Consider the following 57,671-nt stretch of genomic DNA (forward strand, 5'->3'; position numbering starts at 1 on the left):
TCCGTTTTGAGTACATTCTCTTTTTCCCCTTTTAATAGATTGTATGTGATGCATATAGGTTTCGCGGTGCGGGGATCGCGGCCGATCTCTGCATCGATATGGAATACTTTCTTTAATACATCGTGGGAGATAACCTCTTCCGGATCTCCGGCTTGAATGATGTCTCCGTCTTTCATCGCAATGATGTAATCAGCGAATCTTGCAGCCTGGTTGAGATCATGCAGAACCATGACAATGGTACGCTGCTGCTCGATATTCAGCTTCTCCAGAAGCTCCAGGATTTCAAGCTGATGCGCCATATCCAGATAAGTGGTCGGCTCGTCGAGGAAAATCATCTCGGTCTCCTGCGCAAGTGCCATCGCAATCCATACCCGCTGGCGCTGCCCACCGGATAGAGCATCCACCGAGCGATATTTATATTCCTGGGTTCCCGTAACCTCCAGAGCCCAGTCAATGACTTCCATATCCTGCTTGGACAAGCGGCCAAAACCGCGCTGATGTGGATAGCGGCCATAAGATACCAGCTCGCCAACGGTCAGTCCGCCTGGCCCTTCGGGTGTCTGAGGCAGAATCGCGAGTTTCTTCGCCAGCAGCTTTGTATTCATCTTGGCGATTTCTTCTCCATCGAGAATGGCAGCTCCGGCTTGATAGGGAATAATGCGCGTAACGGCTTTCAAAAGAGTAGACTTGCCGCAGCCGTTAGGACCAATAATAGTTGTGATTCTTTTATCAGGAATATCTACATTAAGACGATTCAATATCAGATTCTCGCCGTAGCCGACGCTTATTCGATCTGTACTTAGGCGAATCATCATGTCACCTCCAGAATAGTTAGCAATCAAACGATAATGATTCTCAATTTCATCCATAAATATAATGTGGAGGCGCGCCGTTGTCAATAAATATCTTAATGGAAATTTCAAATAATATTCATGTTTCTTCATAATAATAACAACATGTAGGTTATGGTCTTATGGAATGACTGTATATAGGCGAAATTGTGACAAAATGAATTTTTAATAAATGTTTGATTGTAAAACAGAGGAAGTCAACGTATACTAATTGATAATGATAATCATTTACGTTACAAGGTGATCACAACAGCCTTTTAATCTATAGACCGGGAGTGAAATGCATGAGTGGGAATGAGATATTTGATGTAACCGTTATTGGTGGAGGACCAGCAGGATTATATTCTGCTTTTTATAGTGGACTGCGTGGAATGAAGACCAAGATTATAGAATATCAACCCATGCTAGGCGGGAAGGTTCACGTCTATCCGGAGAAAATGATATGGGATGTCGGCGGGCTGACGCCGACTCCGGGCGCGAAGCTGATCGAACAGATGGTTCAGCAAGGCTTGACGTTTAATCCCGAAGTGCTGCTAAACGAGAAAGTGGAATCGATTGTCCGTAACGAGGAAGGGCTATTCGAATTACATACCGCGCATTCCGGCGTGCATCTATCCCGAACGGTTATCGTGGCGGTCGGCGGAGGTATCCTGAATCCGCAGAAGCTGAAGATTGAAGGAGCAGAGCGGTTTGAAGTGTCGAACCTGAATTACACGGTGAAGTCCCTGCAGCATTTCAAGGGCAAGACCGTCATCGTGTCGGGCGGAGGAAATTCGGCGGTGGATTGGGCAAACGAGTTGGAGCCTGTGGCGGAGAAGGTGTTCCTGGCCTATCGCAAGGGCGAATTGTCGGGTCATGAAGCCCAGGTGGAGCAGCTGATGAACAGTACGGCGACCTGTCATCTCAATACATCAATCACGAAGCTTATTGCTTCCGATAATCATGAGGTGATCGAGCGGGTGGAACTGACCAATAACGAGACGGGGGAAGTTTCGTATCTGGCCGTGGACGAAGTCATCATTAACCATGGCTACGAACGGGATATGTCGCTCTTGGAGAACAGCAAGCTCGATATTGAACGGAAAGACGACTACTATATTGCGGGCAACGCAAGCTGTAAATCCTCCGTACCCGGACTGTATGCCGCAGGTGACATCCTGCATTTTGACGGGAAGCTGCACTTGATTGCGGGTGCTTTCCAGGATGCAGCGAATGCGGTGAACAGCGCGAAGCAATACATTGAACCGGACGCCACAAGTTACGCCATGGTTTCTTCGCATAATGATGTATTTAAGGAACGAAATCGCGAATTAGTGAAGCAATTGATCAATTAGAACGAAGGCATGCCGCTTTATTATAGAAGAGAAGCGAGGGAATCCGAGCTTCTTTTTTTTGCGTTCTCCTATTGTTCTGGATAATCCCTGAAGTAATCAACGGGCCGTAGCTGATCAGCTGCGCCATCAGAGTCAGGGCGCCCCTTTGATCTGATTCCCTAAGGAAACCGTCAACAAATGGACGCCCTGCGGTTCTTTCAAAACGTGACAAAACCCATCGCTTTCTTGGCAGCAAGGAGTGTTCCGCTGGCAGTTTGGGCAGCCCGCTGGGCCCCATCTATCAAGATGCGGTCAAGCTCGGAAGAATCCACGATTTGATGGAACTTCTCTTGAATCGGAAGCAGCTTCTCAATGACCACCTCGGCCAATTCCTTCTTGAAGGTGCCATACCCCTGGCCATCATATCGCTTCTCGATGATGGAGATATCTTCCTCGGAGAATACGGAATAGATCTCGATCAGATTGCTGACAGCAGGCTTCTGCTCCCAATCGTGACGAACCTCGCCTTCGGAGTCGGTAACGGCTTTGGAGAACTTCCTGCGGATATCCTCCGGCGAATCCATCATGTGGACGCAGCTGTTCTTGTTGGGATTGCTCTTGCTCATCTTCTTCGATGGATCATCCAATCCCATGACCCGGGAGCCAATATCCTGAATGATCGGCTCAGGGATTATAAACGTGCTGCCAAACCGGTTATTAAAGCGCTCTGCCACATCACGGGTCAGCTCCAGATGCTGTTTCTGGTCGTCGCCGACAGGCACATGCGTTGCTTGATAGAGCAGCACATCGGCAGCCATCAGAACCGGGTACGTAAACAGTGCAGAGCTCACCGTATCTTTGCCGTCCGATTTCTCCTTGAATTGGGTCATTCGCTTTAACTCCCCGAAATGCGCTTGCGTCTCCAGCAACCATCCAAGCTCCGCATGCGCAGGAACCTGCGATTGCAGAAAGATTGTCGCTTTGCGCGGATCAATGCCCGACGCGATGTAGAGAGCGGCAATGTCCCGCGTACGCTGGTGCAGCTTCCTGGGGTCCTGATACACCGTAACCGCATGGAAGTCCGGGACAAAAAAATAGGCTTCGTAATCATGCTGCAGATTCACATACTGGCGAAGTGCGCCCCCGTATCCGCCAATATTCAAATCTCCGCTGGGTTTGATACCTGACAATAATCGTTTCATTCACACACCTCCTGATCATTTGGAACAACACAAAAAACACCTCATCCCCTATGGGACGAAGTGTAACTCCGCGGTACCACCCGAATTCGACTGAAGTGTCGCACTTAAGCATGACAGAGGACTTGACTGCTCACTGGTTTCTGTCATCTCTCCCAAGGTAACGGGGGAGCACCGTCAAGGCCTACTGCTCTAGTGTTTCCAGAGGTTCGGGTTGAAGCGAGAAGATCCATTCACATATTCCAGGGTACCGGGCCTCGCACCAACCGCCGGTTCGCTTTAACCTTGGGAATAAGCTACTATTCCTTCTCATAGCCGTGTGGTATGTTGTTCATGAATTTCATCCATCCTGTTCAGCATGAGTGCAGGCAGGATGGATATGATGAGAATCATTACACAGTTGTTATGTGAATGTCAATCAGGAAGGTAACCTTTTTCATATAAAGTGGCACTTCTTTATAGAGACATGATGAAGGGAGGTACGGTAGAAAGTGTTCCAGTGGATCGAGGATGCCAAGAGGGGTAGTGCGGAAGCCCATGAAAAATTGGTCAAACATTATACAGGCATGGCGTTAGCTGTGGCTTACGACAAATTACAGGATCCCTACTTAGCGGAAGATGCGATGCAGGAGGCGTTCACCGACGCTTTTGGCAATCTCCATAAGCTGCAGGACCCCCGGCGATTTCCCGGATGGTTCAAGGTGATCGTGGAGCGTCAATGCTACAGATACCTGCGCAGAAAACAGTTTCGGACACTGCCGCTCCATGAGCTTGAGCAGCCCATCATTAATCAGCAAAGCTTGGAGTCGATTGTGGAGAGGAGAGAAATGATCGGTCAGTTGCATGGGACGATAGAGGAATTGCCATCGAACATGCGAATTGCGGTCCAGTTGTATTATTTTCAGGGCTACAGCCTTCAGGAGATTTCTGAATATTTGGATGTGTCCTTGTCTGCCTTGAAGAAGAGGCTGTTTGATGCACGGCGGAAGCTGAAGAACACGCTTCATGTTGCCGACTTTGTATCGGTGTTCTCTGATCTATATGAGGGAGGTAAACGCATGCTGCATATCGTAAACGGAGATTCGGTTGGAGATAAGCTGAAGCAAGGAAAAGTCCAGGGGGATATTCTGGTTTGGAGGGAGCTGTACTCGTTCGGTCCGGTATTCCCGCAAATGGATGAGCCCGATAACCGAAAGGCAAGGGCGCAGTATTTGGAGCAAACGCTTGGAATCCCGCAGAAGGAATATCTGGACACTTGTGAGTTGCAGGAGCGGAAGCTGCAGGATTTTGGAAAATATGATGAAGTTGTCCTTTGGTTTGAGCATGACCTGTTTGACCAGACGATGCTGTCTTATTTGTTGAATTGGTTTAAGGACCGGCCGCTGGGGAATACGAAGCTTAGCCTGCTGTGCATAGGCGCGTATCCCGGTATTGAGCTGTTCCGTGGGTTGGGGCAGCTTAGCTCAGCGCAGCTGGAGACTTTGGCGGGTACATGGCACACAATCGGAGATGAGGAGCTAACGCTGGGAAGTAAGGTATGGGAAGCCTACACTTCGGATCAGCCGCAGAAACATCAGCGCATCTTGCAGGATGATTATACGGCGCTGCCGTTTGTCAGAGATGCATTTGAAGCTCACCTGTCACGTCTGCCTTCCGTGAGCAGCGGGCTCGGGATCATCGAGCAGGCCACGTTAGAGGCTGTGGCGGGTGGAATCAACACACCTTATGAGTTATTTCGGAAGGTAGGTGACCAGCTTCATGTACTCGGAATGGGTGATCTGGAGTTCTGGTATTATTTATCCGCAATGACGGAGGGACCGCATGCATTGCTGGATATTAATGGCGCAGCATCGTTTCCAAGATTCAAGGCGAAGGCTCCCGATTTCCGAGATTGCATGCTTCAGGTGACGAGTCTGGGAAGGGATGTATTGGCAGCGAAATCGGACTACGCCCATACAAACATCGTCGATAAGTGGATTGGCGGCCTGCATCTGCAGGGGAAAGCTCCGCTGTGGCGCTGGGACCTGCAGCAAAGAACGATAGTGCTAGCAGGCGAATCAGAATGACATCAGACTAAGGGGACGAACCGTTTGGAATATCCAGACGGATCGTCCTTTTTTTGAAAAAAACTGATCTTCGGGATGGGGTTGGCCTGTCGCCATGTATGAAACAACTCGGTCTCTGGACGGAGCAGGTTCTCATCCCAGGGCGGGAATTCATAGCCGCTTCTTTAGCATACAATGGTGTCAAAGATACGTTCGAAATTTAAATCAAGCTGATAAAGATATGGAGGAAGTGCTTTGGAGAAGGGTGTCTTGATCGGAAAAGGCAGGAGTGCAGAGGTCTATGAATGGGGCGAGTTTCAGGCCTTGAAGCTGTTCTACCAAGGGTACCGTCCAGAATGGATAACGTATGAGGCGGAGATGGGGCGCATTGTTTCGGAAGCCGGCGTGCCGGCACCGGCCGTATTTGGCATGGTGGAGCTCGAGGGGAGGACAGGGCTCGTATATGAACGAATTACAGGGTCCTCGATGCTGCATCAGGTGCAATCGTCCCCGCTCCAGTTAAGGAAATGCGCGCGGGATATGGCACGGCTCCAGCATGCCACTCACGGCTGCACAACAACCATACTGCCGCGGCAAAAGGAAAATTTGGAACATGCCATAATGGATGCCCGCGGCATTTTACAGGATAAAGCTCAGACGATCTGCAAGATGCTGGAGTCTTTGCCGGAAGGGGACTCCATCTGTCATGGAGACTTTCATCCCGACAATATAGTGGTTACGGGGGATGGATGCCGGGCGATTGACTGGAACAACGCCAATGTCGGTAGCCCTCTGTGCGATGTCGCCAGGACATCCCTGATGTTTCAGTCACCGTTTAACCCGTTGCAGCAATCAAGGATTATGGCGGCTGTGCTCCGGGCTGCCCGTACGATGTGGAATAGAGTATATCTGAACGAATACTGCCGCCTGTCCCATGCAAAGCGGGAGGATATCCACCGCTGGATGTTGCCGGTAGCGGCAGCCAGATTGAGAGAAGACGTTCCAGGTGAACGGGCATGGCTAATGGAGCTTATTGATGATCGGTTACGTGCGTATGCTTGATGAGCCGGTTATGCCGATCATCTCCAGAGTAGATGCGCCATCAGGCGTAGTCATGCCGATCAGCTGAAAGTAATGGTGCTGTTCCATGGTGCAAGAGATGGCTTTTTGAGCAGACCATCGTATAAGGGCAGCGCCCCGGGCTCCCTGACGAGAAAAAAGGGACTCCATCCACATCGGATGGGTCCCTGCTTCTTACGGCTTGGCGGGTCCTTTAATCTTCTCGAAGTACGGAGCCAGCTTGGAGGCGAGCTCCTCAAACTGCTGCTGCTCTTCTTTGGTCAGCTTCTCCTCATGTTTGACCCCATTTTTATCGGTGATCTTCAGCTTTAATTGCATCAACTGCTTGGTCAGCTCCACATACTCCTTGAATTCGTCTTCCGTGAGTTTGTCTTTTGCTGCTTGAAGCATTCCCTCAATCTCTTGATAATCTTCCTGGGTACCGCCGATCTGTTCAATGGTTGTAGAAGAACCGAATATACCATCGGCTAGATAGGAAGAAGCATATACGGCTGACGGAATCAGGATGGCTACTGCGGCAATACCTGCAAGCATGCGTTTTTTCATGGGAGATCTACCTTTCTTTTCGTTCGCATAGTGTTGGTAGGACTGTTTAACACGCTCATACAATTCAGGTGGACAGTGCATCGAATCTGCCACCTGGCGAAGCTCTTCACGTAATTCCTTGTCAATGGACATACGCGTCACCTCCCGTCATCTCGAATCGTTTTCGGAGTTCTTTCAGTGCCAGATGATGCCTGGATTTCACTGTGCCAACGGGGATTTGCAGCATGTCTGCGATTTCTTCCAGAGCATAGTCGTGAAAATAGCGAAGGATAACGACGACACGAAGTTTATACGACAACTGACGGACAAGGCTGAACAGCTCATGCTGCGTTTCGGACCGCAGGACCGCGTTGTCCGTCCAGTCGAACGGTTCGCAAGTCGTCTGGCGGTTTCGTTCAAAGAGGCGAATTCGCCGCCAGGCCTTTCTTTTCCAATCCTGGACAAGCCGGACCGTGATCCCGTGCAACCAAAATCGGAATGGCCGGTTCGGGTCGTACTTGTCCATCGACCGCCACATGCGCATGTAAACTTCATTCACGATATCCTCAATGTCCTGTTTGTTGTAGACGAGAAAAGCAACCGTCCGATAGACGTCTTGATGAGTCGCCTGATAGACAAGCTGAAAGGCCGACTCGTCGCCGAGCTTCGCTTGTTCAAGCCACGGAAGTAACTCTTTATCATTCATTTGGGGCCCCTCCTGAACTTGTTACAACTCTTAATTCGCTCCCGTGGGCAAAAAGGTTCAGTAAGAGAATAAACTTTTTTTGCGATACTCGCTATTTCAGGGATTTTTTCAGGGTGTATCACTAAATTTCATGATGAGGAAAGGCACATTATAGAGAAGGATTGGCACATCTATTAAATATGGAACAGCTTCCGGAAGGCTTGTTTGAACAAAGAGAAGCTGGTGACGAGCTTAAACTACCTAGGAGAAGCGGACAAACAACTGGGGAATCGTGCTCGGGTCCTGAAGGGATTTGGTCATCGTCAATTCATGGCGTGATAGACCGAGGCTGAGGTTCCTGTCTGGTAGTAGGGGTAGCTCATATCCGATTTTACGAGCTCCACGGTTGGCGCATCGGTTAACCTTTCAAGCATGAAGAGGCCGAGATCAATGGATGAAGATACCCCTCCGCCTGTAATGAGGCGGCCATCCCGCACGATGCGCGCTTGAACGACCTCCTTGCAGTAGGGTGCCAAAAGATCGTAAGCCGAAGCATTGGAGGTAGCTCGCTTGCCCTCCAGCAAACCGGCTGCCCCAAGCAGCAGTGATCCGGTGCAGACGGAAACGAGGTATTTTGCTTCCCGGGCCGTCTGCAGCCATGCGATTACCTCGGAATCCTGTCGCAGCTTCCGCGTGGCAAAGCCGCCGGGAACAAAAACCAGCTCATACTTGGAAAGATCGGGCTTTACCCGGCTGATCACATATTCCAGCCCGCGATCATCGGTAATGTGTGAAGTCATCGCGCAGTAATCCCAGGAGACCTCCGCTTCCGGCCGGATGCGGGAGAGCCTGGTTATGACTTCGGTGAAGCCGATCAGGTCCAGAGCCGTCATGCCATGGAACAGGATGAAAGCCATTTTCATAATAAATACCTTCCTTTCAAAATGTGTTAAACTAATTCTAATCATGAGCTCGGAAAATGGAAGGACCATTTATAGCAACTGTATTAATACAGGGGGATGAGCGGGATGGATACGAAGCATGAACAAATCGTTGCGTATATGATCCGGGAAGTGGAAGAAGGTCATATACGGCCGGGTCATAAGCTGCCATCGATCCGGGCGGTGGCCCACATGTTCTCGTGCAGTCCCAATACGGTCGTTCATGCGTATCAGACCTTGGAACGCGAAGATGTGATCTATGCGGTATCCAAGAGCGGGTACTATCTGGTAGAGGGGAAGGTCCGCTCCCATACACGGACTGAAAGCGGGCCGATCGATTTCGCCTCAACGACACCCAGGGGCGATTTTTTGCCGTTCCAGCAAATCGAGCACTGCCTGCGCCAGGCCATTTCCTTGTATAAGGAGGAACTGTTCGGTTACACCGATCCGCAAGGGATCGCCAACTTGAGGAATGAGCTGCGAAAGCACTTCCATGCGCAGCAGATCTTTGCGCAGCCAGGCCAGATCGTGGTGGTGACAGGCGCTCAGCAGGCCTTCTCGATCCTGACGCGGATGCCGTTTCCGGGGGAGGGGCAGGCAGTTCTTGTGGAACAGCCGACGTATTTTGGGTTCCTGGCGGCCGCGGATGTTGCGGGGTGTCCGGTGATCGGAATCCAGCGGGATGATCAGGGGATTGACCTGGGAGAGCTGGAGGCCCATTTTGGCAGCGGACAGATCAAATTCTTCTTCACGGTGCCGAGATTCCTCAATCCGCTCGGTACGTCTTATTCGCTGGAACAGAAGAAGCGGATTGTGGAGCTTGCGAGTAAGTACGGTGTTTATATCGTGGAGGATGATTATCTTGCGGACCTTGAAGAGGATGCGAAGGCCGATCCATTGTACGCCCTGGACGATGGCAAGCAGGTGATTTATATCAAGAGTTTCTCCAAGACGATTCTTCCGGGGATTCGAATGGGTGCCGCCATCCTCCCCGAACGACTTGTGGACCTGTTCATAAACTACAAGAACGCTGCGGACATAGCGTCGCCGATCCTCTCCCAAGGCGCGCTGGAGCTATACATGAAGAGTGGGATGTATAGGCGCCATGCCACCAGAATCCGTGACCATTACCGAGAGAAGATGCGATATGCTATCGAAGTGTGCGCACGTGTTTTCGGCAGCGGCATTCAATATACGTGCCCTTCCTCAGGCGTGTTCATCACCCTGCAACTGCCGCAGTATGTGAAAGCTTCTGTACTGCAGGATCGTCTGAAGCAGAAGGGGATTTCGGTGACAAACGTGGACCAGCACCTGCTGCCGGAGAATCAGCGGAATGACCGGATCCGGCTATGCATTATCGGCATGGAGCAGCCTCAGATCGAGGCAGGGTTTATCGTGATTGAGGAGGAGATCCGGCGCTTGGAGCGCAGGGTGCGTTAACAGAGGGGGGCTGTATTTGGACTTACAACATGAAGACAAACTAGAGGCAGCGACCTCATGTTAGGCCGCTGCCTCTAGTTTGCTATTAAGAACCCTTCCGATATGTCAGGATATGATTAAATGGATTGTCGATGTAGGAGATATTCAGTCGCAATGATGTACAAGTAAAAGACCCACACCGTCATGGCGTGGGTCTTTTACTTACTCATAGTTTCACAGATTGCTCGCCAGCAACTGATGAAACAGGTCTCCAGTTTACCAAGTATATGAAATGCCAGAGTGAGTTAGTACGGGTTATGAACCCTTGCCCAGGCCCACGCATAAGATGTAGTCACAAACCTGCTGCCTGGGAAAGGGCGTGACTTCATATGGGAATTCAATTAACCGCGATGCACTGGGTTTACCTGGCGTTCATCGTCCTGATCATGACGCTGCTGATCCGGCGGCGCGATACAACGCTTATATGCGTGACCGGAATATTTGCGCTTGGCCTGCTGGCAACGGAAACGCTGAGCGGCTCGGTCTCCGGCGTGTTTAACTCCTTCATTTATGCTACGAAAGAGCTGATGGGTACAATCATGATCATATCGATCATTGTAGCGATGAGCAGGGTATTGATCAAGACCGGCATCAACGAAACGATGGTAGCCCCGCTAACCCGGTTCCTCCGTACCCCGGCCATGGCTTATTGGGGAATCGGCATCATCATGATGGTAACGTCCTTCTTCTTCTGGCCGTCACCGGCGGTTGCGTTAATCGGAGTTGTGCTGCTGCCTGTAGCCATTCGCGTGGGACTGCCCGCGCTTGGTGCTGCGGTAGCCATGAACCTGTTCGGTCACGGCATAGCGCTGTCGGGGGATTACATTATCCAGGGCGCGCCTAAATTGACTGCGGATGCCGCCGGTCTGCCGGTATCCAGCGTGATGGCAGCGAGCGTTCCGCTTGTCATTGTGATGGGAGTTGTAACAACGGTGACGGCATTCTGGATGATGCGAAGAGATCAGCGGAACGGCAGCTGGAGAGATGGATTGGTCACCATCAAGAGCACAGGAGAGACACTCGCCGCACGTTCTGAAGAGGATGACGCTGCTGCTCCTATTTCTCCTGGCATGAAGAGATGGCTGGCTATCGCCATTCTGCTGCTGTTTGCTGCCGACGTTGCGGCCATGTTCATCCTGAAGTTGCAGGGCGGGGATGCAACAGCCTTGGTCGGCGGAACCGCGGTCCTTATCTTAAGCATCATTACGCTGGTAGCACATCGCAACCGCGGACTAGAGAAGGTCACCTCGTATTTAATTGAGGGCTTCGTGTTTGGATTCAAAGTATTCGGACCCGTCATTCCGATAGCGGCATTCTTCTATCTCGGAGATGCGGCGTTTACCGATTTGTTTGGCAAAGTACTTCCGGAAGCTTCCCATGGGATCGTGAACGACCTGGGGGTTGCGCTTGCGAATGCGGTGCCGCTGAACGGCGCGGTGGGCGCAGTAACGTTGACCATCACCGGTGCAATTACGGGCCTGGACGGCTCGGGCTTCTCCGGCATATCGCTTGCCGGCTCGATCGCGCAATTGTTTGCAACAGCCATCGGATCAGGTGCAGCTACGCTGACCGCGCTTGGGCAGGTTGCCGCAATTTGGGTGGGGGGAGGCACTCTTATACCGTGGGCACTGATTCCGGCCGCTGCCATTTGCGGCGTCAGTCCCTTTGAGCTCGCAAAGCGTAATTTAAAGCCAGTGCTGATCGGTCTTACCGTTACCACGGTTGTGGCTATGTTCCTGGTGTAAGTGGCAAACGACAGAAGGAAAAGCGCTGTCTCTTGAGGGGCAGCGCTTTATCTCATGGAAGAACCATAATTGGTAATGTTAATCTTCACATCATACGTTACGTTGGCCTTGCTAAAGGCCTCATCCCAGTTCTTCTCAACCTTTTTCCATAACCGGGGATGCTTGATTCGGAGCTGTTCCCCGAATCCTGCGACATCGACATGATAGGTCTCCTGCATTTTGTAGAGTACCTGCCGAATTTGTTCGCGGACCGTATCCTCAAAGTAGCCCTCCAGCTCATCCTGGTAAGACTCGGTTGCTGTATGCTGCGGACTGCTCCAGTCCTCGATCAGGGCTCCTCTGGATGCGACCTCGACATGGAATGAAATTTGATCCCCTCGAACGATAGGGGTGATCTTGCTCTTCGTTACTTTCGGTTCATAGGTTATCGTATCTTCGGTTCTCGGTTTATAGGTTTTCAAAGCGCCTGTTCTGACTTTGCCCGTAATCCAGGATAAGCCCTCCAGATCCGTTTGGTTTAGACTGCCGATCCACTTCTTGCTTGTTCCCTTGAAGATGCCTGCTCCGGAGAATTTGTGCTCGCCCTCGGCCGTAATGACATTCTGCAGCAGAAAGCTCGAACCGGATTGCATCATACCATCGAGCTTGACCAGTGACATGGCAGGAAGAATCTTGTTGGATAATTGATGGTTATCAAACAGCCCGGTCAAATATAAGGCGGGAATTTCCCCGGGCTCCGATGAACTCAAGGCTTCCACTGCACTTCCGTGGCTGATCAGGATGAGACAGCTGGGCCGGATGTCGTTATCCCGCATAATATAGTCCAGGAGCTGCTCGAGATTATATTTCTTTGCTAATTCGGTGGACAGGACAATGACCTTCAAGTGATGGCCAATCAAGGGGCGCTCTCGTCTTAGAGCAAATTGCCGAAGGATTTGAACCACGGAATCACCAGTCAAGCGCTCGTTCAGATAAGACTTGCCCCCTTGCGGCGATGATGAGTTCTGGTTCTTCTTTTGCCCGCTGGACGGGGGGGTGATTTGAACGGTGATGGTCATGTTCTTTTTTTTCGGATAATGCCCTCCCTGCTCATTGACCTGCTTCTCAAACTTGGACTCTTGGGCAACGTCCATTCCAAGGCCTACATATAGATTTAATTCCTCGATCTCATCGTTGCTCCAACACCCCGTCGTCGTAAGCAGTATGACGCATGTGAGCACGATTCTCAGAGTACGTGCAGACGGATTCAATTGGTAGTCTCCCCTTTGCGGCGAATCTTGCTGATGATCAGCAGGAAAAATGGAAGGGTGCCAAATAAATAAACCGACACATTGCCCACAATCTGCCCCAGCTTGAATAACTCCGAGATATTTTTCGGGATGACGGCAATTAAGAAAATAACCGGCAGCATTATGAACAGAAAGGGGCGGATGTTCTTCTTGAATAGCTGTGACCAGCCGAGTGATGCGGCATAATGCGTTATGGTGAAGGTCGAGAAAATCTGCATAATCCAGATGACAAGCAGCAGGGATTCGAACCGTTCAAAGATCAGGCCTTGAATTTCGAAGCTTCGGATTAAATCCAGACTGGGCCAGGTGGCAACCTTCACGCCGCCGAGGGACAGACCACCGATGGTCATGACTAGCGCAACCAGGTAGACAAACGTAGGGACGATCGTCCCCCAAGTAACGGCCTTCATTCCTTTTTGGGGAGAGCTCATAAATGCCATAATGATGAGCATGATCTCAAAGCCGGCAAATGCGAGCGTCGTCGATTTCATTCCCTGAAGCACGGGCATTACGCCGGAGCCCAGTACGGGGCGCAGATTGTTGATCTCGAATAACCCGCTGCTGAGCGAGAACGTAATGATGGAGATGACCAGTGTGATGGGCAGAATAATCTCGAAGAGCCTGGCTATGCTGCCGATCCCACCTGTAGTCAGGTAGAGGCCAACCCACATAAAGGTCATCACGATCGCCCACATGGGTGTTCCCTCTAACAGGAACATCCCCGTGACTTCTGCCATGACTCTGAGCTCAAAAGCCGAGATGGTAAGTAAGTAGCCGATGGTGATCAGGCTGATCAGAAATGCAATTGCTTTGCCTGTAATTTGAGGCACGAATTGAAACCAGGTCTGACCGGGAAATCTCCGGCAAAGCTTCACGATAACGAATCCGGCCAGAAGAATCAGCAGGCTTGAGAGAAGGACCGAGATCCATACGTCAGGCGAATTGCTTGCTGTGACGGCCGTTCTCGGCAATGTCAAAATACCTGCACCCAGCATGTAGTTAATAATGATGACTGCAGCCTGTGCAGTCGTAATTTGATCACTCGAACGGTTCATCGGTGTCACCTCCGCCATATTCTTCAACATTTACTTTTTTCGATCCGAGTCCTTGGTCTTGATCATTTGAGGGCGCTCCTTCATGACTTGCAGCGGCAAACGGATGAGTAAATCCTTCCAGTCACTGAATCGGTAAGGCACCAAGGGGCTTGCATACGGGACACCGAAGGATCTCAGCTTGACGATATGGCTGCAGAGGAATAGAAAGAACATGACAACACCGAACAATCCAAGGAAGGCAGCGCAGAACATGCCGATGAATCGAAGAAACCGGAGGCTGATGCCTGCACTGTAACTCGGAATGGTGAACGAAGAGATAGCCGTAACGGCAACAACAATAACCAGAAACGGGCTGACAATCCCTGCATTAACGGCGGCGTCGCCAATAATAAGACCACCAACGATACCCATCGCGGGGCCAATTGGCTTGGGCAAGCGAATACCGGCTTCTCTTAAGATCTCAATGGCAATTTCCATAATGAGTACTTCGAGCAAGGAGGGAAAGGGGACTCCCTGTCTGGTCTCGATTATTGAGAGGGCTAGCCGTGTCGGAATTAGACCGGGGTGGAACGAGATAAAGGATACGTACAGTGCCGGAGCGAGAAGTGCCAGCATGGCTGCCAGCATGCGAAGCAAACGAACGAAGGAACCGGATATCCAGCGTTCGTAATAATCCTCAGGTGACTGCAGCAGCATACTGAAGGTAACGGGGACAATCAGAGCAAAAGGGGTCCCGTCCAGCAGGATGGCGACACGCCCCTCAAGTAAAGCACCGATCACCCGGTCCGGTCTTTCGGTATTGTGCAATTGTTGGAAGGGGCTCAGGATGTTGTCCTCAATCAACTGCTCCACGTACCCGGATTCCAGAGGATCGTCGATATCCATTCGCTGGATTCGCCCCGTGACTTCCTGGACAAGCCCATCATCGGCAATGTCCTTCATATACGCGATGACGAGGTCTTTCTTCACGCGGGTTCCGACTTGATGCCGGGTAATCGAGAGGCTTTCGTTTTTTCCGTGAAGCCTGAGCAGTCCCGTGTTGTCCGCCAGCCTTTCTGTAAAACCCACACGCGGTCCCCGAAGCAGAGCTTCGGATAGCGGCTCCTCCAGACTGCGGCTTTTGCCTCCTGCCGAGAAGAGAAGGAAGGCGCCCTCCATCCCCTCCACCAGCAAACCGGTTGTACCAATCAAGACGGATTGAACCAGATCCCCGAGAGTCTGGGTCTCCGCGATATCCGTGACAGGCAACAGTCGCGTCTTCAGATAGCTGTTGATGGAGTGGCTGGAGTGGGCGAAGCCGTCTGCTTCAGACTCAGGCACACCACTCAGCATTAACGGCGTAATGAGATGGGTGTCGATGATATCGTTGTCGCATAAACCATCGATTGTCAGTACGGCAACACGGGTTTGCGTCCCCTTGATCGTGAATTCTCGGATCTTCACATCGGCGTTGCGACTGGTATGTTCGCGAATGAGCGTGATTTCGGCAGCGTATTGACCCGTTAGTTTAAATGCTGTATGCGTGGAATCCTTCCCGCTTTTCTTCTCCATTTCGGCAGCGGAACGCATGTCGCTGCGTGCGGAATGACGCCCGTTCAGGGCTTTCCTGAGCCAGCGCGTGAGCTTAAGCAGCAGGAGCGGGATGATAAGAAGCAATAGGGCTTGAACAAGAATGATCCAGCTGGGAATATGTTGGAGAACCATTGACAACAAACCAATCACCCCTGCGTTGTTTAAAATGAATGCAAGGGTATTGTTGCCCTATAGGCTGTTAATAATTCCTTTATTTTCATCCGGTGCTACTTCGGACCAACAAAAAAAGGGACATCCCCCGGAACCGTGATATGGCCCGGTTGGATGTCCCTTGGATCAATCTATATAGATATCAATGTGGTCTTTACTTCTTCGATATCGAGAACGGCAGTTCTTCTGCCTCATAAGAACGGTAGCTTGGTGCGAGTCCGAGACGGAAGCTTAGGGATTTGCCTTCCAGAATATCGTCATGCGTAATGTACAGCTTGGTATAATCCTGCCCCTCCAGTTGGACATTCGCAACGAAATTGGACTGCGGGTTATTGTTGTCGGTATAAATGTGCATCTGCTTGCCATTCGGCAGCTCAATCGTTACGCTGTCAAACAGCGGAATACCGAGCACATACTCATTGCTGCCCGGGCATACCGGATAGAAGCCCATGGAGCTGAACACGTACCAGCCTGACATGCTTCCGTTGTCCTCGTCGCCCGGGAATCCGTTAAAGCCGCTGTTGAACAGGTTGGTCATCAGCTGTTTAATGACAACCTGGGATGAGGCAGGCTGCCCCACATAGCTGAACAGATAAGGAATATGGAAGCTTGGCTGATTGGATATTGCCAACTGGCCATAGTCGATGGCAGCCATCTCACTCATCTCATGAATTTCAAAGCCATAGCCCCGCACGTCGAAGTCGGGCGCTTTATTGCACAATTCGGTTATTTTGTCGAAAAAACGTTCCTTCGAACCGTACGCCTCAATCAAACCCTGGATATCCTGGAATACGGCAAAGCTGGTCTGCCAGGCGCTTCCCTCAGCATAATCGAGTCCCCAGCTCGTGTCGTTAAAATCTGGACGGAACTGGCCGTTCTGATCCTTGGCCCGCATAAATCCGGTCTCTGCATCAAAGATATTGCGGTAATTGAGCGCACTTTGTCGGTAATGATCCGCCATATCCGGTTTCCCCAGCACATCGGCTACGCGGCTGATGCAGTAGTCGCTGTAGGCGTAATCCAGCGTGTGGTTGACACTCTCATGATAGCTGCTCGGAACATAGCCGTGCTTGATGTAATCGAGCGTTCCTTGACGACCATAACAGTTCTTCTCGCTTTGCGTGGTGGCTGCAGTCAGCATCGCCGCAAGCAGCTCTGGCATCAGGTCGTGGGCAATGCCCTTGGCGGCAGCATCGGCAATAACGGCGTCAATAAGCGTACCCGGCATCAGTCCGCGCTCATCAGGCGACAGCCATTTCGGCAGGAAGCCGGTTTCGCGGTAGGAGTTCAGGTAGCCCTCCAGCATTTCCTCATATTCCTTCGGCGCGATGATGGAGTACAGCGGATATACGGTTTTGTAGGTATCCCAGAATCCGTTATTGGTATACAGAATTCCTTTCTTGACGGCTCTGGCAGTTGTATCATAGTGGACCGGCTCCATGTTGGCATCCAGCTCATAGAACTTCTGCGGAAACAGGAACATACGGTACAAGCAGGTATAGAAGGTTCGCAAGTACTCCTCATTGGTATGGGTAACCTGGATTTTGTTCAAGTAATGGTTCCAGGCCTGCGCAGCCGCCTCCTGCCGATCTTCGAAGGATGCATCCAGCTCGCGTGTAAGGTTAAGCTCCGCTTGCTCCATGCTGATAAAGGATGTGGCCAGCTTCACATCGAGGGTATCTCGCTCACATTCTATGAAACGCAGGACAGCATGCTGATTGACGCCGCTAAAATCTACCTCACGGGAGAATTGGCCCTCGGCATCGTATTGGCCCGTCGCCCCGAGGTCGATGTCCTTGCTGAAACTCATGGCTACGTACATCCGGAACCCATCATCGTGGCAGCCCGAGAAGTTGCTGATATAGCCGGTGATTCTGCGACGGGCAGCATCAAGCTTGAACTCGCTTTGGCCCTTCGCGTTCAGCACGAAGCCGGCCTGCTGTCCGGAATGGTACTTCATGCGCATCGCCGCTCCGTAGCAGCTGGGAACCAGCTCGGTTGTGATGTTATAGCGCTGCTGCTTCACCTTCACGTAATGCGGCTTGAATGTCGCTTCTTCCGGGCGGTAGGAACTTTGACAGGTGAAGACGGACCCTCTGATTTTGTCATCCGCTATCGGGGTCATCAGGAAGTGGGCGAAGTCGCCCATCCACGGACTTGGCTGGTGGGTCAGTCGGATGCCTTGGAACACGCGGTCATTGGGGTTGAAGAACCAGCTTCCCTCATTGTGGGTCTGTACGACATAATGATTCATGCCAAAAGGCACACCGGTGTAAGGAAGCGTATTCCCGTTGGAATAGGCATGTTGGTTGTTGGAGCCTTGTCGAGTATCGATATAGTGCAGCATGCAAAAGTCTCCTTTGGTTTTCAGAAATGAAGTGTCTTACAGTTTCTTTACGGTCTGGCGCTCGATGAGCTGAACCGGAACCACAACATGCTCAAGCGGTTGATCCTTGGGGCTCTCGATCAGTGTGATCAGGCTTTGCGCGGCCTGATATCCCATCCGTCCAAAATCCTGGGATATGGTCGTCAGCTTGGGTTCAACGAAGCCAGCAAGATGAATGTTATCAAAACCGACAACGGAGAAGTCATCCGGTACGGAGAGGCCCAGCTCTTTGGCGATTTGAATAATCTCGATCGCAATCAGGTCATTCTCGGCAACGATGCCCGTAATCCCTTGTGCCATAACGGATTGAATAAACTGGATATAATATTCCCTGCCATTATCGTTGTCATGGGTCAAATAACGGTCAGTTAAATCGCTCACGCTGTAATCGATCAGGCTGTGATCATACAGAGCCTTCAGGTAACCGAAATATCGCTCTCGAATGGAAGAGGAATTCTCTACCTTCAAGGAGGAGATAAAAGCGATTTTCTTATGGTTATTCTCAATCAGATGCTTGGATGCCTGATACCCGCCATCAAAGTTATCCGAGACAACCGACAGGAACGGAATACCCTCAATGCATTTATCCATCGTCACGAGCGGGTAATTCGCCAGGTGGTATTGGTACAGAATGCCAAGATCCGAAATGCTGCTTACCGGATAGAAGATTAATCCTGAATTCGTACTTTGAAGTGCGGACTCCAGCAGCTTCCGTTGACTGACAATCGTATTGGACTGAATGTTCAGGGTATAGTCGGTTGTTGCAAGGTATTCGTTAATGCCCTTTTCATAATCACCAAGTCCCGGGTTATGCGAGAACGGAAGGATCAGCAATATCTCCTTGCTGGTCCTGCTCACAGGACGGTGCGGAGCCTTGGCGGCATTCACGAAGCTTCCCTTCCCCTGAACCCGATGGATCAGCTTGGCATTCTCCAGCTCGGTCAGTGCCCTCTTCGACGTGATTCGGCTTACGTTGTATTCCTTCGAAATTTCAGCTTCGGTCGGAAGCTGGTCTCCAGCCTGAAGCTCTCCGGATTCTATCCTGGCGGTAAGCGCATTTACGATATGTTGATATAGTGGAATTTGTTCCATAGCGGATCTCCTCGCTAAATTTGATATATCATTTCGCGGCGTATATGTCAAAGTCTAATGATGTTTTTAATGTGAAAATACAGTGGTTATGTTGAATATACGAAAGACAAGAGACATAGGCAATCCCATTTTTTATGTGAGTAGTCCAACCCTTGTCTGTTGTGCATATAGGCAGGGAGTAGGCTCTTGCCGGCTTTAGTTTCCATTGCCAACGTTCAAACGAAAATCATGAACTTCTAGTTTCATAGTATAGTTCCCTACGTTATATTTCAAGATTAAACGCTTCCAACCCCAATAAATAGAAATGTAAGCGCTAGACAAATAAATTGGTATATCTTATAATCGGATTTATGAATTAATTGATATATCAAATAATGGGGGTTGATGGAGTGTTTCGCGCTAAAAAAGGGAAGGTTGTCATGTCGTTGTTGCTGGCATCTGCTCTGCTTGTTACGGCTTGCGGAGGAAAGTCCGGGGAAGCACAGGATCCGAAAGGTAATGCATCTGCCGATACAAAAGAAATTTCGCTTTTACGGCCAAGCTGGAACAATTTACGGCCTGCATCCAGCGAGCTGTGGATGTGGCAGGAATATGAGAAGATGTCCGGGATCAAGGTGAAATGGGAAGAGCTCACCGATATCGGGGAGAAGAAGAACGTGATTTTGACGAGAGGCGATCTGCCGGATGCGTTCTATCAAGTCGACTGGAGCAACGGAGAATTGCTGAAGTATGGTCAGCAAGGCCTGTTCTTGCCACTGGAAGAGCTCTTTAAAGAGCATGCGCCGAATCTGCAAAAATATCTCGAAGAGAATGAAGATGTAAGAAAAGGCTTGACCAGCGCAGACGGTCACATTTATGCAACCCCTTACATCGATCCATACCCGGAGGGTAACCGGACGATCCGCTTGTGGATCAACAAGAAATGGCTGGACAACCTTGGCATGGAGGTTCCCAAAACAACGGCCGAGCTGGAGGAAGCCTTGATGGCATTTGTGACCAAGGACCCGAACGGCAATGGCGTGAACGATGAGCAGGGCTGGTATATGCCAAGCGGCTCGCTCGGCTGGACGTTCGAACAGATGATGATGGGTTCCTTCGGCATCGGCAACGGTGGACGGAAGGCGCTCGGAAACTTTATTTATGTCGATGACAACGACGAGATTCAACTGACGATTACAGCCGATGGATACAAGGAGCTCTTGAAGTATGAGAACCGGATGTACAAGAATGGCGCGATCAACAAACAGGCCTTCAGCGGCGTGGACTACGATAAGTGGACGGCGGACGCTGCCAAGGACACTGTCGGCGCATGGAACTGGGCGGCCATCGATTATATCGGGGAGAGCGTAAAGGATGATTTTGTAGCCATCAACGTGCTTGCAGGTCCTGACGGAGATACCGCATCGTTGACCGATTCCCAGGTTGCGGGGGCTTCCAGTTTGGTTGTAACGAAGGATGCGAAGGACCCGGGCGCGATCCTGAAATGGGTTGACTACTTCTACAGTGAGGAAGGCAGCGTATTCGGTTACCTGGGCAAGGAAGGCGTTACTTACAATGTGGAAGACGGCAAGAAAGTCTATATCGATGAAATCTTGAACTATAAAGACGGCATCGGACTGGGCGCATTCCAATACGTGGATAACGTATATGGCGGTTACTTCCCGTACATCGAGCTCTCCCCTGAGGTTAGAGCTGCTGCGGGCCGCAAAGAGGCGCCGGTATACACGGATCTGACGGAAGAGACCCTGCCAAGCGTTATGTTGCCGGATCTGCCGGCAACGATCCAGGAAGCGAATGAATCTTCCTCCATCATTGCAGACGTCGGCAACTATGTTGGGCAGATGCGCGTGGAGTTTGTAACGGGTACCAAGGATATCGACAAAGAGTGGGATAACTATATTGCCCAGCTGAAGAAGATGGGCTCGGATAAATATCTGGAAATCAAGCAAACGCAATACAAACGTTATAAAGAGAGCTAAAAGGACCGTTTGTTGGGGAGATTCTTCTTGAATCTCCCCAAATTTTAAATTCTAAGGAGAGGGGAAAACCATGGAATCTTCACTTCACAAGAAGCCGTTCCTTAAACCGAAACGCAAATCCATTTTGAAGCAAAAGTGGCTGTACTTCATGATGCTGCTGCCGCTGACCTCCTTAATCATATGGAATTATATCCCGATGTACGGGATTATCATCTCGTTTAAAGATTACTCTCCCGCATTTGGCATTATGGACAGCCCCTGGGTGGGATTTGCCCACTTCGAACGGTTCTTTAACGCCTTTTACTTCTGGGATGTCATCATTAACACGCTAAGAATCAGTCTGTACAGCCTCCTGGTCGGAATTCCGCTTCCCATCATTCTGGCGCTCATGTTCAATGAGCTGCGCCGCAAGAAGTACAAATCGCTTGCACAGACCATCTCCTACATTCCGAATTTCATTTCGATTGTTATCGTTGTCGGCATGGTTACGTTCTTCACGTCCCCGGTCGACGGTGTGATCAATACGGTCATTCAATATTTCGGCGGTACGCCGATTGATTTTGTCGGCAGTGCGAAGCTGTTCCCGCATGTCTTTGTCTGGTCGGGCATTTGGCAGACCGTGGGCTGGGGAACGCTGATCTATACTGCCGCCATGTCCGGCATTCCGCAGGATCAATATGAAGCGGCTTACCTGGAAGGCGCCACGCGTTTGCAGTGCATCCGGTACATCACCATTCCGGCGATCATGCCAACCATTGTGATCTGCGCCATTTTGGCCACGGGGTCGGTTATGTCAGTCGGGTTCGAAAAGGTGCTGCTCATGCAGAACGATGCAAACCTTGCAACGTCGGAGGTGCTGTCAACATACATGTACAAGTCAGGTATATTGAACGCGGAATACAGCTTCTCGGCTGCCGTAGGCCTGTTTAACAACCTGATCAACTTCATCGTCCTGTATCTGGTGAATAAATTCGCGCAGAAATTCAGTGAGACCAGCCTGTGGTAAGGAGGGGCAACCATGCAGTTTCATCTATCTAGAGAAGATAAAATTTTTAACTGGATCAACATTGTAGTCGTAGGGATCGTCACTTTGCTTATTCTATATCCGTTGTTATTCGTTGTGTTTGCGTCACTCAGCGATCCCCGCCAGATCTTCGACAGTGCTCTGCTGCTGTGGCCCAAGGGATTTACGCTGGAAGGATATAAACGGGTGTTCGATAATCCGGATATATGGATGGGCTTCAAAAATGCCGTGATTTACACGGTCCTTGGAACAGCCGTGAACGTCATCATGACCACCTTGGCGGCCTATCCGTTATCCCGGAGGGATTTCCGGGGCCGGAACGTCATTACCATTCTGTTCACTTTCACAATGTTCTTCTCCGGCGGGTTGATTCCGACGTATTTGGTGAACCAGCATCTGGGGATCATCAATACGATGTGGGTCATGATTCTGCCGGGAGCCGTTAGCGTATACAACATGATTATTATGCGTACTTACTTCCAGCAGAACATTCCGCTTGAACTGGAGGAGAGCGCGTTTATTGACGGAGCTACGGACATGCAGCTGCTGCTCAAGGTGGTTCTTCCATTATCGACTCCGATCATCGCCGTGATGATGATGTTCTACGGAGTAGGCAGATGGAACGGTTATTTTGACGCGATGATTTATTTGTCAGACCGCGAACTGTTCCCGCTGCAGCTGATCCTGAGGGAAATCCTGGTGCAGAACCAGATGGGGGATGCAGCGAACCAGGCGATGATGAACAGCAACCAGAGCGAGGTCAACCTGATCAAGCAGTCGATTAAATATGCGGTTGTGGTGGTGTCGAGCATTCCGGTGCTGGTCTTCTATCCGATTGTGTCCAAGTATTTTGAGAAGGGCATCATGGTTGGGGCGATCAAAGGATAATCTTCAACATATGCTTCTTCGCAGCAGTCTCTATCGTTAGTCGCCGAATTCATCGGGTAGGCCAAAACCGTCCCGGGATCCGGCGACAACGCGGTTAGGGATGCAGCTGGATTGATATGATTCTGTAACGACGGGGAAAGTGGGTTTACAGTTCGTTCCGAAGCGATCGGAGGTTGATTTGACAGCTTGTCACTTAAGTGATAAATTGACAGAGATTAGGATCGAGGAGGAGAATGGAGCAAATGAAGCAATTAGGGTTTAGTCAAGAGAACCGGCTGGCGATGCTGTCCTGGATTCGGATCACCCGTTTTCAACAGGTCGGCAATCAAATCTCGAATGAATTCCTGCAGCCCTTCTGCATTACCGTTGCCCAATTCGACGTGCTGATTCAGGTCATGGTACATCAGCCTTTATCGCAGCAGGAGTTGGCTGAATACCTTTCCATCAGCGGGGGCGGCGTTTCCCACATGGTGAAGCGGCTGGAGAAGCTGGGGCTGATTGTCCGCAAGCAGGATTGGAAAGTGAAGTATATCTCCCTTACGGAGAAGGGACAAGCCCTGCTGGAAGAGATTATCCCGTTGCTGTCGGATTTCCAAACCTCCATGTTTGATATTCTGGATGAACAAGAATTACAGCAGCTGTACAAAACCATGAGAAAGCTTCATCAACATAACCTGAAGAATAAGGCAGCGCAACCGGAGTTCAAAGCCGAGGAGGAATAGCCCCGAGGTTATCCCGGGTGCCTCCATTCCATTAACTGAACAATAATTGTTGTATCCATGCAGTGTCAAGAATGCTGTGGCGGCGGTGAATCGGCTGCAGGCTTGATTGCCGGGAAGTAGACGGGGGGTCCTCTCATAGGGGATTCCTTTTTTAATGTTGTTGAGGTACAGCTTTTTTAGGGTTGTGCCCTAGATTTCTATGTACTTCGCAAGAACATTTGTTCTATAATTGGGGGTGAATAAATCGAATCGTACAGGAGGTTGTTTCTTTTGAAGAAGAGTGCGCTATTGGTCATTGATGTACAGAATGAGATGTTTCATGTGAATGATCCGGTGTATGAAGGGGAGCGATTGCTCTACAATCTCAAGCAGCTCATTGCAAAAGCCAGAAACGGCGGCGTTCCTGTTTTTTACATACAGCATAATGACGAGGGTCTGGTCAAGGGGTCCGACGCGTGGAGAATTAATCCCGAAATAGCGCCCGCGATGTCGGATGTCATCATTCAGAAGACCAGACCGGATTCATTCTATAACACAACGCTTGAAGAAGAACTGAAACGGCAGGATATTGAACATGTGATTCTGGCGGGGATGCAGAGTGAGTTATGCGTAGATACCACGTGCAGGAGAGCGTCCAGTATGGGCTACGCGGTTACCTTGGTGTCGGATGCTCACAGCACCTGGAGTAGTGCGGCGTTAACGGCTCAGCAGATCATAGATTACGAGAATGCTACCCTTAGATGGTTTGCGAGCATCAAGACAACGGAGGAAGTTATCTTTGCGGAAGAAGCCGGCGTATAATCGCCGGCTTTTTTTGGGGTTCTGAGCGTTGTAAGAATACGCTCCTGCTTGGAGCAGGGCGTGAAGCTGCGGCGCATTTTGATAGAGCAAATCAGATTCTGACAAGCGAGAACGGCAGAGCGAGAATCATGAAGAGTTAACACTTTACCAAGATGCAAGCAATCACGATGGTTAACCCCACAGCGCGATGGCGATGATGCCAAACGTGATGAGCATGGACGTGAGGATTCGTCGCCAGCCTTGCTGCTCACGCAGAACGAGGATGCCAAGTATGGTGCCGAATACCGTGCTGATTTCACGAACCGGAGCGATATGTGCAAGCGGGGTAAGCCGCATGGCGAACAGAAACAATAAGTAAGACCCGGGTGCAAGGACGGAGCCAAGCAGGATCGTCCGCCAGTTCACCGACCATTCCTGCTTCAACTGTCCAGCCAGCATAACCGGAATGATCAGTGCGATGAAATAACTGATATTGGATAGCTGGATCAGCGTGACGGGGGAAACCCCCGCATCCAGAATGGCTTTGTCGGTAAGGGTGTATCCCGAAATACAGAGCCCGACCAGGCAGGCGTAGATCAATGCTTTGGGATTCACGCCCGATGGGCCTCTGAACCTCAGACCGGATAAAGCAAATAACGAAAAAGTAATGATACCAAGCCCCATATACCCCAATGGTTTTAACTGTTCATGAAATAACACAAGGCTGCACAGCGAGGTCAACATGGCGCCGAGCCCCCGCATGAACGGATATACCTGAGACATATCGCCATGGGTATACGCTTTGGAGAGCAGCGTAATATAGCAGCCCTGGATTGTCATCGACAGAAGCATCAGGCCGTATATGTGCGGGCTCAGCTGGAGCTTAGACATCTCGATGAGAAAATAAGGCATCAGGAAGATTAAAGTGACCGAGTGGATGCACCACAGAAATACCGATTTATGAATGCTCCGCTTCGTGAACAGATTCCAAAGCGCATGCGTCAGCCCGGATGACAGTACCAGCAGCAGGGATAGCAATTCCATCAGAGATGTCCGATGAGCACTTCAATGCCGCGTGCGGACAGATTGTCCACCCACTCCTGTGAGCAGCCCCGATCCGTAATGACCATGGAGATATCCTCCAGCTTGGCAAGCTTGGCGAATGTGGTGACCCCCAGCTTCGAATGATCCGCGAGAACGATGCCTTCCTCGGCACGCTCCAGCATTTTTCGCGAAATATAGGCTTCGTCCAGATCATAATCGGTAATCCCGTCGGTTAACGAGATGCCGCCGACAGAGATAAACGCTTTATTCACTTTGAACTGCTCCAGCAGCATCTCGGTGAGAGGGCCTGTTGCCGCTTGTTTGGTGCGGTCCATATCACCGCCGATATAAATAATTTTCCCCTGGAAAATTTCCATCGCCAGATTGAGCACAGGCAGCGAGTGGGTGATGACCGTGATATGAGACCGGTCCTTGAGATAACGCATCACCTCAATCGTGGTTGTTCCGTTGTCCAGCAAAATCGTTTCGCCATCCTTGACCAGGGATGCGGCAAGTTGGCCGATAGCGGCCTTCTCTTCAGTCCAAGTCTGGGAACGGCTGGTAAAGGATGGTTCAATATGCTCGGCGCGCGATTTGACGGCACCGCCGTAAACTTTGCGAAGTTTGCCTTCCTTCTCTAAACGGTCCAGATCCCGCCGGATGGTTTCGGCAGATACCTCCAACTGTTCGGCGAGAATGTGGACCTTTACCTTGCCTTCAAGTTCTAATTGATGCAGAATTTTCTCCCTGCGATCTTCGTAAGTAACGGACATCTATTTATTTCACCTCGATATAATGTATGACTGGTATTGACCGATAATATGGATTAATCCTTATATTAGGGTGATAAAATCATAAAGTCAATGAAAAATCATTGACTTTACGAAGTTCCCTCCTCTAATATACACATAAAACCACAACGATGTGTATCAAAACCACATGCCCATATAAAAGGAGGAAATATGCAATGAAGCCAATTCTTCGATTCGGAGACGATCATACCTTCAAAATCGTGCAGTTTACTGATATTCATTGGATGAATGGAGAACCAGAGGATCAGTTGAGCCGACAGTGCATGGATACGGTGCTGGACCTGGAGCAGCCGGACCTGGTCGTGTTTACGGGCGATCTGATCTATTCAGGGGAAGTTGATCCCGGCTCAAGAAGGTGCGAGGATCCGGTGCAGGCCTTCAAGGATGTCGTAGCTTCGGTAGAATCCCGCGGCATCCGCTGGGCTTTTGTATTCGGGAATCACGATACGGAGGGGGATGTGACGCGTGAAGAGCTAATGGATGTCGCTATGCAGCACACCTATAACTGTGCGGAACACGGTTCGGCGGATATTCATGGCGTAGGGAATTACACGCTTCCTATATACGGCAGTAATGGGGACAAGACAGAGGCCGTGCTGTACTTCTTCGACTCAGGGAGAGAGTCCGAACACCCTGCCGTTCCGGGATACGATTGGATCCGACGCGATCAGATCCGGTGGTATGAAATGGCCTCGATGGCTTACAGCGTTAAGCATAGCGGGAAACCGCTGCCGGCATTGGCTTTTTTCCATATCCCTCTGCCGGAGTACCAGGAGGTCTGGGAGCGGAAGACGTGTTACGGCAGCAAGTATGAGAAAGTATGCTGCCCGGAGGTGAATACCGGACTGTTCGCGGCGATGCTCGAAAGAGGCGATGTGCTGGGTACCTTCGCCGGGCATGATCACATCAACGATTATTGGGGCGAACTGCACGGCATCCGTCTCTGTTACGGCAGGGCCACCGGATATGGCACATATGGCCGGGAAGGCATGCTCCGAGGGGCGAGGGTCATTCGCCTGCATGAAGGACAGCGGCAATTTGACACCTGGATCACCCTGGCTAACGGCTCGCAAATAGGAGAGCAGGAGAAGCATGAGCCCGGCGTGTCTGTCTGATTATTACGTATAGCCCCCAATACACCTCTTTAACGATATGCGGGACAATGAACCCGGCGGTTCCATAAGAGGTGTATGAATTGGGTTATTGTACTTGTGCGTTCATGAATATTACTTTGCTTGCTTGAGTATCACTTACTCAAGTTTACCGGCATTTCAACGGCTTTTTCAAAAAGCCATGCAGATAGCTGTTCAAACACCTCGGACTCCCTTTCAACCATTTTGTACATTTTGTTCTGGCCTCTTATAGCATAACCTTTTTGATTCATATCGAGGAAGTAATCATGTAATTCTCCATCACCGTCACGATAAAAAATAGTGAACGCAAACGTCTCTCCTCCATCATTTCTTATGTTTTTGGTGACAAATGATCTTGCTGATCTCGTATACGAAACGGAATCCAGAATGCTCATCCATTGGTTGAGCTCATTATGGTTGTCCTCGAATTCGATTAGGTAAGGTGTTATGTTAGATCCATTCAGGTGATAAAAAAAGATTTTTTCTATTGTAGTAGAATGGCTAATGAGGCTTGTAGCAGGCAAGCGAACCGAGTAATAGTTAATGGTCCAAGAAATTGTTAAGATTATCACTGCACATGTGATCACTAATTTCTGTTGTTTCCTCAGCTTCTTCATAAATTTCCTTTCCTCAATCCCTGTCTTTAGTATTTATTAATCTAAACACTTGATTGGATCACTTGGTTGCAGAAACACCCTGTTTTTGACTGCACATTGGTAAAAAAGAGCGAAGCGTGCTTATTTTTGTTGGAACCGTACATTGGATCAAGCAGGGCGATCCTCCTTTTTGCATTAGATTTGTTGGGAATGATTTTTTGGAAGGTGGGGTGTTGTTGCGGATGAAGGTACAGATGTTGGAGCAAGCTTACGTATTATCGGGGCTGTCCATCAAGGATGTTCTGGAACAAAAGTTCTGTGTATTCGATCTGGAGGCCACCGATGATCAGGTAGAGAACGCGGAGGTCGTGGAAATTGGAGCCGTCCGTATGGACAGTACGGGCATACAAGAAGAGCAGACTTTCCATACGTATATCAAACCATCCGGGCCGATTCCGCAGCCGATCGCAGTCTCGACAGGAATCTATAATGCAGATGTGGAGGGTTCGCCCAGATTCCCGAAGGGGTACGGAATGTTTACCGGTTTTGCTAACGAATGCATCTTTGTCACGTACGGAGGGTATGAGTTTGTTCTGCCGCTGCTCCAGCGTGAGTGTGCCCGGCATGGTCTGCCCGAACCCGCGAATCCCTGTATTGATATCAAGGCAATGTTCGCTGGCCTTCATCCTGAAGTCGAAGATGAGATCACGATGGAGATGATGATGGACTATTACGGATTCGAGACCACAAGTCATAAGAGTGGCAATAGAATCGGAAATTACATGTTGATCGGTCACATATGGATGGATATGATGCAGGAGCTTAAGGCCAGAAGCATCCAACACCTTGAATACCCCGAACCGCTGATCGTCAAAAGATTTCAGCATCCGTCCAAGCGAAGCGTAGATACCGGCTCACGCAAGGTTCGTTTTCCTGCTCTGACGGATTCCCAGCGGAAGATCATGCTCAGTATTCTTGTATTATTCTTTCTTACGATGACTCTAACGGGTATGGTCGATCTATTCACGTTCCGATTGAGATGGAATGGCGGTTTATCCGGCAATGGCAATCCTGCACTCTTGATTGTATTCCTGCTGGTGCCGTTATACACCGTACTTCTGTGCCTGACGGGGGCGGCATCCTGTTACTTTTTCCGGGAAAAAATGAGGGATGGATGGTATTCCGGTGGCATGTTATCTTTCCTTGTCGTGATGACCGGCACCATAAGCTGGTTGGCTGTCGGATATTATTATAGGATCTTTCATGACCTTGTCGGGGCAACATCAGAGTCTGGCTCCACTATATTCCGGTTTGGGGAATGGGATCAGTATTCAAATACGGCCTTTATTAATATTTTTACATACAGTCTGGGCATCTCTCTTTCGTTGTTAATAGGCTATGGGATTGCATTTTTTACACGTAAACAGCGGGGCTGATCTGGTGAGGCCCTGCCCTCAGGAAGCTTAGAACGTGCAGGAAGCGCGAATTGCCTATAACTCCCCTTGTGTTCGCCTCGGAATTTTGGGACAATAAGGAGTGGTGTACTATGAATGGAAAGAGGACCTATCAATGAACAAACCATCCATATATGGATTAACCTTAGATCAGATGACCGCTTGGCTTGGCGAGCGTGGACATAAGAAGTTTCGGGCAACACAGGTGTGGGAATGGCTGTATCGGAAGCGGGTCACTGCTTTTTCGGATATGACGGACGTGCATCCCGAATGCGTGGAGCTGCTCGCGGATCATTATACTATTCTGACCTTGGAAGAGCATACCAAGCAGGAATCGCTGGACGGGACGGTTAAGTTTCTGTTTAAGCTGGTGGACGGCAACCTGATAGAAACCGTATTGATGCGGCATAAATTCGGCTTGTCGGTCTGTGTGACAACTCAAGTGGGCTGCAACATTGGGTGCAGCTTCTGTGCCAGCGGGCTGCTGAAGAAGAGTCGGGATTTATCGGCGGCTGAAATTGTAGAGCAGGTCATGCAGGTTCAGCTACACCTGGATCAGAGAGGCAAGGACGAGCGCGTCAGCCATCTCGTAGTGATGGGGATTGGGGAGCCGTTTGATAACTATGAGAACATGTCGGATTTCATCCGCGTGATCAAGGATCATAAGGGCCTTGCCATCGGACCGCGGCATATCACGGTTTCGACCAGCGGGCTGGCTAACAAAATCGTGGAGTTTGCGGACAGCGATCTCGGCGTGAATCTCGCCATCTCCCTGCATGCGCCGAATGACGAGATTCGTACGCGCATCATGAAGATTAACAAAGCGATTCCGATTCAGAAGCTGATGGCAGCCATTGATTATTATTTGGAAAAAACGAATCGCCGGATCACGCTGGAGTACATTCTGCTGAAAGATGTGAATGACCAGCGCGAGCACGCGCTTGAGCTTGCAGAGCTCGTGGGCGATCGCCGTAACCTGGCGAATGTGAACCTCATTCCGTACAATCCGGTGGATGAGCACAGCCAATATCAGCGGAGTTCGAAGGAATCGATTACCGCATTTTACGATACCCTGAAGAAGCAGGGGATTAGCTGCAGCGTGCGTCTGGAGCATGGCACCGATATTGATGCGGCCTGTGGACAGCTGCGGAGCAAGCAGATCAAGAAAGCACAATAGCCGAGGGCGATGCTGGATACAGCAATCGATCAGGGCTTATCGGGCGAAGAAGAGTATACTCATTCCATGGGTATACTCTTTGCTGTTTCCATGAATTTCTATAACTCGGGATAGAAATAACGGCCCTGAAAAGGGCCGTTATGCCTGCTCTCATACATGTTACGGGAATCAATTGCTCCTGCTCCGTTTCCTTCTTGGACTGCTGATTGCTTAGTAAGCTTTTCTACCGCTATAGGAATGGTGCTTGTGGATCCGGCCGTGTTTTTTGACTTCTTTGTTGATCGCTTTGCCACCGGCTCCGCCTCCGACTGCTTGCTGCTGCCGGGTGCCTTTGCTATCGATGGCCGCGTTGGTTCCGCCTGTGCTGTATTTTCCGGCGCCGCTGGCAATTTGCGTAGCAGAAGCGCTGCTGCCCCGGCTCGGCAGCTTGGCTACCTGTTTGTTGATCACAAACACCACTTCCTTTTGAAGCTGTTTGTGCCGGCCGCGCTTGCTGCGGTGTTTCGAGGAATGATCCCTCGGATCCTTAAGTCCCAGGTTCTTGGCAATGCCGCCCGCGCCTATGCTTTCCTGCTGGAACGTATGCGGGGAGTTGATGGCGGCGTTGCTGCCGGCTGCGCTGCTCTTTCCTGCGCCGCTGGCGATTTGTGTTGTATTGGGAGCATTCGTGAATTGGTCGTTGACGACAACAACAAATCGTCCGATGCCTCCAAGCGGCGAGGTCAGGGAGAAACGCTGGCTGCCCTTCTCGATGGTGATGGTGAGCTGATCCCTTTGAGCCACTTGCCCTCATCTCCTTTTTTGCAGGGTCTATGTTTATACTTTATCGTAGAACATTCATGCTGAGCAGGGTAAGGGGTATATGCCAAGAGACGGACCAATTGAGGAAACGGCCTGTATTCCAGCGGACGGTTAGAGGAATGTATAAGAATTGGGGCTTCGTTGTGTATAATGAGTAAGGTGATAGAAAGGGTGGGAATATGCTGACAATTAAAGAATACAGCGTGGAGTTGGTCAAAGATCCGTTCGGAATCTTAACCGGCAAACGCTTTGAATTTGTATGTGATCTGGACGTTCCGGAGGATGATGAGCTTTATTCGGAGCAGGGCATTTACTTAAGGGTGATTTTTCTGGATGACGAGGAGCGCTCGCGTATCGTCAAGTACGATTTTTATGAGCGGACCACGGATCAGTATCTGGACTTCGATATGGAACCCGAAGAAGAAGAACAGCTTACCGCTTTTTGCAAAGAGCATTTGCAAGAGGAAGGTTAGAGCCGAGCCGGAAGCATTGTGAAAAGGCACCCTCGGGGGTGTCTTTTTTTCATTTTTACACAGCAGATTTATCGTTCAGCGGTAATTCAAGACATACAGGCGTATTCCTTAAAATCAAGAGCCAGACTATGCATACAATCGGTTCGCTATTTGCATGATATAAAATAACAGAATTCAACATAATTTTGGATGAGCTGTAGGTCATATACTGAAAACATGGTGAAATAGAGGATAGGGTTACCATATTTTCACCCTATTCGTAACGCAATTTACATACCTGTAAACCTCTTTGAAGATTAAATATGTTATCCTAGACATACTAACCTTACATACATCATTCATTAGGGAGGGGATTGACCGTGAATATTGAGGTACGTTTATGCCCGAAGGAACAGTCATTTATTCTGCATAACATCTATCCACTGTACTTGCATGACATTGCTGAGATATGGGGGGTCCGCCCTAACCGGTTCGGTGTATTCGAGAAAGAGGATGTGCCAACCCTGAGCGAACAGACCAAGCAGCTCGATGTTTGGTGGGAGCAGCCATCGGTTCTTTTTCCTTATTTGATCAGTGTGGATGGCATTGCGGCAGGGCTGGCGCTGGTGGCGACAACACCGTACATTCCATCACCGAATATCCAGTATTATTTGAATGACTTTTTTGTGCTTCGGACTTTTCGAAGACAAGGTGTAGCTCAACGTGCGGCTGAGCTTGTGTTCGATCATTTCCAAGGTGCATGGGAGCTTCAGACGAATCCGACCGAGCGTAATATGAGCACTCAGATTTTTTGGCGCAAAACGCTGAATACGTACACGGGCGGAAGGTATACGGAGCATGATGGCGTCCATCCTGAGAAGGGGGATATGCTGGTATTCCGTTTTAATAACAAATAGATCGGGAAACTCCAAGTATTTCTTCTATGTTGGGATAGGGGCTTGACAGCTAGGTGAGGCCGGGATTACACTGAGTAAAATTTTGTGAAAAAATGCTTGGATGAGGACGCCTGAATCGTAAATGAAGCTGAAATCAGAGAGCTGCTGGATGGTGCGAAGCAGTCAGCGGCGATGAATGGCCATCACCTCGGAGCAGATCTGCCGATGATTGAGGTCTTGAGGTGGATCCGGGAACTCCCTGCCGTTATCATGGGGCATCATTGATGGATGGTGATTAGAGCGCGTGCCGGTTTGATCGGCGCGAATCAGGGTGGTAACGCGGAGCGAGGCTCCGTCCCTACAAGGGACGGGGTTTTTTTGTGTTTCCAGGGTCATCGTACGCGCAACGCACAAGCGCACAATGCTTGATGACGGATGGATTCAGCTCCAACAGCTGGCAAACAGGATTGATCCTGGGAGAGAGGGAGTGTACAAATGCTTGGGAAGTTGATGCCACGGGACGAGGTGCTGTATGGAGCGGATTTTATTCAGGATGAGGTCTCGTACAATCTGATCCATCTCATAACTGAATCGACGCAGAATGTTGGTCTGAAATCGCTGGATGGACGCATGATCCTTGCGCAGTCTCCCCGTGGGAACGCCTGGTTATGGTTAGCCCGGGAGGTCACAGACGAAGAACGTCAAGACTTGTTGCAAGAGCTGGTGAGGGAGCTGGGAGAGGCTGCACTGCCTGGAGTGACCGGAGAGCCGGACGTGGCGGAGCAGTTTGCAAGGATTTATGCGGACGCCCATAACGTGGCCTGCCGTCATCATATGACGATGGAATGTTACCATGCTCCCATCGTGAAGAGGCCTCTGCATGTAGAGGGTGCAATTAGGCTTGCCGCACCCGAGGATACGCAGCAGGTGGCCCGGTTTCTGGTAGGCTTCTCGGAAGATGCTTACGGTGTGCGCGCGAATGCGGCAAGCCAGGTCGTGGCAGCGGAGCGCCTCATTAAACAAGGCGGACTCTATGTATGGATTGCCGGTGATCAAACGGTATCCATGGCCAACATCGCGCACCGGTCACCAAGACACGGACGGATAAATGCCGTATACACTCCGAGAAATGAACGGAAAAAAGGATATGCCAGCGCGTTGGTGGCCGAACTTGGACTTGTCCTGAGGCAGGATGGCCTGGTCCCCATGCTGTATGCCGATCAGGCCAACCCGGACTCCAATCGGGTGTACCGAAAGATCGGATTTAACCGGTGCGGGACGATTCGTGACTTCAAGTTTGTTAACCATGAATAACGAATCCTTGAATGTCGCCCGCCACGGCTTGGACAAAGCCGGGGCAGACGGCAGGCGCCAACAAATGTTATTCTATAAAGGTATCTAGAAAATGCCGGGCCCGATTGGACAGTACATGATCCTTGAGCCAGACAATGCCGACGTCGGACTGAAAATCAGCGCTTGTGATGGACAGTGTCCGGATGTTGGGGATCGCGAATGAGGACATGACCGATTCGGGTAAAATGGTGGTACCAATACCTTCAGCTACCAAGGCCAGAATAATGGCGACGCTGGAACATTCACATATGACACGCGGTTCAAGTCCGCCGCGCTTGAATTCTTGTATGACCCGCTCATGCATCCCGATCGTCTGATCGGTCTTTAAGGACAGGAACGGATAATCCGCCAGCTCGCGCATCGAGATTTCGGACAGGGCGGCAGTGCTTTCCCAACTGCTGGGAAGGACCGCCACGAAGGGGTCCGAAGGCAAGGGCTGCACAGCATATCGCTCAGGCCCGAAGCTGGATTCGAAGGGGAGGCGGGTTACCGCCAGCTCAATGTTGCGTTTGTCGAGCTGATCTGCCAGCAGGGAATGATCCCCTTCCCGAATCTTGAAGGTGACCTCCGGATAGTGCTGCCGGAAGATATGGATCCGCTGCGGCAGGAGAGAAATGCAGGATACGACGGCGCCGATGGAGAGCATGCCGCGGACTCCTGCGTGAATCTCTTTCACCTCGGTTAGCGTTTCATTAAACTGGTTTAGCAGGGATGCCGCCCTGTTCTGCAGAAGCTCGCCTGCATGCGTCAGCTGCAGCTGCTTGCCGCTGCGGTCAAACAGCGTAACGCCAAGCTCCTCCTCCATCAGCTTCAGCTGACGGCTTAACGGAGGCTGCTCCATGTTCAGCTGTTTCGCTGCACGCGTGATCTGTCCTTCCTGCGCAATCGTCAGGAAATATCGTAGCTGCCGGATATCCATGCTCTCTACCTCCTCTCCATACCCAAAAGGTATGGTATCCCTATAAATCAGATATTTTTAATATAGGGTATCGATTGATATGATTCAACTAATAAAAACGTTTGCAGATTAAGGAGATGTGTGTACATGACTTACACGATACCCGTGGAATTAACGAATACCCCGAAGGCGAAGCCGAGCCATCATAAACAGGCCTTCGGCACTGTGTTTACGGATCATATGTTTATTCTCGACTATGACGCCGGCAAAGGCTGGCACGATCCCCGTGTCATTCCTTATCAGCCTATTGAATTGGATCCTGCTGCGAAGGTATTTCATTATGGCCAGACGGTATTTGAAGGCTTGAAGGCTTATCTGACAGAAGATCAGCGGATTCTTATGTTCCGTCCAGGCAAAAATATTCAGCGGCTTAACTTGTCCAATCATCGCCTCAGCATCCCGGCACTCGACGAAGAACTGGTGATGGAGGCACTCAAACAGCTGGTGCTCGTGGATCGCGACTGGATTCCATCCGAGCCGGGAACATCGCTCTATATCCGCCCGTTTGTCATTGCAACCGAGCCGGTGCTTGGTGTAGCGCCGTCCCTGCAATACAAGTTCATGATCATCCTGTCGGTTGTCGGCTCGTATTATGCGGAAGGCATTAATCCGGTGAGCATTTATGTCGAGCCGAAATATGTACGCGCGGTAGCCGGAGGAGTGGGTAACGCCAAGACGGCAGGCAACTATGCGGCAGGCTTGAAGGCACAGGATGAAGCCACCCTGAAGGGATATTCCCAGGTGTTATGGCTCGACGGCGTGCACCGCAAATATATTGAGGAAGTCGGCAGCATGAATGTGTTCTTCAAGCTTGGCGACACAGTGGTGACCCCGGCACTGAACGGAAGCATCCTGGACGGGGTTACCCGGAACTCGGTCATTCAGCTGCTCCAGCATTGGAACATTCCTGTGGAAGAACGTGCGCTTTCCATTGATGAGATCGTGGAAGCCCATCGCAGCGGATTGCTGACCGAAGCATTTGGAACCGGCACGGCAGCGGTTATTTCACCCATCGGCTCCCTGGAGTGGGAAGACGAGCAATTGGTGATTGGCGAGGGAGCAACGGGCGAACTCTCCAGACGTGTATATGATGCGATCACGGGCATCCAGCTTGGAACGGCGGAGGACCCGTTCGGCTGGGCCGTTGAGCTTACATTATCTTAATGAACTTTAAAAGGACTTGCTTCAGGCGGCACACTGCTTGAAGTTGAGTCCTTTTTTTCTTGCCGCGGCTCATGGTACGATGTGGGTAAATCACGAACTCGTATCGATATTGAGGGCCATGGAGGTGAATGTGTGTGAATCGTCCGCAGAGCGTTGTTCCGGATGCCATCGTTTTTACGAATGCTGCCTTTCCTTTCACTGCATCGACCACGCACGGTATATTTGCCGGAGCCCAGCGCCTGCATTGGCACCATGCTCTGGAGCTTAACTATATTCGCAGCGGCATCGGATTTATTCTGATCAACGGGATGAAGCTGCCTTTTCAGCAGGGGGACATTATTTTCATTAACAGCAATGATCTGCACCGGGCCTATGAAACGGAGAACCTCGTCATGGATGTCATTATGTTCGAGCCTTCGCTGCTGTCCATTGATCTCAAGTTCGATCCGGATTTGATGGCTCCGTTCCGTTCGCTGGGGAACGTGGACCGGCAGTCTCCGGTCCACGATGAATTGGCCCTGCTGCTCCGGCGCATGATGGACGAGAATGAAGCGCGGGGCACCTCTTACATGAGTCTGATCCGTTCGGATCTGATTCGATTCCTTAGTTTGGCGAACCGCCACCTGTCAACTCCGATCCAGGAGAACCGACCGATCAAGGGCAGGGGAATGCACGCGTTAAAAGAAGTCCTGCGCACGATGGAGCTTCACCTGGATTACGGCTGGACGCTGCAGGAGCTGTCGGATTTGACACACCTGAGTCCTTCCCGGTTCAGCGCACTCTTCCAGCAGGCGGTTGGAACGTCCCCGCACCATTACCTGATCCAGCTGCGCCTAACCCATGCCGTGCATCTGCTGGAGACAACCGATCAGAAGATCATTGAGATTGCGGAAACCTGCGGATTTCGGAATTTGTCCAACTTCAACCGCTTGTTCAAGCAGCATGTCGGGGCATCGCCAAGCGAAATTCGGGAGCACGCGTATGCGGGCCGTCCCGTTATTCCTTCAACCACGAAGCCTGAGAAACAGTAAGATAGTATCACACCTCGATGGTATAGCAGTAGATGGAGCACGGTGGAAGCGGTATCTTGGATATATACCACCATGATGCCGCTATAGGCGGGTAGGAGTGAAGTCCATGAGTTTGTATCTGGGTGTAGATGCCGGCGGCAGCAAGACGCACGCTGTAATCTGTGATGAACAAGGGAACATTCTTGGCAAGGGGGCTTCTGGTAACGGTAATCACCAGATTCACCGTGAACATGCGGCCCGTAACATTGAGGAAGCCTGTGATGCAGCTCTTCAACAGGCTGGTGCTGCCAAAGAAGATATAAGTTATGCCTATTTCGGCTTGGCTGGAGCGGACCGGGAAGCAGATTATGAGATTCTGCGCCCCATGATCGGAGCGCTGGGCTATGCCAGACATGGTATCGCATGCGATACCATTATCGGTATGCGGGCAGGAACGAGCCGTCCATATGGAGCTGCATTGATCTGCGGTACGGGCTTTAACAGCGCGGCGCGCAATCGCGCGGGAGCAGAGCTTCAGTATGGGGGCTTTGGATTCCTGTATGGAGACGGATACGCAGGCGGTTCGGGGTTCGCGAAGCTGGCCTTCCGGGCGGTTATTCGGGCTTGGGACGAGCGGGGACCGGCAACTTTATTGACTTCGCTCGTTCTGGAGCAGATGGGATATGCGTCCGTGGAACCGATGTACGAGGATGTTCTCTACGGTAAATCTTCGGTTCCGCCAAGCCTGGTGAAAACCTTGTTCCAGGCAGCCGAAGCCGGCGACGAGGTAGCGACCCGGATTCTTCAGAACGAAGGCGAAGAGCTGGCCAATGCGGTATGCACGCTCATCCGGCGGCTGGATATGACCGATGAAGCCTTTGACATTGTCTATATCGGCAGTGTGCTGAACAGACCGAACAGCTCCATTTTGACGGATGCGATTGAACGGGTCGTTGCAGTCCGTGCACCGCATGCAGCATGTGTAAGACTGACCTCCGATCCGGTTTCCGGCGCACTTCTCTGTGCGATGGATGCCGATGGGGTTACCGTGGCTGCAGAGACGGAAGCCAAACTGAAGGCTTTTACGTTCGAACAGGTAACCACGGCCTGACCAGCTTAGCGATGGAATAGATCATATGGATATCATATCTTGGAGGCGATGAACATGGCAGCAGGATTGAAGATAGCGGTCATTGGGGGAGGGTCCTCGTACACCCCGGAAATTGTTGAAGGTTTCATTCGCAATTATGAGCAGATGCCGATTCGTGAACTATGGTTCGTAGATATTGAAGAGGGCAAGCATAAGCTGGAGATCGTAGGAAATCTGGCGAAGCGCATGGTAAAAGAGTCCGGCCTGCCGATTGAGGTTCATCTCACACTGGATCGCAGACAAGCGATAGCAGGCGCTGACTTTGTAACGACTCAGATGCGTGTCGGCTTGCTGGCCGCACGTAAACAGGATGAGCATATTCCGATTATGCATGGTGTCATCGGTCAGGAGACGACGGGTCCGGGAGGAATGCTGAAGGCACTGCGCACTGTTCCTGTCATTCTGGACATCTGCCGCGATATCGAGGAGCTGGCGCCGAATGCGTGGATGCTTAACTTTACGAATCCGGCCGGAATTGTAACCGAGGCTGTTGCGAAGCACAGCAAGGTCAAGTCCGTAGGACTGTGCAACTCCCCGATTAACTTCCAGAAGTTTCTCGCGGCTGAATATGGCGTGTCCGAGAAGGATGTTCTAGCCGAGTTTGTTGGCATCAACCATCTTCACTGGGTGACCTCGGCCATCGTCAACGGCGAAGAGAAGATGCCGGAGCTGCTGGACGGCGGCAAGTCGTATACGGCCAAGAACGTGCCGACCTTTGGATGGGATGCCGACTTCATCCGTTCGCTGGGAGCCATTCCGACGTATTACCTTAAATACTTCTACATGACGGATACGATGCTCGCGGATATGAAGGCATCACTGGAGAAGGACGGGACCCGAGCGGACGTGGTTAGCCGGGTAGAGCAGGAGCTGTTCGAGCTCTACAAGGACGAGAATTTGGCGGAGAAGCCGAAGCAGCTGGAGCAGCGGGGCGGTGCTTACTATTCCGAAGCGGCTGTTAACCTGATGACCTCGATCTACAATGACCGCCATGATATCCAGACATTGAATGTGTCCAATGGAAACATCTACGACTTCCTGCCTGCGGATGCCAGCATTGAGATCAACTGCGTGGTGACAGGCCAGGGCCCAATTCCACTCGTACCGCAAAAGGTTCCTTCCCATGTAAAAGGGCTGATGCATGCGGTGAAAGTGTACGAACAATTAACGATTGAAGCCGCCATTACCGGTGATCGCGGCATTGCTCTGCAAGCGCTGGTTCATCATCCGCTGGTACCGTCCGTGACGGTAGCGAAGCAGCTGCTCGATGAGATGCTGGAGGCGAACAAGAAATATTTGCCGACCTTTTTTAAGCCGGAGGCTGTGCTGTAAATCGAGTGGGGATACCACTCCACATAAGAAACAACGCTTATATTTAGTAAAAAAGGGCCTTCCCAAGATCAGATAATCTTGGGAAGGCCTTTTGCTGATGAAACCGTATGCGATTCGTTATACGCCGGAATAAGCCATGAAACCGCCGTCCACAGGGATCACCGTTCCCGTGACGAACCCGGAGGTCTGATCGTCCACGAGCCAGAGCAGCGTACCGAGCAGATCCTCGGGTACGCCGAACCGTCTCATGGGAGTATGCGAGATGATTTTATGAGAGCGTTCGGTTAGCGAACCATCGCTATGGGTCAGCAGGTTGCGGTTCTGCTCGGTCAGGAAGAAGCCAGGCGCAATCGCGTTCACACGAATGCCCGATTCCGCGAGATGAACCGACAACCACTGCGTGAAGTTGTTGATGGCCGCTTTGGCTGCGCTGTAAGCCGGAACCTTGGTCATCGGGCTTGGCGCGCTCATGGACGAGACGTTCAGCACGACGGCCCCGGGACGCCCCAGCATCCCCTCCGCAAAGATTTGCGTCGGAATGAGGGTGCCGATGAAGTTCAGGTCGAACACGCTGCGGAAGCCCGGCACGCTTAACCCGAAGAACGTTGTAACCTCCGGATCCGGCGCCCCCGCATCTTCCGGCCGGTAGATTTCATGGGTTGTGTTGGCATCCTTACGGTTGCCGCCGGCTCCATTAATGAGGATATCGCAGGGGCTATAGGCTTCGCGTACAGCCTTCTCGGCTTCGCGGACGCTCTCAACATCCGTCACGTCGCACGGAACGGCAATCGCAGCACCGCCGGCGGCGATAATCTCGTCGGCCACCTGCTGGCCCTTCGAGGCCGTGCGATTCAAGACAGCCACCTTGGCGCCTTGCCGTCCCAGTTCAAGGGCCATCGCCCGGCACAGCACCCCGGAGCCGCCCGTAATGACAACCGTCTTTCCCTTTAGTGACGGATGGAGCGGAAGTGACGGGGTATTTTGCGGCGTGTCTTCAGGGATAGCTTCTCCTGATCCTGGCCCGGAAGCTCCTGCAACATGAATATGAACCTCGCTCATTGAACAGCCTCCTTCCGCTCGGCTGCGCTCTCTGCACGCTCACGGCTGTATGCGTCCCACAGCCCCCACAGATACATAATGCCTAAGGCCCGGTCATACAGACCGTAACCCGGGCGGCATTGCTCACCCCAGATATGCCGTCCGTGATCGGGTCTTACATATCCGGTGAAACCGTTGTCATGATAAGCCTGCACAATACCGGATATATCCACGGTCCCGTCTTCGGTCCGGTGCGACGTCTCCATGAAATCGCCATTCTCGTAGACGCGGACATTTCGGATATGCGCGAATGGAATCCGGTCATGGAACTCGTGGATCATGGAGACGATATCGTTGTCCGGATTGGCGCCGAGCGACCCGCTGCACAGGGTCAGGCTGTTCGCCGGGCTGTCATACAGATGGAGGAATCTGCGCAGATTCTCCTGACTGGTGATGATTCGCGGCAGACCGAAGATCGGCCAAGGCGGATCATCCGGATGAATGGCCATTCGAATGCCATTCTTCTCGGCAGCCGGAATGACGGCGCTTAAGAAATATTCAAGGTTGCTCCACAGATCTTCCTCGGTAACGCCGCGGTAAGCCTCGAATAAGGACGTCAGATGCGCCAATCGCTCCGGCTCCCAGCCTGGCATGGTCAGGGTGCTGTTCCGGTTGATCGTCTGAACCAGCTCCATCGGGTCGGTGCCGTGGATCTTGGCCTTCTCGAAGAAGAGAGCCGTGGATCCATCCGGCGCCTGCTTGTGAAGATCAGTTCTAGCCCAGTCGAACACCGGCATGAAATTGTAGCAGATGACTTTGACGCCGACCTGACCCAATTTCTCAATCGTCCGGATGTAATTGGCTATGTATTGGTCGCGTGATGGGAGGCCGAGCTTGATATCCTCGTGGACATTCACGCTTTCCACGACGTCCACATGAAGTCCGTACGCTTTAGCTTGGTCCACAACTTCTCCAATTCGCTCCATCGGCCATTCTTCACCGACAGGAATATCGTGAAGTGCCCATACGATGCCCTCCACGCCGGGAATTTGTTTAATCTGATCCAGCGAGACCGTATCATTACCCTCGCCGAACCACCTGAATACCATGCGCATTTCTTCACCGCCTTTATAAGTTTAAGGAGTTAACGCAACAGCTGCCGGAAATCTGCAATTACGATGGTACAGCCAAGATGGAAGGCTGCGGACGGACAAGGAGGTGCACCCGCACCCGCCGCTTATGCCTTATTTAAAATAATCGGGATGCTTTTCTTTCAGCACAGCCAGATTGGAGATGATCAGGCTGAGATGTTCCTGCATCTCACGCTCTGCATGATCAGCGTCATGGCGCCGGATCGCGTCCACGATCTCCCGATGCTGCTCGTACAGGTTGGTCCAATTCGGATCGGCGGACAGCCATAACATCCGGCTCCGGTTCAGATGAGCATTCATCTGCTGCAGCACATTCCAGGTACCTACCTTGCGGCAGCCTTCAAACAAAATCCGGTGAAAGGTTTCATCCAGTTCAAACATATGCTTGCCGTCATGTTTCTCGATGCTCTCGCTTTGCTCGGACAGATTCCGTTCCAGCTCAAGAAGTTTATCCTCCGGAAAGCTCTCGCAGGCAAGACGGACGACAGCCTTCTCAAGCTGCTCCCGCATGAAGCGGGCTTCCTCGACCAGCTCCGAATCAATGAGCGAGACCCGCGTGCCGCGCTGGGGAAGCACAACAACAAGGTCCTCCTGAGCCAGGCGGACAAAGCTTTCCCGCACCGGTGTTCGGCTAACTTCGAATGAAAGGGAAACCTCCTTCTCGGATAGAGCGGTTCCGGGGGGGAGCTCGAGACTCACAATTTGCTGCTTAAGCTGGGAGTACACGATATGTCCGGCCGACCCTGGCTGTAAACGCAAAGATTCTACCACGGCATCACCTCCTAATGTATTCCATACTACCATACTTGTATGGTAGTATGGAACTGAAAATCTAAATAAGAATCGGAGGGCAATCACATGAGCCGTTTGGATACGGAAAATCTGCTGCTGAACAGCAACAGTGCCAAGAAACTTTTTTATGATTATGCGGAAGGCATGCCGATATTCGATTATCACAATCATCTAAACCCGAAGGATATCGCGATCAACCGGCAATTCGATAACCTGACAGAGATATGGCTGGAGGGAGATCATTACAAATGGAGAGCCATGCGCTGGCTCGGTGTCAACGAAGAGCTGATTACAGGCAGTGCAAGCCCGGAAGAGAAGTTTATGGCCTGGGCAGGCTGCGTTCCGCGTCTGGTCGGCAATCCACTGTATCACTGGACGCATCTGGAGCTGGCGCGTTACTTCGGGGTTCAGGAGCGGCTAACCTCAGGCAATGCCAGGGAAATCTGGGAGACCTGCAATGAACAGCTCAAGAGTCCTTCCTTACGGGCAGGCGGGATTCTGGATAAATTCAAAGTGAAAGTAGCCTGCACCACGGATGATCCGCTCGATTCGCTGGAGTTCCACCGTGCCATTCGGGAGAACGGGGAATTGACCACCATCGTAGCGCCTGCATTCCGTCCGGATCGGGTGCTGGACCTGACCCATCCCGATTTCACCTCCTATGTGGAGACACTGGGATCCACGGCAGATCAAGCTGTAGATACCTACCAGGAATTGCTGGAAGCTCTGCAGCATCGGATACAATATTTCCACGATCATGGCTGCCGCCTGTCGGATCACGGCTTTGGCAGTTTTCCTTATGAACCGGCAGGGGAGAAAGAGGTTGCAGACATTTACGGCAAAGCCATCAGCGGTCTCAGCATAACGCCGCTCGAAGAACGGAAATACCGCACGCATACCCTGCTTAAGCTGGGCGAGATGTATCACGCGATGGGCTGGACCATGCAGCTGCATATTGGGGCGATCCGGAACAATAATGCGCGTATGTTCGCGAAGATCGGCAAGGATAGCGGGTATGACTCGATTATGGATTTTCATCTGGCAGAGAGCCTGAACGGATTCCTGAGCAGACTCGACAGCAGCGATCAGCTTCCGCAAACGATTGTATACAGCTTGTATTCGTCTCATTACGAAATGCTGGCTACCACGATCGGGAATTTCCAGGCGGCTGGCGTTGAGGGCAAGCTTCAGCTCGGGTCGGCCTGGTGGTTCCACGATCAGAAGGAAGGCATGCTGAAGCAGCTTACCGCGCTGTCTTCCATGGGGCTCATCAGCACCTTTGTCGGCATGCTGACGGATTCACGGAGCTTCATGTCGTTCCCAAGGCATGAATATTTCCGGCGAGTGCTGTGCCGTCTGTTCGGGGACTGGATCAAGGAAGGGGAGGTACCCGCGGATTACGATTATATCGGTGCCATTATCCAGGATATCTGCTACCTTAATGCCGAGCGTTATTTTCAAATTCGTTGACAATTTCGCGCAGAGCATGAACAATAGACTTACTATATGAAAGCGTTTGCCGACTGACGGATAGGCATGGGTTGGTAGGCAGATGGGAACAAAAGGCGAGGGGGACATACCGTGCACTTGAACCGGGCGATATTGGTGGATGACGAGGTGTTTACGCGCAAAGGGCTGCTGAAGCTGATAGATTGGGAAGCCTGCGGCTTTCAAATCGTAGATGAGGCGGATAACGGCGAAGATGCGCTGGAGCTGATTGAACGGCTTCAGCCGGATGTGGTCATTACCGATATCCGCATGCCGGTGCTGGATGGACTTGAGCTGATCAGGCGAGTTGTCACGCAGGATATCGTGAAGCCTTATTTTATTATTGTAAGCGGATACGATGACTTTAACTATGCGCAGCAGGCGGTTCGTTACGGTGTACACGACTTCATTCTGAAGCCGATTGACGAGCTGGAATTCAGTAATGCGCTGGTCCGGCTCAGCGGACGGCTGGAGTCTGACCGCGAGGCACGCTTGCGAGAAGAACGTCTGTTGTCCGGCGCCTTGATGGAGTCGCTGATTATAGGGGAAGCGGATGAGGCGCTGCTGGAGGAATGGGAGCGGCGTCTTGAGCTCTTGCCCGAGGACCGACTGTTCTACGTCTTCGTCGAGCGGAATGACCTACCGCTATCAAAGGACGAGGGTGAAGCGGGCGGAGGCGAGTTCAAGGACCGGGTGGAAGAGGCGCTCCTTGCCGTCACGAATGGAGCTCAGCCCTTCTACTTGCATGAGCATCGCAATCGAATCGGCATCATCGTACCGGGGCGTATTCTGCAATCTTCTCAGGATTGTCAGCGGGAATTCGCCAGACGCATTCAACAATCGCTCATTACTGATAACGATAGGATCTTTGTCTATTTCGGTCAACCGGTTCAGCAGCTGTCCCTTATCCAGAATGCCTATGAAACGGCCAAAGAAGCCTTGTTATACAAGTACGTCTATGATGAGAGCGGCATCGTAATCCATGAGGAAGCCGCTCTGCATGCGCTGCAATATATCGGTCTGGAGGAGAGCCTCTACGAGCTGCTGCTGGAGCAGATCGAAGAGCTGCATTTCGCCAAGCTGGAGGAGACGATCACATTATTGTTTCAATCCTTCCAGGCGAAGCTGTATGCGCCTGAAGCCGTGAAGATGGCGATCAACCAATGCGTACTGGGCGTGGTGCGGGTGCTTAGCAGCATGGAGGGGGATCAGAGCCGGCTGTCCAGCCTGGAGCCGATGACCGAGTGGCATGACCGCAATCTGTCGCTGCGTGAGCTGAAGCGTCTGTTTACCGATTTTGCAGTTGAGAGCGCAAACTATATTTCACATCTTCGCAAGGAGCAGCACAAGGGCGGAATTCAGAAGATCCGGAATTATATTGAGGCTAACTTTCATGAGAATATCAGTCTGAAGAGCATCGCGGGAAAGTTCTATATGAACCCGGTCTATCTGGGACAGCTGTTTAAAAAAGCATACGGCGTGTACTTTAATGATTTCCTGCTGCAGCTGCGCGTAAATGAAGCCAAGCGATTGCTGCGCCAGACGGACCTGCGCATCTATGAGGTGGCCGAACGCGTAGGCTTCGGCAACCCGGACTATTTTGTCACGCAATTCGAGAAGATTGAGCGGATGACGCCAAGTGAATATCGGAGCCGCTTGATGAAGGAGGCAGCGTCCGAAGGGACGAATCGATGAAGCCAAGCTTAAACAATGTCCGCCTGCGGGACAAGATGCTGCTGATGTATTTCCTGGCTGTTTTTTTGCCGATTCTGATCACCAACCTGATCTTCTATAATGTGACATCCGGCAGCGTGAGGGAGCAGCGGATCCAGGATATAACCGTAGCGCTTGAGCAGATGAAGAACGAATTCCGCCGAGAAGTCGAGGATGCCCTGGAGATCTCCTCGGTCTTCTATACGGATGTTCAATTGAACGAGATCGTGGAGACGGGGTACGACCACCCCGCCGATTATATTGAGGCTTATGACAGCTATCTTCGCCGCATTTTGAATTCGGGTAGCGCCGTATACAACTCAGTCAGCGAAATTACGGTATATGTGGACAATCCGACCCTGCTGTATTCCGGGGGCATCAATTACATCGATGACCAGGTGAAGGAAGAGGCCTGGTACAAATTGATCGCGGGCAAGAACGTGACTCAACCGATCGTGATGCGCACGGGTGGAAACGGCCAATTGGACAGCTTCAGCATCATCCGGAGCATGAATTATTTCAACTCCCAGAATGACTATACCAAGTATCTCAAGATTGATATGCGGATGCCCTCGATCCGGCAGATTATGAGCAATCTGAACGTGCAGGGCAAGGTGTACCTGCTAAGCGGCGCCGGAAATATTGAATACACCACAGATTCGAACGTCAACGTCATGCAGGGCTCCGTGCCGTACAGCAGCATCGAGCATGAGGACAAGTTTCTGGAGTTTCGTACCGACAGCTTCACAACCAACAATCTGAACTCCTGGACGATGGTGGCGGTGACGCCTGAGGATGTGGTGCTGCGGGATGTCCAGCAATCCCTGCGGTTTGTCATTGTGCTGACCTGCTTGAACTTTCTGCTCCCCACCCTGGTGATCGTCTGGATTAGCCGTTCCCTAAGCGTGCGGCTGGTACGCATACTCAAGCATATGAAGAAGGTTAAGAACCAGAATTATGACACGATTGAAGAAGCGGAGGCGCGCGACGAGATCGGCCAGCTGACGGGTGAATTCAACCGGATGACGCTGCAGCTCGAAAGCTTGATCAATGACGTATACGTGGCGGATATCCAGAAGAAAAATTTGGAGCTGCAGCGAAGGCACGCGCAATTGAATGCACTGCAGAGCCAGATTAACCCGCATTTCCTCTTTAACGCCTTGGAGACCATCCGCATGCGGAGCCTGATGAAGGATGAGGATGAGACGGCAAGAATCATTCATAACATGGCCAAGATTTTCCGTAATTCATTAGTTTGGAAAAAAGATATGGTGACGCTCAAGGAAGAGGTGGAGTTTATCCACTGTTTCCTTGAAATCCAGAGATACCGGTTTGGGGACAAGATTGATTATACGGTCCACGCACCCGCAGAAGAGGGTCACCTGCAATTACCCAAAATGGCGATTGTTACCTTCGTGGAGAATGCCAGCATTCACGGCATTGAGCCGCTGAAGCACGGGGGACGCATTGAAGTGCATATCGTACGCGAGGGTCGATCGCTCATCTGTACCATTCAGGATAACGGGGCCGGCATGTCCGCGGAGCAGGTCGAACGCATCTGCCGTTATCTCGATACCGAGGATGAGATGGGGGAGCGGATCGGCATTCAGAATGTGATCTACCGATTGAAGCTGTACTACGGAAGCCGGTTCCGGTTTGAAATCGACAGCTCGCCGGGACAAGGCACTCGGGTCCAGCTGTCCATTCCCATCGAACAATAACGGCGGCAAATCCTGCTTGGCATTCCGGTTTGGAATGACCAGAAGCAGGATTTGTTTGTTGCAGGGAGAAACCTGCCCTGCATGATGCCCGTACAGCCTTTTTTTTCTGCCGCTGGACACAGTTCTATAGTTTTCTAAGTATCACCTAAAGATTGACGGGTGAAAATCGCTCAAGGGCTCTCTTATAATGAAAGTGCTTACAATTAAACAAGACCGAAAGGGGTAGGTCAAGAGCATGAATAAGAAATTTTGGATGAGCTGTCTGACCGTAGTCATGATGGTATCTCTTCTGGCAGCTTGCGGCGGAAAAGACAATCAAACCGCGGACAACACGCCGGCGGCTGGTGGCGAAGGCGAGAAGAAGGAAGAGAAGGTCACCTTCACGTATTTCAACGCAGCAGCAGGCAAGGACAAAAATACGAACGAAACCACCATCGGTAAGATCTTCGAAGATCAAACTGGCGTGAACTTTAAGATGGAGCATCTGGTAGGGGATGAGAACACGAAGGTGGGGACCTTCATCGCCAGCAACGATTATCCGGATGTCATCGTACCGGGGAACTCGATTGACAAGCTGGTTGGCGCGGGCGCCTTTATCCCCTTGAATGATCTGATTGATAAGTATGGACCTAACATCAAGCGTGTATACGAGCCGTATTACAACCTGATGAAAGCCGAGGATGGCAACATCTACTTCCTGCCGCTGAGCGCGGTGGTAGGAGAGTACACGTCTGCTCCAAACATTGAGCAGGGTGCATTCTGGATTCAACGACGTGTTCTGAAGGAAGCGGGTTACCCGAAGATCAAGACCTTCGATGAATACCTGGGCCTGATTCGCGACTACGTGAAGAAGCATCCGGAGGAAGGCTTGACCGGGTACCTGGCACTGACAACACAGGATAAATTTTTTGCACTGACCAATGCCCCGATGCACTTGGCCGGATATCCGAACGATGGCGGGATCATCATCGACATGGAGACCCACGTAGCGAACGATTATGCGGACGATGACATTACGAAGCGCTACCTGCAGGAGCTGAACAAGCTCAATACAGAGGGGTTGTTTGATAAATCCTCTTTCGTGGACAACTATGATCAATACCTTGCCAAACTGACTTCCGGTAAGGTGCTCGGCTTCTTCGACTATCGATGGCAGGTAGGCCAATCGATGAATAACCTGCGCGAAACAGCCAACGCATCGGGTAACGACGATCTCGAATATATGGCGCTGCCGATCGTCTACGATGAGAATATCAAGGACCAGTATCTCGATCCGCCATCCTTTGTTAACAACCGCGGCGTAGGAATCTCCGTCAGTGCGAAGGATCCAGAGCGTATTGTGAAATATTTCAACAACCTGCTTACGGACGAGAACCAGGTTCTGTCGAACTGGGGCATCAAGGACGAGACGTATTCCGTTGATGAGAACGGCCGCTTCTACCGTACGGAAGAGCAGATCACACAGACGAATACGGAAGCCTTCCGCGAGTCGTTCGGCTTCAAGTACTTTGAATACAACTGGCCTCGTTACGGCAATGGCTCCACGCTTCCTGACGGTAATTCCGTCGGTGCAGGACGCCAGCCTGAGGTTGCCAAAATGTCTTATTCCGAACCGGATAAGAAGCTGCTTGAAGCCTATGACATCGATTCCTTCTCGCAATTGTTTGCGGCGCCTGATGATCGTCCATGGTACCCGGCTTGGAGCATTCCGATTGATCAGGGCTCACCGGCACAAATCTTCACTCAGAAGAAAAGCGATTTGCAGCGTAAATACTTCCCGAAACTGGTGCTTGCAAACCCTGCGGAGTTTGACCGTATCTGGAATGAATACGTGGGCGAGTTCAGCAAGCTGGATGTGAAGGGATATGAGGATCTGATCACCGAGGAAGTCGCCAAGAAAATCGCAAATGCCCAAGGACAATAATAGATGAAGGAGAGGCGAAGGGGGCGGACCACTCGGTAGACTTGAGTATCCGTCCCTCCTCTTCTATACAACAAGCTCGGCGCTGAGAAGTTGCCTGCTTCGAACTTAACGGTAAGGGCTTGGATAGGAAGGAGAAGAAACCGTGGATAAAGCGAACCCGATTGGACCTGCAGAGACGAAGGCGTTGCGAGAAACGCCGGCGGAATCGAAAGGTTTCTTCAATAAACAACGGAAAAACGATACTGGTTTAAATACCAGGCCGCCATCAGGTGAAAAAAGCTTCTTTCAAAAGCTGCTGCAGCAGAAGGCGCTCGTCTTCATGTCGATTCCTTTTTTGCTCTGGCTGTTTATCTTTAAATACCTGCCACTATGGGGCTGGACGATAGCGTTTCAGGATTTTAAACCTGCGAAGAAAATCTTTGATCAGGAATGGGTAGGTTTGAAGCATTTTACCTTCCTGTTTCAGGATGAGCATTTCCTTCGGGTCATGCGCAATACACTCGCCATGAGTTTTATTAACCTAGTGCTCGGGTTTGTTACCGCCATTGTGCTGGCGATTCTGCTCAATGAATTGCGTAATCTGATGTTTAAACGGGTCGTGCAGACGATCAGCTATTTGCCCCATTTCATCTCATGGGTGGTGGCGGCGAGCATTATCTCGACGGCTCTGTCCTCGGACGGCGGAATCATCAATGAGCTGCTGCTGTGGCTCGGTCTCATCAAGGAACCGATTCTTTGGCTTGGAGAAGGAGAATATTTCTGGGGAATACTCGGTGTTTCGGAAGTATGGAAGAATGTCGGCTGGAACACCATCATATATTTGGCAGCCATGACGATGATCGATCCCTCGCAGTATGAGGCGGCGGAAATCGACGGCGCCGGACGTTTTCAACGGATTTGGAACATAACCCTGCCGGGTCTGAAGCCGGTATTTATTATCCTGTTGATCATGAATATCGGTAACTTGCTCGAATCCGGTTTTGAACCGCAATACTTGCTTGGTAACGGCATGAACGTGGATTATTCCGAGAACCTGGATATCTTCGTGCTGAAATATGGTATTCAGATGGGGAACTTCTCGCTCTCGATCGCTGCAGGCATGTTCAAGACGGTGGTCAGCTTCATACTCTTGTTCACGGCTAATCATATCGCGAAGAGACTGGGCGAGGAACGATTGTTCTAAGCGTAAGCTTACGAGGACCGTTTTCCTTCAGAACACTTACAGGAGGATTCATATGGCGAAGACATCAGATTCACCACGAGCTCATGCCCGGTTCAAGTCTCCCGCGGACCGGATATTCGATACTTTGAACATTGTATTCATGATCTGCCTAATGGTGGTTACGTTGTACCCGTTCCTGAATACACTCGCAGTATCCTTCAACAATGCGACGGATTCGGTGAAAGGCGGCATTTATCTATGGCCTCGGGACTTCACATGGGAGAATTACAAATATGTGTTTAACGAAGCAACCATCTTTCAAGCTACCTTCATATCCGTGCTTCGTACGGTGATCGGTACGATCACCTCCGTATTCTGCTGCGCCATGGTTGCGTATACGATCAGCCGTCCGGAATACGTACTGCGCAAGTTCGTATCCATTGCTTTTATCTTGACCATGTATTTCAGCGGCGGTTTAATTCCGAACTTCCTGCTGATTCGCGAATTGGGCATGCTGGGCACCTTCTCGGTGTACATCATTCCGGGCCTGATCGGCGTGTTTAACGTGATCGTCATTCGCTCCTTTATCGAAGGGCTGCCCGAAGGGATTCTGGAATCGGCACGCATTGACGGCGCCGGTGAATTCACGACCTTTATGCGGATCGTGCTCCCGCTATGCGTACCCGTTCTTGCGACGGTATCGCTGTTCACGGCGGTATCGCAGTGGAACTCCTGGTTTGACGTATTCCTCTACAACTCTTCCTATACGGAACTGAGCACACTGCAGTACGAGCTGATGAAAATACTCCAGAACTCGAATTCCTCGATGAACTCGGGCAATGATTACGCAAGCCAGTTCGCAAGCTCGGAAAGCGGAGCGAATCAGGTCACGCCGACATCCATTCGGGCCACGATGACCATTGTGGCAAGTGTGCCGATCATCCTGGTGTATCCGTTCCTGCAAAAATACTTTGTGCAGGGGATGACCTTGGGCGGGGTAAAAGGTTAAGCTGCGGGAGCCGCTAAAGCTGTGCACCGTGCGCACTGCTTCCTGTGCGCACGGTACGTGGCCCGATGCATGCCTTGGATGACTGTCGACCAACCGGGATGCAGGTGGCATCACGATCATAAACCATCAATCTTGTTATTATCTCTAATTCAAGGAGGGACTGAATGTGACCAACCATCATCGTAGTGAACCAAAGCTGAAGGAAATGTTCGCGGATGACTTTCTCATTGGAGCGGCCGTAAACCCGCTGACGATCGAAATGCAGGAGGAATTGCTATCCTATCATTTCAACAGCATTACGGCGGAAAATGAAATGAAGTTTGTCAGTGTGCATCCCGCGGAGGATACGTATACGTTCGAGGATGCGGATAAACTCGCTGCCTTCGCCCGCAAGCATGGAATGAAGATGCGAGGCCATACGCTGGTATGGCATAACCAAACGACCGACTGGCTGTTCCAGGACAAGAATGGGAACTTGGTGGATAAAGCGACGCTGTACGAACGGTTGAAGTCGCATACCGATACGGTCGTGAAGCGATACAAGGATGATATTTATGCCTGGGATGTCGTGAACGAGGTGATCGCGGATGAAGGAGAAGAGCTCCTTCGTCCATCCAAATGGCTGGAAATCGCGGGTCCGGAGTTTATCTCCAAGGCGTTCCAGTTTGCGCATGAAGCAGATCCGTCGGCTGTATTGTTCTATAACGATTACAATGAGTCCCATCCGAACAAGCGGGATAAAATCTACACGCTGGTCAAGTCCTTGCTGGATCAGGGAACCCCTATCCATGGCGTAGGATTGCAGGCACACTGGAATCTGTACGATCCTGGCCTTGACGATATCCGCGCAGCGATTGAGAAGTATGCATCGCTCGGTCTGCAGCTTCAGCTGACGGAGCTCGATGTTTCGATGTTCCGGTTCGACGACACCAGAAAGGATCTGACCGAGGCGCCGGAGGAGCTTCTGGAGGCTCAAGCCAAGCGGTATGACGAGATGTTTGGCATTCTGAAGGAGTATCGGGATCATATTACGTCCGTTACCTTCTGGGGTGCAGCCGACGATTACACCTGGTTGGACAACTTCCCGGTGCGGGGGCGCAAGAACTGGCCATTCCTGTTCGATGAGCTTCATCAACCGAAGCGTGCGTTTCACCGCTTGGTGGAGCGTATGGTCAAGTCGTAATTGCTTTTACAAGGATTCCTACATTCAAATTAATTACCATAGCTAATATATGAAGCGGCTGAGGCTGCCATCAGCTTGTCGTGCCGGTCCTTGTGGCCGGCATCTGTATTTTACTGCCTCAGGGCAGCAGGAACTAGTGGAGTGAGAAGCTGGGAAATCATTGGCCTTGCCCAAACGAAGGGGGAACTTACGTTGAACAGCACTTTATATAAAGCGTGGCTGCAATATGCGCCCATCGAGGATCGGGAGCTTGCTGCCGCCTACAGCAGGCAACTCGGCACCATTGTTGTGGATCAGCAGCAGTCCCGAGTTGCGAACGCGGCTGTCCAGGAACTGAAGCATGCGTGTCAATCCATGCTTGGCATCGTACCGAATATCACCTCGGAAGCCTTGAACTCCTCCCATCTGGAGGTTCGTATTCATGTGGGGGCAGCGGCAGCAGCCGAAGGAGCCGCAGAAGGGATAACCGAGGCTATGGATAGGGGCCGGGCTGATACACAGCTGGATCCGGAGGGCTTCACGCTGGTACATTCAGGCCAAGGGCAGCAGGAGAAGCTTGTCCTGATCGGGGGATCCGGCAAAGGTATATTATACGGGGTGTTTCATTTGCTGCGGTTGCTGGCCTCCCATCAACCGCTAACCGGTTTGAAGGTGGCTGATCAGCCTGTGAATCGTCTGCGGATGATTAATCAATGGGATAACGTCGACGGCACCGTTGAACGCGGATATTCGGGTCAGTCGATTTTTTACGAGAACGGGCGGTTTACCGACAATCTGGAGCGAGTGAGGGACTACGCCCGATTGCTGGCTTCGGTAGGCATGAATGCAATCTCCATTAATAATGTCAACGTGCATGAGATCGAGACGCGATTCATTACGGCCGAATATTTGCCAACGGTTGCGAAGGTGGCTGATATTTTCAGAGAATACGGGATTACACTGTATCTTAGCATCAACTTTGCGGCTCCGCTCCACATAGGGGGCGTATCCACCTCCGATCCGCTAAATGAAGAGGTTCGGCAGTGGTGGAAGGATGCGGCGGATGAAATCTACGATCATATCCCGGATTTTGGAGGCTTCCTGGTCAAGGCGGACTCCGAGCATCGGCCGGGTCCATTCGCTTATGGCCGGGACCATGCCGACGGCGCCAATATGCTCGCCGAAGCGCTGGAGCCGCACGGCGGACTCGTGATTTGGCGCTGCTTCGTATATAACTGCATGCAGGATTGGCGCGACCGCAGCACGGACCGTGCACGTGCGGCCTATGATCATTTTACCCCGCTGGATGGACGGTTTAAGGACAATGTGCTGCTGCAGATTAAGAACGGGCCAATGGACTTTCAAGTACGAGAGCCGGTATCGCCGCTGTTCGGCAGCATGAAAGAGACCAATCAGGTGCTGGAGTTCCAGGTTGCCCAGGAATATACCGGCCAGCAGCGTCATGTGTGTTATCTGGTGCCGCAGTGGAAAGAGGTGCTGGATTTTGATACCTATGCGGATGGGGCCGGGTCTGAGGTGAAGAAGATAACAAACGGCTCGCTGCATGGCATGAAATATAGCGGGATTGCTGCGGTGTCCAACATCGGGAATGATGAGAACTGGACGGGCCATACGTTGGCACAAGCGAATCTGTACGGCTTCGGACGGCTGATCTGGAATCCTGAATTATCCTCGGAGGGGATTGCAGAAGAGTGGACGAGGTTAACCTTCGGCAATGACGAGTCAGTTGTAAAAACGGTGTGCCGCATGCTCATGCAGTCGTGGCCGATCTATGAGAGTTATACGTCACCGCTCGGCGTGGGCTGGATGATTACACCGCATACGCATTATGGTCCGGATGTAGATGGCTATGAATATTCCCGGTGGGGTACGTATCACTTCGCGGATCGGGACGGCATGGGGGTGGACCGCACGATGGCGACGGGTACAGGCTACACTGCTCAGTACTTCGAACCAAATGCCGCTCTGTATGATTCACTGGAGGACTGCCCGGACGAGCTGCTGTTGTTCTTCCATCATGTCCCGTATTCCCATATGCTGAAATCCGGCAAAACCGTGATTCAGCACATATATGATACTCACTTCGAGGGAGCCGAGGCTGCCGCTGGACTGCTTGACGCCTGGACCTCGCTAGAAGGCAAAGTCGATCCGGAGCGTTTCGCTCAAGTGGCACAGCGGCTGGCCGATCAGGCTGAGCACGCCAAGCATTGGCGGGATGTAATCAATACGTACTTCTACCGCAAATCAGGCGTACCGGATGACTCGGGACGGATCATATATTAATTCGGGCGAAAATATAGGGGGGTGCCCCATCAGATATTCCATCTGATGGGGCACCCTTTGGTTATAGCGATCCACAGAACCATTCATGTATCGATTCAACGAAATCTCATCCGTTCGGATAACCTCATTCCATAAGCTGGGCTTTATAGGGTGGGGGGCTATATGATATACTAGGTTCAGGATAGATTAGATTCAAGATGAAGGAACGGGATTTAAAGGAGGGGGAAATGGGCATGACAACTGAGAACCATGTACATGATGCTTGTGCTGTAACCAGCGAGCGGAAGAGCCATCATTCCGATAAAACGAAAAGCAACCTCATCAGCCGGTTGAACCGGATCGAAGGGCAGATTCGCGGTGTGAAGGGCTTAATTGAGAAGGATACGTACTGTGACGATGTATTAAACCAGATTTCCTCGATCCAGTCGGCATTAAACGGTGTCAGCAAATTACTGCTGGAACATCATATGAAGAGCTGCGTCGTGGAGCGCCTTCAGGAAGGCGACGATGAGGTTATTACCGAGCTGTTAACAACGATGAATAAGCTGATGAAGTAACGGGGATGGGACTCTCAGCTGGAGAAGATCCGGTTGAAGTGAATAATGTATGGAGCTGCCACCTTCCGAAGGTGGCAGTATGTGTTTAGTCAAAGTGATGAATTCCGCACGGTTATGCGATGTATCCATGAGTATTGGAATTATTTTATAAAAAATCGATAATAACTGGTTGACTAAATATAGGGTAGGGGGGTATACTAACTACAAGAAATAGAAATTACAAGTAAAGTTCAGCGGGAGGTCGAGTCGAGCTTCCTGGATGATTCATCAACAATAAAACCAAACCTAAAGGAGAGATACAGAATGGAACAGGTAACCATGAAAGTAGAAGGCATGTCCTGCATGCATTGCGTGAATTCAATTGAAGGGGCACTGAAGCAGCAGAACATCGAGGGCCATGTAGACCTGAAGGCGGGCACCGTTTCCGTCAAATATGATGAAGCTAAGTTCAATCTGGAAGAAATCAAAGAGATCATTGAAGAACAAGGGTACAACGTAGTTTGACCAAATGGCACGAGGATGAAGAGGGGTGAGGAGAAGATGGAAGCAGGAGCAACAATGGAGCCGAAGAAAACGTCGCTGCAGTTAACGGGCATGACATGTGCCGCCTGTGCGAATCGGATCGAGAAGGGCTTAAGCAAAATGGAAGGTGTGCAGGAAGCCAATGTGAACTTTGCGCTGGAGAAGGCATCCGTGACTTTTGACCCGAAGGTGGTTACTGTCCAGCAGATGGAAGAGAAAATCGAGAAGCTGGGGTACGGAACAGCCAAGGAAACGGTTGATTTGCAGCTGATCGGCATGTACTGCGCGGCTTGCGCGGCGAAAATCGAGAAGGTTGTAAGCCGGATGCCGGGAGTCAGCGAAGCGAACGTTAACTTTGCCATGGAGACCGCCCGGGTGGAGTACAATCCTGCCGAGGTTAGCCTTGGCGATATCCAGCAGCGGGTCGAGAAGCTGGGATATCAAGCCGTATCGAAACGGGAGACGCTGGATCAGGAAGGTCACCGCAAGGAGGCCATCACCAAGCAGAAACGGAAGCTGCTCATATCGGCCATTCTGTCTCTGCCATTGCTATGGGCCATGGTGAGCCATTTTTCCTTCACCTCGTGGATCTGGATGCCGGATCTGTTCATGAACCCTTGGTTCCAGTTGGCCCTGGCAACGCCCGTACAATTCTATATCGGAAAACAGTTCTACGTGGGGGCTTACAAAGCGCTCCGCAACAAAAGCGCCAATATGGACGTTCTCGTTGCACTCGGCACCTCAGCCGCTTACTTCTACAGCCTTTATCTAACGATCGATTGGGCAGCGGCCGGAGCGAGCGTACACCATGGGCCCGAGATGTATTATGAAACGAGTGCGGTTCTAATCACATTGGTGATTATGGGCAAGCTGTTCGAATCTATGGCGAAAGGCCGTACCTCAGAAGCCATCAAAACGCTGATGGGTCTTCAGGCCAAGACAGCCCTGGTCGTTCGTGGCGGACAGGAGATCACC

49 protein-coding genes (2 of these 49 only partly in view) are annotated in these 57,671 nt (G+C 51.2%); 31 read left to right on the forward strand and 18 right to left on the reverse strand.

Features of this window, described 5'->3' with window-relative positions:
* On the reverse strand, positions 1–812 hold the 5' portion of the coding sequence (locus WDY75_RS00820; protein ID WP_036640309.1) for an ABC transporter ATP-binding protein. Its footprint begins 61 nt before the window's first position; 812 of the gene's 873 nt are visible here — the first part of the coding sequence; the start codon lies at positions 810–812; its stop codon lies off the left edge, out of view.
* Positions 813–1,135: 323 nt separating this feature from the next.
* Here WDY75_RS00820 and WDY75_RS00825 point away from each other — a divergent pair, with 323 nt between their 5' ends.
* Positions 1,136–2,185, forward strand: coding sequence for an NAD(P)/FAD-dependent oxidoreductase (locus tag WDY75_RS00825; RefSeq protein WP_063478129.1), 1,050 nt, complete (start codon positions 1,136–1,138; stop codon positions 2,183–2,185).
* A 197-nt stretch (positions 2,186–2,382) separates the two neighbouring features.
* Here WDY75_RS00825 and trpS read toward each other — a convergent pair whose 3' ends face one another.
* On the reverse strand, positions 2,383–3,366 hold the full coding sequence (trpS, locus tag WDY75_RS00830; protein WP_063478128.1) for a tryptophan--tRNA ligase: 984 nt from the start codon (positions 3,364–3,366) through the stop codon (positions 2,383–2,385).
* Between the two features lie 488 nt (positions 3,367–3,854).
* Between trpS and WDY75_RS00835 the strand changes: the two genes are divergently transcribed.
* Together WDY75_RS00835 and WDY75_RS00840 are read left to right on the forward strand one after the other, a co-directional pair.
* The gene (locus WDY75_RS00835) at positions 3,855–5,429 is read left to right on the forward strand and encodes a sigma-70 family RNA polymerase sigma factor (protein WP_063478127.1); all 1,575 of its coding nucleotides are present in this window, start codon (positions 3,855–3,857) and stop codon (positions 5,427–5,429) included.
* 234 nt (positions 5,430–5,663) lie between these two features.
* Positions 5,664–6,470: a phosphotransferase family protein gene (locus WDY75_RS00840; RefSeq protein WP_063478126.1), complete on the forward strand. Its 807-nt coding sequence runs from the start codon at positions 5,664–5,666 to the stop codon at positions 6,468–6,470.
* 192 nt (positions 6,471–6,662) lie between these two features.
* Here WDY75_RS00840 and WDY75_RS00845 read toward each other — a convergent pair whose 3' ends face one another.
* The 3 genes from WDY75_RS00845 to WDY75_RS00855 form a co-directional block, all read right to left on the reverse strand.
* The gene (locus tag WDY75_RS00845; RefSeq protein WP_006207153.1) at positions 6,663–7,166 is read right to left on the reverse strand and encodes a DUF3600 domain-containing protein; all 504 of its coding nucleotides are present in this window, start codon (positions 7,164–7,166) and stop codon (positions 6,663–6,665) included.
* Positions 7,156–7,719, reverse strand: a complete 564-nt coding sequence (locus WDY75_RS00850) for a sigma-70 family RNA polymerase sigma factor (RefSeq protein ID WP_006207152.1) — start codon at positions 7,717–7,719, stop codon at positions 7,156–7,158. The genes WDY75_RS00845 and WDY75_RS00850 overlap by 11 nt, the downstream gene beginning before the upstream one ends.
* Before the next feature lie 302 nt (positions 7,720–8,021).
* Positions 8,022–8,621 carry a DJ-1/PfpI family protein gene (locus WDY75_RS00855; protein WP_063478125.1) on the reverse strand — a complete coding sequence of 200 codons (600 nt, stop codon included), beginning with the start codon at positions 8,619–8,621 and terminating at the stop codon, positions 8,022–8,024.
* Between the two features lie 105 nt (positions 8,622–8,726).
* Between WDY75_RS00855 and WDY75_RS00860 the strand changes: the two genes are divergently transcribed.
* On the forward strand, positions 8,727–10,079 hold the full coding sequence (locus WDY75_RS00860) for a PLP-dependent aminotransferase family protein (RefSeq protein ID WP_063478124.1): 1,353 nt from the start codon (positions 8,727–8,729) through the stop codon (positions 10,077–10,079).
* A 368-nt stretch (positions 10,080–10,447) separates the two neighbouring features.
* Positions 10,448–11,863, forward strand: coding sequence for a hypothetical protein (locus WDY75_RS00865; RefSeq protein ID WP_063478123.1), 1,416 nt, complete (start codon positions 10,448–10,450; stop codon positions 11,861–11,863).
* Between the two features lie 47 nt (positions 11,864–11,910).
* Here the strand turns inward: WDY75_RS00865 and WDY75_RS00870 are convergent, their stop codons facing one another.
* The 5 genes from WDY75_RS00870 to WDY75_RS00890 form a co-directional block, all read right to left on the reverse strand.
* Positions 11,911–13,113, reverse strand: a complete 1,203-nt coding sequence (locus WDY75_RS00870; RefSeq protein ID WP_063478122.1) for a Ger(x)C family spore germination protein — start codon at positions 13,111–13,113, stop codon at positions 11,911–11,913.
* Positions 13,110–14,207 carry a GerAB/ArcD/ProY family transporter gene (locus WDY75_RS00875; RefSeq protein WP_063478121.1) on the reverse strand — a complete coding sequence of 366 codons (1,098 nt, stop codon included), beginning with the start codon at positions 14,205–14,207 and terminating at the stop codon, positions 13,110–13,112. Before WDY75_RS00875 ends, WDY75_RS00870 begins: the two co-directional genes overlap by 4 nt.
* Positions 14,208–14,237: 30 nt before the next feature.
* Complete coding sequence (locus WDY75_RS00880) at positions 14,238–15,911, reverse strand: spore germination protein (RefSeq protein WP_409348345.1); 1,674 nt, start codon at positions 15,909–15,911, stop codon at positions 14,238–14,240.
* 193 nt (positions 15,912–16,104) lie between these two features.
* Complete coding sequence (locus WDY75_RS00885) at positions 16,105–18,297, reverse strand: GH92 family glycosyl hydrolase (protein WP_063478119.1); 2,193 nt, start codon at positions 18,295–18,297, stop codon at positions 16,105–16,107.
* A gap of 36 nt (positions 18,298–18,333) precedes the next feature.
* Positions 18,334–19,428: a LacI family DNA-binding transcriptional regulator gene (locus WDY75_RS00890; RefSeq protein WP_063478118.1), complete on the reverse strand. Its 1,095-nt coding sequence runs from the start codon at positions 19,426–19,428 to the stop codon at positions 18,334–18,336.
* A gap of 389 nt (positions 19,429–19,817) precedes the next feature.
* On the opposite strand from WDY75_RS00890, the gene WDY75_RS00895 reads away from it, so the two are divergent.
* From WDY75_RS00895 to WDY75_RS00915, 5 genes are all read left to right on the forward strand, one after another.
* Positions 19,818–21,407 carry an extracellular solute-binding protein gene (locus WDY75_RS00895; RefSeq protein ID WP_082834272.1) on the forward strand — a complete coding sequence of 530 codons (1,590 nt, stop codon included), beginning with the start codon at positions 19,818–19,820 and terminating at the stop codon, positions 21,405–21,407.
* Positions 21,408–21,477: 70 nt separating this feature from the next.
* Positions 21,478–22,413, forward strand: a complete 936-nt coding sequence (locus WDY75_RS00900; protein WP_006207139.1) for an ABC transporter permease — start codon at positions 21,478–21,480, stop codon at positions 22,411–22,413.
* Positions 22,414–22,425: 12 nt separating this feature from the next.
* The gene (locus WDY75_RS00905) at positions 22,426–23,319 is read left to right on the forward strand and encodes a carbohydrate ABC transporter permease (RefSeq protein WP_006207138.1); all 894 of its coding nucleotides are present in this window, start codon (positions 22,426–22,428) and stop codon (positions 23,317–23,319) included.
* Positions 23,320–23,561: 242 nt separating this feature from the next.
* Positions 23,562–24,041, forward strand: coding sequence for a MarR family winged helix-turn-helix transcriptional regulator (locus WDY75_RS00910; RefSeq protein WP_006207137.1), 480 nt, complete (start codon positions 23,562–23,564; stop codon positions 24,039–24,041).
* A gap of 270 nt (positions 24,042–24,311) precedes the next feature.
* Positions 24,312–24,842: a cysteine hydrolase family protein gene (locus WDY75_RS00915; RefSeq protein ID WP_063478116.1), complete on the forward strand. Its 531-nt coding sequence runs from the start codon at positions 24,312–24,314 to the stop codon at positions 24,840–24,842.
* 171 nt (positions 24,843–25,013) lie between these two features.
* Here WDY75_RS00915 and WDY75_RS00920 read toward each other — a convergent pair whose 3' ends face one another.
* Together WDY75_RS00920 and WDY75_RS00925 are read right to left on the reverse strand one after the other, a co-directional pair.
* On the reverse strand, positions 25,014–25,865 hold the full coding sequence (locus WDY75_RS00920; RefSeq protein WP_006207135.1) for a DMT family transporter: 852 nt from the start codon (positions 25,863–25,865) through the stop codon (positions 25,014–25,016).
* Positions 25,865–26,638, reverse strand: a complete 774-nt coding sequence (locus tag WDY75_RS00925) for a DeoR/GlpR family DNA-binding transcription regulator (protein WP_006207134.1) — start codon at positions 26,636–26,638, stop codon at positions 25,865–25,867. The genes WDY75_RS00920 and WDY75_RS00925 overlap by 1 nt, the downstream gene beginning before the upstream one ends.
* A gap of 194 nt (positions 26,639–26,832) precedes the next feature.
* Between WDY75_RS00925 and WDY75_RS00930 the strand changes: the two genes are divergently transcribed.
* A complete protein-coding gene (locus WDY75_RS00930) occupies positions 26,833–27,792 on the forward strand; it encodes a metallophosphoesterase family protein (protein ID WP_063478115.1) in 960 nt (319 codons plus the stop codon).
* A 131-nt stretch (positions 27,793–27,923) separates the two neighbouring features.
* On the opposite strand, the gene WDY75_RS00935 is transcribed toward WDY75_RS00930, so the two are convergent.
* Positions 27,924–28,427 (reverse strand): hypothetical protein, encoded by a 504-nt coding sequence (locus WDY75_RS00935; RefSeq protein ID WP_006207133.1) that lies wholly within the window; start codon positions 28,425–28,427, stop codon positions 27,924–27,926.
* A 221-nt stretch (positions 28,428–28,648) separates the two neighbouring features.
* Here WDY75_RS00935 and WDY75_RS00940 point away from each other — a divergent pair, with 221 nt between their 5' ends.
* Complete coding sequence (locus WDY75_RS00940) at positions 28,649–29,842, forward strand: 3'-5' exonuclease (RefSeq protein ID WP_156515034.1); 1,194 nt, start codon at positions 28,649–28,651, stop codon at positions 29,840–29,842.
* A gap of 133 nt (positions 29,843–29,975) precedes the next feature.
* A complete protein-coding gene (gene rlmN, locus WDY75_RS00945; protein ID WP_063478113.1) occupies positions 29,976–31,037 on the forward strand; it encodes a 23S rRNA (adenine(2503)-C(2))-methyltransferase RlmN in 1,062 nt (353 codons plus the stop codon).
* A gap of 210 nt (positions 31,038–31,247) precedes the next feature.
* On the opposite strand, the gene WDY75_RS00950 is transcribed toward rlmN, so the two are convergent.
* Positions 31,248–31,820: a hypothetical protein gene (locus WDY75_RS00950; RefSeq protein ID WP_063478112.1), complete on the reverse strand. Its 573-nt coding sequence runs from the start codon at positions 31,818–31,820 to the stop codon at positions 31,248–31,250.
* Between the two features lie 197 nt (positions 31,821–32,017).
* On the opposite strand from WDY75_RS00950, the gene WDY75_RS00955 reads away from it, so the two are divergent.
* The 3 genes from WDY75_RS00955 (at position 32,018) to WDY75_RS00965 (ending at position 34,500) form a co-directional block, all read left to right on the forward strand.
* Entirely contained in the window at positions 32,018–32,311 is a 294-nt protein-coding gene (locus tag WDY75_RS00955) for a DUF6509 family protein (RefSeq protein WP_063478111.1), read from the forward strand.
* A gap of 359 nt (positions 32,312–32,670) precedes the next feature.
* Positions 32,671–33,207, forward strand: coding sequence for a GNAT family N-acetyltransferase (locus tag WDY75_RS00960; RefSeq protein ID WP_006207129.1), 537 nt, complete (start codon positions 32,671–32,673; stop codon positions 33,205–33,207).
* Positions 33,208–33,681: 474 nt separating this feature from the next.
* Positions 33,682–34,500 (forward strand): GNAT family N-acetyltransferase, encoded by an 819-nt coding sequence (locus WDY75_RS00965; protein ID WP_063478110.1) that lies wholly within the window; start codon positions 33,682–33,684, stop codon positions 34,498–34,500.
* Between the two features lie 67 nt (positions 34,501–34,567).
* Here the strand turns inward: WDY75_RS00965 and WDY75_RS00970 are convergent, their stop codons facing one another.
* Positions 34,568–35,458 carry a LysR family transcriptional regulator gene (locus WDY75_RS00970; RefSeq protein WP_063478109.1) on the reverse strand — a complete coding sequence of 297 codons (891 nt, stop codon included), beginning with the start codon at positions 35,456–35,458 and terminating at the stop codon, positions 34,568–34,570.
* A gap of 126 nt (positions 35,459–35,584) precedes the next feature.
* Between WDY75_RS00970 and WDY75_RS00975 the strand changes: the two genes are divergently transcribed.
* The 4 genes from WDY75_RS00975 to WDY75_RS00990 all read left to right on the forward strand — a co-directional run bounded on the left by WDY75_RS00975 (position 35,585) and on the right by WDY75_RS00990 (position 40,153).
* Entirely contained in the window at positions 35,585–36,661 is a 1,077-nt protein-coding gene (locus WDY75_RS00975) for a branched-chain amino acid aminotransferase (RefSeq protein ID WP_063478108.1), read from the forward strand.
* A gap of 128 nt (positions 36,662–36,789) precedes the next feature.
* The gene (locus tag WDY75_RS00980) at positions 36,790–37,692 is read left to right on the forward strand and encodes an AraC family transcriptional regulator (RefSeq protein WP_063478107.1); all 903 of its coding nucleotides are present in this window, start codon (positions 36,790–36,792) and stop codon (positions 37,690–37,692) included.
* A gap of 106 nt (positions 37,693–37,798) precedes the next feature.
* On the forward strand, positions 37,799–38,782 hold the full coding sequence (locus WDY75_RS00985; protein ID WP_063478106.1) for an N-acetylglucosamine kinase: 984 nt from the start codon (positions 37,799–37,801) through the stop codon (positions 38,780–38,782).
* 54 nt (positions 38,783–38,836) lie between these two features.
* Positions 38,837–40,153 (forward strand): 6-phospho-beta-glucosidase, encoded by a 1,317-nt coding sequence (locus WDY75_RS00990; protein ID WP_063478105.1) that lies wholly within the window; start codon positions 38,837–38,839, stop codon positions 40,151–40,153.
* A gap of 117 nt (positions 40,154–40,270) precedes the next feature.
* Here WDY75_RS00990 and WDY75_RS00995 read toward each other — a convergent pair whose 3' ends face one another.
* The 3 genes from WDY75_RS00995 to WDY75_RS01005 form a co-directional block, all read right to left on the reverse strand.
* A complete protein-coding gene (locus WDY75_RS00995; protein ID WP_063478104.1) occupies positions 40,271–41,212 on the reverse strand; it encodes an SDR family oxidoreductase in 942 nt (313 codons plus the stop codon).
* The gene (uxuA, locus tag WDY75_RS01000; RefSeq protein ID WP_036640242.1) at positions 41,209–42,306 is read right to left on the reverse strand and encodes a mannonate dehydratase; all 1,098 of its coding nucleotides are present in this window, start codon (positions 42,304–42,306) and stop codon (positions 41,209–41,211) included. Before uxuA ends, WDY75_RS00995 begins: the two co-directional genes overlap by 4 nt.
* A 129-nt stretch (positions 42,307–42,435) precedes the next feature.
* The gene (locus tag WDY75_RS01005) at positions 42,436–43,113 is read right to left on the reverse strand and encodes a GntR family transcriptional regulator (protein WP_006207120.1); all 678 of its coding nucleotides are present in this window, start codon (positions 43,111–43,113) and stop codon (positions 42,436–42,438) included.
* Positions 43,114–43,200: 87 nt separating this feature from the next.
* On the opposite strand from WDY75_RS01005, the gene uxaC reads away from it, so the two are divergent.
* From uxaC to WDY75_RS01060, 11 genes are all read left to right on the forward strand, one after another.
* On the forward strand, positions 43,201–44,604 hold the full coding sequence (gene uxaC, locus WDY75_RS01010; protein ID WP_063478103.1) for a glucuronate isomerase: 1,404 nt from the start codon (positions 43,201–43,203) through the stop codon (positions 44,602–44,604).
* A 111-nt stretch (positions 44,605–44,715) separates the two neighbouring features.
* Positions 44,716–46,317 carry a response regulator gene (locus WDY75_RS01015; protein WP_063478102.1) on the forward strand — a complete coding sequence of 534 codons (1,602 nt, stop codon included), beginning with the start codon at positions 44,716–44,718 and terminating at the stop codon, positions 46,315–46,317.
* Complete coding sequence (locus tag WDY75_RS01020) at positions 46,314–48,056, forward strand: sensor histidine kinase (protein ID WP_063478101.1); 1,743 nt, start codon at positions 46,314–46,316, stop codon at positions 48,054–48,056. Before WDY75_RS01015 ends, WDY75_RS01020 begins: the two co-directional genes overlap by 4 nt.
* 235 nt (positions 48,057–48,291) lie before the next feature.
* Entirely contained in the window at positions 48,292–49,980 is a 1,689-nt protein-coding gene (locus WDY75_RS01025; protein WP_006207116.1) for an ABC transporter substrate-binding protein, read from the forward strand.
* A 142-nt stretch (positions 49,981–50,122) separates the two neighbouring features.
* Positions 50,123–51,163: an ABC transporter permease gene (locus WDY75_RS01030; RefSeq protein ID WP_063478100.1), complete on the forward strand. Its 1,041-nt coding sequence runs from the start codon at positions 50,123–50,125 to the stop codon at positions 51,161–51,163.
* A gap of 52 nt (positions 51,164–51,215) precedes the next feature.
* Positions 51,216–52,151, forward strand: a complete 936-nt coding sequence (locus tag WDY75_RS01035; protein WP_006207114.1) for a carbohydrate ABC transporter permease — start codon at positions 51,216–51,218, stop codon at positions 52,149–52,151.
* 166 nt (positions 52,152–52,317) lie between these two features.
* Positions 52,318–53,334: an endo-1,4-beta-xylanase gene (locus tag WDY75_RS01040; protein ID WP_063478099.1), complete on the forward strand. Its 1,017-nt coding sequence runs from the start codon at positions 52,318–52,320 to the stop codon at positions 53,332–53,334.
* A gap of 192 nt (positions 53,335–53,526) precedes the next feature.
* Positions 53,527–55,617: an alpha-glucuronidase family glycosyl hydrolase gene (locus WDY75_RS01045; RefSeq protein ID WP_063478098.1), complete on the forward strand. Its 2,091-nt coding sequence runs from the start codon at positions 53,527–53,529 to the stop codon at positions 55,615–55,617.
* 233 nt (positions 55,618–55,850) lie between these two features.
* A complete protein-coding gene (locus tag WDY75_RS01050) occupies positions 55,851–56,174 on the forward strand; it encodes a metal-sensitive transcriptional regulator (protein WP_006207111.1) in 324 nt (107 codons plus the stop codon).
* 303 nt (positions 56,175–56,477) lie between these two features.
* Positions 56,478–56,678 (forward strand): cation transporter, encoded by a 201-nt coding sequence (locus WDY75_RS01055; RefSeq protein ID WP_006207110.1) that lies wholly within the window; start codon positions 56,478–56,480, stop codon positions 56,676–56,678.
* A gap of 36 nt (positions 56,679–56,714) precedes the next feature.
* Positions 56,715–57,671, forward strand: partial view of a heavy metal translocating P-type ATPase gene (locus WDY75_RS01060; protein ID WP_036640225.1) — the beginning only. It continues 1,476 nt past the right edge of the window; 957 of the gene's 2,433 nt are visible here — the first part of the coding sequence; the start codon lies at positions 56,715–56,717; the stop codon falls past the right edge of the window.

It is taken from the genome of Paenibacillus glucanolyticus (assembly GCF_037333485.1).
Taxonomy (GTDB): domain Bacteria; phylum Bacillota; class Bacilli; order Paenibacillales; family Paenibacillaceae; genus Paenibacillus_AQ; species Paenibacillus_AQ glucanolyticus.

Excerpts from the sequence above, each read along its gene's own strand:
- WDY75_RS00875 (WP_063478121.1), bottom strand. The coding sequence starts at position 14,207 with ATGAACCGTTCGAGTGATCAAATTACGACTGCACAGGCTGCAGTCATC.
- WDY75_RS00825 (WP_063478129.1), top strand. The coding sequence starts at position 1,136 with ATGAGTGGGAATGAGATATTTGATGTAACCGTTATTGGTGGAGGACCA.
- WDY75_RS00900 (WP_006207139.1), top strand. The coding sequence starts at position 21,478 with ATGGAATCTTCACTTCACAAGAAGCCGTTCCTTAAACCGAAACGCAAA.
- WDY75_RS00955 (WP_063478111.1), top strand. The coding sequence starts at position 32,018 with ATGCTGACAATTAAAGAATACAGCGTGGAGTTGGTCAAAGATCCGTTC.
- WDY75_RS01020 (WP_063478101.1), top strand. The coding sequence starts at position 46,314 with ATGAAGCCAAGCTTAAACAATGTCCGCCTGCGGGACAAGATGCTGCTG.
- WDY75_RS00845 (WP_006207153.1), bottom strand. The coding sequence starts at position 7,166 with ATGTCCATTGACAAGGAATTACGTGAAGAGCTTCGCCAGGTGGCAGAT.
- WDY75_RS00925 (WP_006207134.1), bottom strand. The coding sequence starts at position 26,638 with ATGTCCGTTACTTACGAAGATCGCAGGGAGAAAATTCTGCATCAATTA.
- rlmN (WP_063478113.1), top strand. The coding sequence starts at position 29,976 with ATGAACAAACCATCCATATATGGATTAACCTTAGATCAGATGACCGCT.
- uxaC (WP_063478103.1), top strand. The coding sequence starts at position 43,201 with ATGAGCCGTTTGGATACGGAAAATCTGCTGCTGAACAGCAACAGTGCC.
- WDY75_RS00970 (WP_063478109.1), bottom strand. The coding sequence starts at position 35,458 with ATGGATATCCGGCAGCTACGATATTTCCTGACGATTGCGCAGGAAGGA.
- WDY75_RS00850 (WP_006207152.1), bottom strand. The coding sequence starts at position 7,719 with ATGAATGATAAAGAGTTACTTCCGTGGCTTGAACAAGCGAAGCTCGGC.
- WDY75_RS00965 (WP_063478110.1), top strand. The coding sequence starts at position 33,682 with ATGCTTGGGAAGTTGATGCCACGGGACGAGGTGCTGTATGGAGCGGAT.
- WDY75_RS01035 (WP_006207114.1), top strand. The coding sequence starts at position 51,216 with ATGGCGAAGACATCAGATTCACCACGAGCTCATGCCCGGTTCAAGTCT.
- WDY75_RS00980 (WP_063478107.1), top strand. The coding sequence starts at position 36,790 with ATGTGTGTGAATCGTCCGCAGAGCGTTGTTCCGGATGCCATCGTTTTT.
- WDY75_RS00865 (WP_063478123.1), top strand. The coding sequence starts at position 10,448 with ATGGGAATTCAATTAACCGCGATGCACTGGGTTTACCTGGCGTTCATC.
- WDY75_RS00935 (WP_006207133.1), bottom strand. The coding sequence starts at position 28,427 with ATGAAGAAGCTGAGGAAACAACAGAAATTAGTGATCACATGTGCAGTG.
- WDY75_RS00880 (WP_409348345.1), bottom strand. The coding sequence starts at position 15,911 with ATGGTTCTCCAACATATTCCCAGCTGGATCATTCTTGTTCAAGCCCTA.
- uxuA (WP_036640242.1), bottom strand. The coding sequence starts at position 42,306 with ATGCGCATGGTATTCAGGTGGTTCGGCGAGGGTAATGATACGGTCTCG.
- WDY75_RS00855 (WP_063478125.1), bottom strand. The coding sequence starts at position 8,621 with ATGAAAATGGCTTTCATCCTGTTCCATGGCATGACGGCTCTGGACCTG.
- WDY75_RS00940 (WP_156515034.1), top strand. The coding sequence starts at position 28,649 with ATGAAGGTACAGATGTTGGAGCAAGCTTACGTATTATCGGGGCTGTCC.
- WDY75_RS00885 (WP_063478119.1), bottom strand. The coding sequence starts at position 18,297 with ATGCTGCACTATATCGATACTCGACAAGGCTCCAACAACCAACATGCC.
- WDY75_RS01055 (WP_006207110.1), top strand. The coding sequence starts at position 56,478 with ATGGAACAGGTAACCATGAAAGTAGAAGGCATGTCCTGCATGCATTGC.
- WDY75_RS00985 (WP_063478106.1), top strand. The coding sequence starts at position 37,799 with ATGAGTTTGTATCTGGGTGTAGATGCCGGCGGCAGCAAGACGCACGCT.
- WDY75_RS00930 (WP_063478115.1), top strand. The coding sequence starts at position 26,833 with ATGAAGCCAATTCTTCGATTCGGAGACGATCATACCTTCAAAATCGTG.
- WDY75_RS01025 (WP_006207116.1), top strand. The coding sequence starts at position 48,292 with ATGAATAAGAAATTTTGGATGAGCTGTCTGACCGTAGTCATGATGGTA.
- WDY75_RS01050 (WP_006207111.1), top strand. The coding sequence starts at position 55,851 with ATGACAACTGAGAACCATGTACATGATGCTTGTGCTGTAACCAGCGAG.
- WDY75_RS00890 (WP_063478118.1), bottom strand. The coding sequence starts at position 19,428 with ATGGAACAAATTCCACTATATCAACATATCGTAAATGCGCTTACCGCC.
- WDY75_RS00905 (WP_006207138.1), top strand. The coding sequence starts at position 22,426 with ATGCAGTTTCATCTATCTAGAGAAGATAAAATTTTTAACTGGATCAAC.
- trpS (WP_063478128.1), bottom strand. The coding sequence starts at position 3,366 with ATGAAACGATTATTGTCAGGTATCAAACCCAGCGGAGATTTGAATATT.
- WDY75_RS00975 (WP_063478108.1), top strand. The coding sequence starts at position 35,585 with ATGACTTACACGATACCCGTGGAATTAACGAATACCCCGAAGGCGAAG.
- WDY75_RS00995 (WP_063478104.1), bottom strand. The coding sequence starts at position 41,212 with ATGAGCGAGGTTCATATTCATGTTGCAGGAGCTTCCGGGCCAGGATCA.
- WDY75_RS00860 (WP_063478124.1), top strand. The coding sequence starts at position 8,727 with ATGGATACGAAGCATGAACAAATCGTTGCGTATATGATCCGGGAAGTG.
- WDY75_RS00920 (WP_006207135.1), bottom strand. The coding sequence starts at position 25,865 with ATGGAATTGCTATCCCTGCTGCTGGTACTGTCATCCGGGCTGACGCAT.
- WDY75_RS00910 (WP_006207137.1), top strand. The coding sequence starts at position 23,562 with ATGAAGCAATTAGGGTTTAGTCAAGAGAACCGGCTGGCGATGCTGTCC.
- WDY75_RS00990 (WP_063478105.1), top strand. The coding sequence starts at position 38,837 with ATGGCAGCAGGATTGAAGATAGCGGTCATTGGGGGAGGGTCCTCGTAC.